This is a genomic window from Salegentibacter lacus (assembly GCF_020164555.1).
Classification (GTDB): Bacteria; Bacteroidota; Bacteroidia; order Flavobacteriales; family Flavobacteriaceae; genus Salegentibacter; species Salegentibacter lacus.
The window spans coordinates 1-57671 of record NZ_JAIQZB010000012.1 but is presented as its reverse complement, the minus strand read 5'-3'; the positions used below and the strand labels follow the sequence as shown (position 1 = coordinate 57671).

The 57671-nt window shown below is 37.9% G+C and carries 49 protein-coding genes and 1 tRNA gene; 36 read left to right on the top strand and 14 right to left on the bottom strand.

Annotated elements, in window-relative coordinates; genetic code table 11:
- Positions 1 to 147 precede the first annotated feature (147 nt).
- Entirely contained in the window at positions 148 to 1608 is a 1461-nt protein-coding gene (locus LB465_RS11175; RefSeq protein WP_224469945.1) for an aminoacyl-histidine dipeptidase, read from the bottom strand.
- Between the two features lie 145 nt (positions 1609 to 1753).
- Between LB465_RS11175 and LB465_RS11170 the strand changes: the two genes are divergently transcribed.
- The 8 genes from LB465_RS11170 (at position 1754) to LB465_RS11135 (ending at position 13633) form a co-directional block, all read left to right on the top strand.
- The gene (locus LB465_RS11170) at positions 1754 to 2827 is read left to right on the top strand and encodes a DUF3810 domain-containing protein (protein ID WP_224469944.1); all 1074 of its coding nucleotides are present in this window, start codon (positions 1754 to 1756) and stop codon (positions 2825 to 2827) included.
- 294 nt (positions 2828 to 3121) lie between these two features.
- Positions 3122 to 6112 carry an amidohydrolase family protein gene (locus LB465_RS11165; RefSeq protein WP_224469943.1) on the top strand — a complete coding sequence of 997 codons (2991 nt, stop codon included), beginning with the start codon at positions 3122 to 3124 and terminating at the stop codon, positions 6110 to 6112.
- Positions 6113 to 6127: 15 nt separating this feature from the next.
- On the top strand, positions 6128 to 7429 hold the full coding sequence (locus tag LB465_RS11160; RefSeq protein ID WP_224469942.1) for an amidohydrolase family protein: 1302 nt from the start codon (positions 6128 to 6130) through the stop codon (positions 7427 to 7429).
- Between the two features lie 103 nt (positions 7430 to 7532).
- Positions 7533 to 8327: a TrmH family RNA methyltransferase gene (locus tag LB465_RS11155; RefSeq protein WP_224469941.1), complete on the top strand. Its 795-nt coding sequence runs from the start codon at positions 7533 to 7535 to the stop codon at positions 8325 to 8327.
- A 52-nt stretch (positions 8328 to 8379) separates the two neighbouring features.
- A complete protein-coding gene (locus tag LB465_RS11150; RefSeq protein ID WP_224469940.1) occupies positions 8380 to 9618 on the top strand; it encodes a M48 family metallopeptidase in 1239 nt (412 codons plus the stop codon).
- 35 nt (positions 9619 to 9653) lie between these two features.
- Entirely contained in the window at positions 9654 to 11864 is a 2211-nt protein-coding gene (locus tag LB465_RS11145) for a RelA/SpoT family protein (protein ID WP_224469939.1), read from the top strand.
- Positions 11865 to 11893: 29 nt separating this feature from the next.
- A complete protein-coding gene (locus LB465_RS11140; RefSeq protein ID WP_224469938.1) occupies positions 11894 to 12349 on the top strand; it encodes a Fur family transcriptional regulator in 456 nt (151 codons plus the stop codon).
- Positions 12350 to 12361: 12 nt separating this feature from the next.
- The gene (locus LB465_RS11135; RefSeq protein ID WP_224469937.1) at positions 12362 to 13633 is read left to right on the top strand and encodes an adenylosuccinate synthase; all 1272 of its coding nucleotides are present in this window, start codon (positions 12362 to 12364) and stop codon (positions 13631 to 13633) included.
- A 105-nt stretch (positions 13634 to 13738) separates the two neighbouring features.
- Here LB465_RS11135 and LB465_RS11130 read toward each other — a convergent pair whose 3' ends face one another.
- Together LB465_RS11130 and LB465_RS11125 are read right to left on the bottom strand one after the other, a co-directional pair.
- Positions 13739 to 14572: a ferritin-like domain-containing protein gene (locus tag LB465_RS11130; protein ID WP_224469936.1), complete on the bottom strand. Its 834-nt coding sequence runs from the start codon at positions 14570 to 14572 to the stop codon at positions 13739 to 13741.
- A 27-nt stretch (positions 14573 to 14599) separates the two neighbouring features.
- Positions 14600 to 15343 carry a ferritin-like domain-containing protein gene (locus LB465_RS11125; RefSeq protein WP_224469935.1) on the bottom strand — a complete coding sequence of 248 codons (744 nt, stop codon included), beginning with the start codon at positions 15341 to 15343 and terminating at the stop codon, positions 14600 to 14602.
- 220 nt (positions 15344 to 15563) lie between these two features.
- Here LB465_RS11125 and LB465_RS11120 point away from each other — a divergent pair, with 220 nt between their 5' ends.
- From LB465_RS11120 to LB465_RS11085, 8 genes are all read left to right on the top strand, one after another.
- Positions 15564 to 17402 carry an OstA-like protein gene (locus tag LB465_RS11120; RefSeq protein WP_224469934.1) on the top strand — a complete coding sequence of 613 codons (1839 nt, stop codon included), beginning with the start codon at positions 15564 to 15566 and terminating at the stop codon, positions 17400 to 17402.
- The gene (locus LB465_RS11115; protein WP_224469933.1) at positions 17395 to 18573 is read left to right on the top strand and encodes an aspartate aminotransferase family protein; all 1179 of its coding nucleotides are present in this window, start codon (positions 17395 to 17397) and stop codon (positions 18571 to 18573) included. The genes LB465_RS11120 and LB465_RS11115 overlap by 8 nt, the downstream gene beginning before the upstream one ends.
- Before the next feature lie 200 nt (positions 18574 to 18773).
- Complete coding sequence (locus LB465_RS11110; protein WP_224469932.1) at positions 18774 to 20171, top strand: tetratricopeptide repeat protein; 1398 nt, start codon at positions 18774 to 18776, stop codon at positions 20169 to 20171.
- A gap of 40 nt (positions 20172 to 20211) precedes the next feature.
- Complete coding sequence (locus LB465_RS11105) at positions 20212 to 21150, top strand: DUF368 domain-containing protein (RefSeq protein ID WP_224469931.1); 939 nt, start codon at positions 20212 to 20214, stop codon at positions 21148 to 21150.
- Positions 21137 to 22162 (top strand): DUF368 domain-containing protein, encoded by a 1026-nt coding sequence (locus LB465_RS11100; protein WP_224469930.1) that lies wholly within the window; start codon positions 21137 to 21139, stop codon positions 22160 to 22162. The genes LB465_RS11105 and LB465_RS11100 overlap by 14 nt, the downstream gene beginning before the upstream one ends.
- The gene (locus LB465_RS11095; RefSeq protein ID WP_224469929.1) at positions 22159 to 22887 is read left to right on the top strand and encodes a shikimate dehydrogenase family protein; all 729 of its coding nucleotides are present in this window, start codon (positions 22159 to 22161) and stop codon (positions 22885 to 22887) included. Before LB465_RS11100 ends, LB465_RS11095 begins: the two co-directional genes overlap by 4 nt.
- 112 nt (positions 22888 to 22999) lie before the next feature.
- Positions 23000 to 25369 carry a DUF349 domain-containing protein gene (locus LB465_RS11090; protein WP_224469928.1) on the top strand — a complete coding sequence of 790 codons (2370 nt, stop codon included), beginning with the start codon at positions 23000 to 23002 and terminating at the stop codon, positions 25367 to 25369.
- An 11-nt stretch (positions 25370 to 25380) separates the two neighbouring features.
- Entirely contained in the window at positions 25381 to 26007 is a 627-nt protein-coding gene (locus tag LB465_RS11085) for a class I SAM-dependent methyltransferase (protein WP_224469927.1), read from the top strand.
- A 30-nt stretch (positions 26008 to 26037) separates the two neighbouring features.
- On the opposite strand, the gene LB465_RS11080 is transcribed toward LB465_RS11085, so the two are convergent.
- From LB465_RS11080 to LB465_RS11060, 5 genes are all read right to left on the bottom strand, one after another.
- Entirely contained in the window at positions 26038 to 27183 is a 1146-nt protein-coding gene (locus LB465_RS11080) for a hypothetical protein (protein ID WP_224469926.1), read from the bottom strand.
- A 124-nt stretch (positions 27184 to 27307) separates the two neighbouring features.
- Positions 27308 to 28081: a nucleoside triphosphate pyrophosphohydrolase gene (gene mazG, locus LB465_RS11075; RefSeq protein WP_224469925.1), complete on the bottom strand. Its 774-nt coding sequence runs from the start codon at positions 28079 to 28081 to the stop codon at positions 27308 to 27310.
- 263 nt (positions 28082 to 28344) lie between these two features.
- A tRNA-His gene (locus LB465_RS11070) sits at positions 28345 to 28420 on the bottom strand.
- 144 nt (positions 28421 to 28564) lie between these two features.
- Positions 28565 to 29281 (bottom strand): bacillithiol biosynthesis deacetylase BshB1, encoded by a 717-nt coding sequence (bshB1, locus tag LB465_RS11065; protein ID WP_224469924.1) that lies wholly within the window; start codon positions 29279 to 29281, stop codon positions 28565 to 28567.
- 122 nt (positions 29282 to 29403) lie between these two features.
- Positions 29404 to 30555, bottom strand: coding sequence for a trans-sulfuration enzyme family protein (locus LB465_RS11060; RefSeq protein ID WP_224470034.1), 1152 nt, complete (start codon positions 30553 to 30555; stop codon positions 29404 to 29406).
- Positions 30556 to 30739: 184 nt separating this feature from the next.
- Here LB465_RS11060 and LB465_RS11055 point away from each other — a divergent pair, with 184 nt between their 5' ends.
- From LB465_RS11055 to LB465_RS11040, 4 genes are all read left to right on the top strand, one after another.
- Positions 30740 to 31789, top strand: a complete 1050-nt coding sequence (locus LB465_RS11055) for an NAD(P)-dependent alcohol dehydrogenase (protein WP_224469923.1) — start codon at positions 30740 to 30742, stop codon at positions 31787 to 31789.
- Between the two features lie 235 nt (positions 31790 to 32024).
- Positions 32025 to 33263, top strand: a complete 1239-nt coding sequence (hutI, locus tag LB465_RS11050) for an imidazolonepropionase (protein WP_224469922.1) — start codon at positions 32025 to 32027, stop codon at positions 33261 to 33263.
- The gene (locus LB465_RS11045) at positions 33263 to 34273 is read left to right on the top strand and encodes a formimidoylglutamase (protein ID WP_224469921.1); all 1011 of its coding nucleotides are present in this window, start codon (positions 33263 to 33265) and stop codon (positions 34271 to 34273) included. Before hutI ends, LB465_RS11045 begins: the two co-directional genes overlap by 1 nt.
- Positions 34263 to 34628, top strand: coding sequence for a DUF1622 domain-containing protein (locus LB465_RS11040; RefSeq protein WP_224469920.1), 366 nt, complete (start codon positions 34263 to 34265; stop codon positions 34626 to 34628). Before LB465_RS11045 ends, LB465_RS11040 begins: the two co-directional genes overlap by 11 nt.
- A gap of 14 nt (positions 34629 to 34642) precedes the next feature.
- Here the strand turns inward: LB465_RS11040 and treF are convergent, their stop codons facing one another.
- On the bottom strand, positions 34643 to 36247 hold the full coding sequence (gene treF / locus LB465_RS11035) for an alpha,alpha-trehalase TreF (protein WP_224469919.1): 1605 nt from the start codon (positions 36245 to 36247) through the stop codon (positions 34643 to 34645).
- 131 nt (positions 36248 to 36378) lie between these two features.
- Between treF and LB465_RS11030 the strand changes: the two genes are divergently transcribed.
- Complete coding sequence (locus LB465_RS11030) at positions 36379 to 36837, top strand: GNAT family N-acetyltransferase (RefSeq protein ID WP_224469918.1); 459 nt, start codon at positions 36379 to 36381, stop codon at positions 36835 to 36837.
- A gap of 63 nt (positions 36838 to 36900) precedes the next feature.
- Positions 36901 to 37713 carry an MBL fold metallo-hydrolase gene (locus LB465_RS11025; protein ID WP_224469917.1) on the top strand — a complete coding sequence of 271 codons (813 nt, stop codon included), beginning with the start codon at positions 36901 to 36903 and terminating at the stop codon, positions 37711 to 37713.
- A gap of 238 nt (positions 37714 to 37951) precedes the next feature.
- Here LB465_RS11025 and sucC read toward each other — a convergent pair whose 3' ends face one another.
- Entirely contained in the window at positions 37952 to 39148 is a 1197-nt protein-coding gene (sucC, locus tag LB465_RS11020; protein WP_224469916.1) for an ADP-forming succinate--CoA ligase subunit beta, read from the bottom strand.
- Positions 39149 to 39416: 268 nt separating this feature from the next.
- Between sucC and LB465_RS11015 the strand changes: the two genes are divergently transcribed.
- The 7 genes from LB465_RS11015 (at position 39417) to LB465_RS10985 (ending at position 46543) form a co-directional block, all read left to right on the top strand.
- A complete protein-coding gene (locus tag LB465_RS11015) occupies positions 39417 to 40589 on the top strand; it encodes an MFS transporter (protein WP_224469915.1) in 1173 nt (390 codons plus the stop codon).
- A gap of 112 nt (positions 40590 to 40701) precedes the next feature.
- Positions 40702 to 41934, top strand: a complete 1233-nt coding sequence (gene lysA / locus LB465_RS11010) for a diaminopimelate decarboxylase (RefSeq protein ID WP_224469914.1) — start codon at positions 40702 to 40704, stop codon at positions 41932 to 41934.
- A gap of 8 nt (positions 41935 to 41942) precedes the next feature.
- Positions 41943 to 42320 carry a hypothetical protein gene (locus LB465_RS11005; RefSeq protein WP_224469913.1) on the top strand — a complete coding sequence of 126 codons (378 nt, stop codon included), beginning with the start codon at positions 41943 to 41945 and terminating at the stop codon, positions 42318 to 42320.
- Between the two features lie 22 nt (positions 42321 to 42342).
- On the top strand, positions 42343 to 42879 hold the full coding sequence (locus LB465_RS11000; protein ID WP_224469912.1) for a 2'-5' RNA ligase family protein: 537 nt from the start codon (positions 42343 to 42345) through the stop codon (positions 42877 to 42879).
- 762 nt (positions 42880 to 43641) lie between these two features.
- Positions 43642 to 44649 (top strand): TlpA disulfide reductase family protein, encoded by a 1008-nt coding sequence (locus LB465_RS10995; RefSeq protein WP_224469911.1) that lies wholly within the window; start codon positions 43642 to 43644, stop codon positions 44647 to 44649.
- A 160-nt stretch (positions 44650 to 44809) separates the two neighbouring features.
- On the top strand, positions 44810 to 45202 hold the full coding sequence (locus LB465_RS10990; RefSeq protein WP_224469910.1) for a hypothetical protein: 393 nt from the start codon (positions 44810 to 44812) through the stop codon (positions 45200 to 45202).
- 63 nt (positions 45203 to 45265) lie between these two features.
- On the top strand, positions 45266 to 46543 hold the full coding sequence (locus LB465_RS10985) for a hypothetical protein (RefSeq protein WP_224469909.1): 1278 nt from the start codon (positions 45266 to 45268) through the stop codon (positions 46541 to 46543).
- Between the two features lie 381 nt (positions 46544 to 46924).
- On the opposite strand, the gene LB465_RS10980 is transcribed toward LB465_RS10985, so the two are convergent.
- From LB465_RS10980 to LB465_RS10965, 4 genes are all read right to left on the bottom strand, one after another.
- Entirely contained in the window at positions 46925 to 47686 is a 762-nt protein-coding gene (locus LB465_RS10980) for a hypothetical protein (RefSeq protein WP_224469908.1), read from the bottom strand.
- A 40-nt stretch (positions 47687 to 47726) separates the two neighbouring features.
- The gene (locus tag LB465_RS10975; protein WP_224469907.1) at positions 47727 to 48641 is read right to left on the bottom strand and encodes a L,D-transpeptidase; all 915 of its coding nucleotides are present in this window, start codon (positions 48639 to 48641) and stop codon (positions 47727 to 47729) included.
- A 468-nt stretch (positions 48642 to 49109) separates the two neighbouring features.
- Positions 49110 to 49871, bottom strand: coding sequence for a peroxide stress protein YaaA (gene yaaA / locus LB465_RS10970; RefSeq protein ID WP_224469906.1), 762 nt, complete (start codon positions 49869 to 49871; stop codon positions 49110 to 49112).
- 150 nt (positions 49872 to 50021) lie between these two features.
- Entirely contained in the window at positions 50022 to 50513 is a 492-nt protein-coding gene (locus LB465_RS10965) for a CIA30 family protein (protein ID WP_224469905.1), read from the bottom strand.
- A 256-nt stretch (positions 50514 to 50769) separates the two neighbouring features.
- On the opposite strand from LB465_RS10965, the gene LB465_RS10960 reads away from it, so the two are divergent.
- From LB465_RS10960 to LB465_RS10930, 7 genes are all read left to right on the top strand, one after another.
- Positions 50770 to 51156: a (deoxy)nucleoside triphosphate pyrophosphohydrolase gene (locus LB465_RS10960; RefSeq protein ID WP_224469904.1), complete on the top strand. Its 387-nt coding sequence runs from the start codon at positions 50770 to 50772 to the stop codon at positions 51154 to 51156.
- Positions 51153 to 54296, top strand: coding sequence for a DEAD/DEAH box helicase (locus LB465_RS10955; protein WP_224469903.1), 3144 nt, complete (start codon positions 51153 to 51155; stop codon positions 54294 to 54296). The genes LB465_RS10960 and LB465_RS10955 overlap by 4 nt, the downstream gene beginning before the upstream one ends.
- Before the next feature lie 3 nt (positions 54297 to 54299).
- Complete coding sequence (locus tag LB465_RS10950; RefSeq protein WP_224469902.1) at positions 54300 to 55280, top strand: HNH endonuclease; 981 nt, start codon at positions 54300 to 54302, stop codon at positions 55278 to 55280.
- A 288-nt stretch (positions 55281 to 55568) separates the two neighbouring features.
- Positions 55569 to 55865: a TIGR03643 family protein gene (locus LB465_RS10945; RefSeq protein ID WP_224469901.1), complete on the top strand. Its 297-nt coding sequence runs from the start codon at positions 55569 to 55571 to the stop codon at positions 55863 to 55865.
- Between the two features lie 93 nt (positions 55866 to 55958).
- A complete protein-coding gene (locus LB465_RS10940) occupies positions 55959 to 56207 on the top strand; it encodes a hypothetical protein (RefSeq protein WP_224469900.1) in 249 nt (82 codons plus the stop codon).
- A 327-nt stretch (positions 56208 to 56534) separates the two neighbouring features.
- Positions 56535 to 57263: an SDR family oxidoreductase gene (locus LB465_RS10935; RefSeq protein ID WP_224469899.1), complete on the top strand. Its 729-nt coding sequence runs from the start codon at positions 56535 to 56537 to the stop codon at positions 57261 to 57263.
- Positions 57264 to 57337: 74 nt separating this feature from the next.
- Positions 57338 to 57671, top strand: a 334-nt coding sequence (locus LB465_RS10930) for a transposase DNA-binding-containing protein (RefSeq protein ID WP_262902902.1), incomplete at its 3' end; no start/stop codon positions are given.

Below are 57671 nucleotides of genomic sequence, written 5' to 3'. Positions count from 1 at the left end.
AGAAAGGCTGTTTGAATTCTTATTTTCCGACGTCAAGCTGAATTTATTTCAGCTTCTAAGTTCAATTGAAACTAGATCCTGAAATAAATTCAGGATGACGAAAGAGAAAATAACTCAAACAGCCTTTTTACTTTTAAATACTCCTTATTATTTCTTTGGAATATTCTTTAAAACTTCAATTAAGAATTTCCAGTATTTCTGGGCTGAAGTAATGCTCGCACGTTCATCGGGTGAATGTGCTCCCCTAATTGTAGGTCCAAAAGAAATCATATCCATTTCCGGATAATGGTTTCCAATAATTCCACATTCAAGCCCCGCGTGACAGGCAGCTACATCTGCTTTTTCTTTATGCAGGTTTTGATACAATTCATCTACCACCTTCAAAATAGCCGAATTAGGATTTGGCGCCCAACCAGGATATTCACCAGATAATTTTACTTTAAACTTCGCAAGTTCAAAAGTCGCTTCCAAACTATTGGCTAAATCATCTTTAGAAGATTCTACCGATGATCTTGTAAGGCAATTTATTTTCACCTTCCCATCCACAACTTTTACGCTGGCGATATTATTGGAAGCTTCCACTAAACCTTCAATATCAGGACTCATTCTGTAAACGCCGTTATGCGCTGCAGAAATTGCCTTAACTACTTCCTGCTGATCTTCAACTTTCATTACCTTATTAGGAACTTCGGTTTCAGAAATTTCAATATCCATATTAGGTTCGAGGGAAGCAAATTCAGCTTTAATCTCACGAACCTGCTGAATAATTTCGGTCAAAAAAGTTTCGGTATTCGATTTATCAACTACTACAATGGCTTCACTTTCGCGTGGAATAGCATTTCTTAGTCCACCTCCATTAATGCTGGAAACACGCAAACCGAAATCTCTATTTGAATCGAAAAGCACACGAGCCATAATTTTATTGGCATTAGCCAGACCTTTTATGATATCCATTCCGGAATGTCCACCTCTTAATCCTTTTACTTTTATCTGGTAACCTACCGAATTATCAGGCGTGTTTTCTTCTTCATAATCTCTAACTGCAGTAATATCTACCCCACCGGCACATCCAATACCAATTTCATCGTCTTCTTCCGTATCCAGATTTAAGAGAATATCACCCTCAAGTAGATTAGAATCCAAACCTTTGGCGCCGGTCATACCGGTTTCTTCATCTATAGTAAACAAAGCTTCGAGAGCGGGATGCTGAATATCGTTACTTTCCAAAATCGCCATCATACTTGCTACACCGAGTCCGTTATCTGCTCCCAGAGTGGTTCCTTTGGCTCGTACCCAATCACCATCAACATACATATTGATTGCGCTGGTTTCAAAATCAAAATCGGTATCGTTGTTTTTCTGGTGTACCATATCTAAATGCGACTGCAGCACGATAGGTTTTCTTTCTTCCATCCCGGCAGTGGCCGGTTTTTTTATTACCACATTTCCGGTATCGTCTACCAGGGTTTCCAGGTTAAGTTTGTTACCAAAGTTTTTCATAAACTCAATTACCCGCTCTTCTTTTTTAGAAGGTCGCGGCACTTCGTTTAGATCGGCAAATTTATTCCATAAGATTTTCGGTTCTAATTCCCTTATTTCTTCGTTCATTGTTTTATATTTTGGTCTTTTACAAAGGTATTGGTAATAAACAAAGAAGGAAAATTTACAGACTTTTTAAAACTTATTTAACCAAAAGAAGGCCAGTTACTTAAGATTTTAAGTCGTGTTTTGCTAATAATTGTATTTTTAAAAAGTGAAGAAAAAAGGACTTTATATTTTAGCATTTCTGCTTCCGGTGCAGATCGTTTTTATCATTTTCCTCGCCGGATATCCTGAGCTGGTAGAAAATTGGTACAGCCGATTGGTTTACCCACAGTTATCAAAATTAATGCGCTACGGACACGGATTTTTACCGTTTTCACTGGGCGACCTCTTATATACGTTCTTCGGAATTTTAATAATTCGTTGGGTAATTAGACGTTTTCAGCAGAAATTTAGAAATCCCAGGTTTTGGTTAATAGATGCCCTTGCGGTTTTATCTTTGGTATATGCCTGTTTTCATATTTTCTGGGGATTTAATTATTACCGCTTACCGCTTCACGAAACTTTGGAGATTGAAAACGATTATACCACCGAAGAGCTCTATTCACTTTCAGAAATATTAATTACCGAATCCAACAAACTCCATAACCAGCTTACCGAAAATGATTCGCTTAGTGTAGTAGTTCCCTATTCTAAAAATCAAATCTTTGAAAAAACTATTGAAGGCTATACCAATATCAGCAAAGATTATCCTGAGCTCACTTATAAAGGCGAATCGCTAAAACGATCCTTATATAGTATTCCGCTTTCTTATATGGGTTTCAACGGTTATCTCAACCCGCTTACCGGCGAGGCCCAGGTAAATACGCAAATTGTATCTTATAAAATTCCTACTACTGCCAGCCACGAAATTGGACATCAGTTAGGATTTGCCAAAGAAAATGAGGCTAATTTTATTGCCTGTCTAAGCACGATGAACCATCCCGATGCTTATTTTAGGTATTCAGGTTATACTTTTGCGTTGCGATATTGCCTAAATGAATTATATAGAAGAGAACCTGAAAAGTTTGAAGCTTTAAAAGCCAAACTTAATTCCGGAATACTGGAAAACTATCGTGAAGTAGAAGAATTCTGGCTTGCGCATCAAAATCCTTTTGAACCGATTTTTCAAGCTTTTTACAACCGTTTTCTAATAGTGAATAATCAGGCCGACGGAATGAAAAGCTACAGTTACGTGGTTGCACTCTTGGTTAATTACTTTTCAGAAGAAAAAAATAAACTTTAACCTATTAATTATTTAGGATTGAGAAAATAAATTGAATATCTGAAAACAGTCATGCTTTAAAATTTGGATGTCACCCTGGTAACTTGTTTCAGGGTCTAAGTTGAATATATAGACTGTTCGTGTTAGATGCTGAAAAAAGTTCAGCATGACGATTTATTCATAATTTTAATTTAATGAATAAAAACAGACATAAATAAAATCTCACATAGTTTAAAAACCAATTTCAGCTTTGTTATAATTTTCTTAATTTACCGGCCTTAAGAGTAAAACCACATTTAATTCAACTAAAACTTTATGAAAATAAGACTTTTACTATGTCTGGTATTTCTGGTCAGCCTACAGGCAAAAGCCCAGGAATACTTCCCCAAAAACGACGGGGTAAAAAATCCACAAACCAACTACACGGTATTTAAAAATGCAAAAATTCACGTAAGCCCGCAGGAGACAATAGAAAGCGGAATGTTCGTGGTGAAAGATGGCAAAATCACCGCCATTGGCAAATCGGTTAACGAACCGCAAAACAGTATTGTTATTGATTTAGAAGGTAAAGAAGTTTATCCTTCATTTATTGATTTATACAGCAGTTTTGGAATAAAAGAACCTGAAGAAGCCAGTGGAAACGGCCAGCCGCAATATGATGCAAACCGTGAAGGTTATTACTGGAACGATCATATTAGGCCGGAAACCGATGCCGTAGAATCTTTTAATTACGATGAAAAGGCTGCAACTTCACTTCATAAAGCCGGATTTGGTGCGGTAAACACACACGTTCCTGACGGAATTATACGCGGTACCGGAATGCTTGTAGCATTGAACCCGGGCGGAACCGAAGGCGATCGTATACTAAAAGATCGCTCAGCACAATACCTTTCTTTCGATAAAAGTAAACTGTCCAGACAATCTTATCCAACCTCAACAATGGGCGCGATGGCTTTAATTCGCCAGGCCTATTTGGATGCAGAATGGTATGGAAAAGGAAAATCAGAAAACAAAGATTTAGCTCTGGAAGCTTTAAACCGAAATAAAAGCCTCACTCAAATCTTTGCTACAGATAATCTTCTGGATGCTTTAAGAGCTGGCAAAATCGGAAATGAATTTAGCGTAGATTATGTGATTTTAGGCGACGGAAAAGAATACCAACGTCTCCATGAAATAAAAGAAACCGGAAGCACTTTTATTGTTCCGCTTAATTTCCCTGATGCCTACGATGTAGAAAATCCTTTTTTGGCTGAGCACGTAACGCTGGAAGAAATGAAAATCTGGAACCAGGCCCCGGCTAACCTTAAAATGCTTGCCGAAAATGACATTCCTTTTACCATAACTGCTCACGATCTTGAATCTGAAAAAGATTTTAGAAATAATTTGCTAAAAGCGGTTTCTTACGGCTTGAGCAAAGAGGACGCGCTTGCGGCACTAACCACTACTCCGGCAAAAATACTTGGAGAGGGAAATCGTTTGGGAACTTTAAAAGAAGGTGCCTGGGCGAATTTCATCATAACTTCAGGAGATTATTTTGATAAGGAAACCAGTGTTTTCGAAAACTGGATCCAGGGAGAAAGAGCTGTCATTAATAAAATGAACACTACCGATATAACCGGAACGTATGATCTTAAGTTAGAAGGCTCTACATATGAACTAAAGATTTCTGGAAAACCGGAAGCACCTAAAGCAAGCGTAAAATCTGGTGAAACAAAACTAGGTGCAAAACTTAGTTTTTCAGATAACTGGATGAACTTATTGCTTTCTCCGGCCGATACCACAAAAACAGGTTTTACACGTTTAGTGGCCAAAACCGACGATAATAAGAATGAAATTTCTGGAACAGCGTATTTAAGTGATGGTTCAGAAACTGATTTTAGTGCTACTAAGAAAACTTCAACTGAAACTGCTGAAGCAGAAGAAGACGAAAAAGAAAATGGAGAAGATGAAGATGAGGACATTCGCGAAATTATGCCTGTAAGTTTTCCGAATAAAGCCTACGGATTTTCTGAAATGCCAGAAGAAGAAAGCATTCTATTTCAAAACGCCACAGTGTGGACCAATGAAGAAGAAGGAATTCTAGAAAATACCGATGTTTTAGTGAAAAATGGGAAGATTTCCAAAATTGGAGAAAATCTAAATGCAGGAAATGCACGAGTAGTTGATGCTACAGGAAAACACCTTACTTCGGGAATTATAGACGAACACTCCCATATTGCTGCTTCAGCAATTAACGAAGCGGGCCATAATTCTACTGCCGAAGTAACTATGGAAGACGTAGTAGATCCTACAGATATGAATATTTACCGAAATCTTGCCGGCGGCGTAACTACCGTTCAACTTTTACACGGTTCAGCAAATCCCATTGGTGGGCAATCGGCGATCTTGAGACTTAAATGGGGGGAAAACGCTGAGGATATGCTCTTTGAAAATTCCCCGAAATTTATAAAATTCGCATTGGGGGAAAATGTGAAGCAATCTAACTGGGGAAGTCGTTCAAGATTCCCACAAACCAGGATGGGTGTAGAGCAGGTTTTTACCGATTATTTCACCAGGGCAAAGGAATATGAAGAAGGCAGGGAAAACGATGAAGACTTTAGAAGAGACCTGGAGATGGAAACCCTTTTAGAAATAATTAATAGCGAGCGTTTTGTTTCAGCTCATTCCTATGTTCAAAGTGAAATTAATATGTTGATGAAAGTTGCCGAGAATTTTGATTTCAGAATTAATACTTTCACCCATATTTTAGAAGGTTATAAAGTGGCCGATAAAATGAAGGAACACGGCGCCGGTGGCTCAACTTTTTCTGATTGGTGGGCCTATAAATATGAGGTGAACGATGCCATTCCTTTTAATGCACCAATTATGCACAGCCAGGGAATTGTAACCGCAATTAACAGTGACGATGCCGAGATGAGTAGACGATTAAATCAGGAAGCAGCGAAATCTGTTAAATATGGAGGTGTATCTGAAGAAGACGCATGGAAATTCGTAACATTGAATCCGGCAAAATTATTGCATATAGACGATCGTGTTGGAAGTGTAAAAACAGGAAAAGACGCCGATTTGGTATTGTGGTCAGATAATCCTTTATCGATTTACGCCAAGGCGGAAAAAACCTTAATTCAGGGAAAAGTTTTCTTTGATATAGAACGAGATAAAGAATTGCGTGAAGAAATTCAGGAGCAAAGAAGTGAATTAATTACCCAAATGTTGGAAGCCAAAAATAAAGGCCTTAAAACTCAACCGGTAACGAAGAAAGAAGAACAACATATCCATTGTAATACACTGGAAGAAATCCATTAAAAAGAACAAATGAAGATGAAATATTTAGTAATAATTGCGCTATTTACCTGTATAGGAAATTCTTTTGCCCAACAAACCCCGGCTTCCAAACAAACCGAAGCAGTAACTATTGTTGGCGCCACGGCCCACCTCGGGAACGGTGAAATTATTGAGAACAGCCTAATTATTTTTGAAGATGGTAAAATCACTCAGGTGATGGATGCTACCGCTACAAAAATGCAATACCGCGGCCGAATTATTGAGGCCGAAGGAAAACACGTGTACCCGGGATTTATCGCTCCGAACGCCACTTTAGGTTTGGTAGAGATCGATGCTGTTCGTGCTACAGACGATGAAGATGAAATTGGATCCATGCTTCCCCATATTAGAAGTGTTATTGCCTACAATGCCGAAAGCAAAATCGTAGAAAGTATGCGACCAAATGGGGTTCTTATGGGACAAATTGTACCACGTGGTGGCAGAATTTCAGGAACATCATCTATCGTGCAGTTTGACGCATGGAATTGGGAAGACGCGACAATCAAAGAAGACGATGGTTTACATATTAACTGGCCAAGTAGTTTTACCAGAGGCCGCTGGTGGGCCGGTGAAGATCCAGGTGTTAAACCAAGTGAAGATTATCAGGAAGATCTCTTAAAACTTGAAGAATTTTTCGCATCGGCTAAAGCTTATTTAGAAGGTAACAACGAAAAAACAAATCTCGCTTACGAAGCGATGAAAAACGTTTTCACTGGAGATAAACGTGTTTATATTCACGTAGATGGAAAGAAGGAAATCCTGGATGTAATAGATTTTAAGAAAGATCACGAATTAGAACATCTGGTAATTGTTGGTGGCTATGAAGCACATAAAGCAATAGAAGATCTAAAAAACAATAATATTTCAGTCTTGGTTCAACGACCACACGATACGCCAAGCAGTGAAGACCATGATTATGATTTTCCCTATAAATTAGCCGGAATTCTACATAACAAAGGTGTTTTAGTAGCTCTGGAAAGCAGCGGGAGTATGGAAAGAATGAATACCAGAAACCTACCTTTTTACGCAGGAACTGCAGGTGCTTATGGTTTGGGTAAAGAAGAAGCGCTTAAGCTTATTACTTCGAACACCGCCAAAATACTTGGAATAGATGATATGGTTGGTACTTTGGAAAAAGGAAAAACAGCCACATTGTTTATTAGCGAAGGGGATGCTTTGGATATGCGAGGAAATATTTTGACCCACGCTTTTATCCAGGGACGGGAAGTAAGTTTGGAAACTCACCAAACCGAACTTTACCAACGTTATATGGAAAAATACGATAGCGCGAGTAAATAGAAATAAATTCGCGGAATTTAAAGAGGTTAACAATTATACCGAAGGCGGTATTTTGTTAACCTCTTTTCTTTGCAATAGGCTTAAACTCCCTATTTTTACACCTATGATTAAGCAAATTAGCAGTACGCAAAATAAGGAAGTAAAACACCTGCTCCTATTACAGGAAAAATCACGGCAGCGTAGAAAAGAAGGTGTTTGTCTGGTTGAAGGCAAACGGGAAATTCAATTGGCTTTAAAGGGAAAATTTGAACTAAAAGCAGTCTATTTTTGTCCAGACTTGCTGAATTTAAAAGAAATTGAATCATTAATTTCAGAGGAAGTTCAAATTACTGAGATTTCTTCGGAAGTTTACGAGAAACTAGCCTATAGAAGTAGTACTGAAGGAGTTTTAGCGATTTTTAAAACTAAAGAGAACAGCCTACAAAGTATTAAATTCCAGACTAAAAATCCTTTAATTCTTGTTGCTGAAGCTCCTGAAAAACCGGGAAATATAGGTGCGATTCTAAGAACTGCCGATGCTGCGAATGTAGATGCTGTTTTTATCGCAAATCCAAAAACCGATCTTTATAACCCAAATATTATCCGTTCCAGTGTGGGCTGCGTATTTACCAATCAAATCGCCACCGGGAGTACTTCAGAAATTATTGAATTTTTAAAGGAAAAGAATATTTCGATATATGCTGCTGCCCTGCAAGCTTCAAAACCATATCACGAGATAGATTTCACTCAGGCTGCAGCTATTGTAGTGGGAACTGAAGCCACCGGTTTAAGTGGAGAATGGCGACAAAATTCAACCCAAAATATTATTATTCCAATGAGTGGTGAAATTGATTCTATGAATGTTTCTGTTGCGGCCGGAATCCTTATTTTTGAAGCCAAAAGACAACGTCGTTTCTAAAGATTAAACCACGTTGTCAGCAAGTATAATTCAGCATTAAAATTAAAAGCCTTTGAACCCCGAAACCATATTTTATATCATCATTGCCATTATTGTAATCGATTTTATTATCGATAAGATTCTGGACACCTTAAACGCGAAACATTTTGATGATCCTGTCCCTCAGGAGCTCAGCGATGTTTACGATAAAGAAGAAAACGAAAAGTCCCAATGTTACAAAAAGGAGCGTTACAGGTTTGGAATTATCACATCTACATTTTCAGTTTTGCTTACTTTGGGATTTATCCTCTTTGACGGATTTGCGTGGGTAGATGACATCGCGCGAAACTTTACCGATAATGCCATTCTGGTGGCCCTTATTTTCTTCGGAATAATAATGATTGGCAGCGATATACTTACCACGCCTTTTTCCTGGTACAGCACTTTTGTTATCGAGGAAAAATATGGCTTCAATAAAACCACGAAAAAAACCTTTTTTTTAGATAAAATAAAAGGTTTGCTTATGATGGCTATCCTCGGAGGTGGGATCTTGGCACTAATCGTTTGGTTCTACCAATTTGCCGGAAATGATTTCTGGTGGTATGCTTGGATTCTGGTAGCGGTATTTTCTATATTCCTCAATATGTTTTATGCAAAACTCATAGTGCCTATATTTAATAAACAAAGTCCGCTGGAAGAAGGTTCTCTGCGCACAAAGATTGAAACTTATGCCGAAAGTGTAGGTTTTACCCTCGATAATATTTTTATCATAGACGGTTCTAAACGGAGTACAAAAGCGAATGCTTATTTTTCCGGATTTGGAAAAGAAAAACGCATTACCCTTTTTGATACTTTGGTAAAAGACCTGGAAGAAGAAGAAATTGTAGCGGTACTGGCGCACGAAGTTGGGCATTATAAAAAGAACCATATTATTGTGAATTTGGGCGCTTCAATCTTAACTACCGGTTTCACATTGTGGCTTTTGTCCCTATTTGTGGGTAGCCCTGCCCTTTCACAAGCGCTGGGGGTTGATGAACCAAGTTTTCATATTGGCTTAATTGCCTTCGGGATTTTATACAGTCCTATTTCAGAAGTCACAGGCTTGTTAATGAATTATTTATCTCGAAAATTTGAATATCAGGCAGATGATTATGCAAAGCAAACCTACGGTGCTGGGCCTTTAATTTCAAGCTTAAAAAAACTTACCAAAAACACCTTAAGCAATCTTACTCCACATAAAGCTTATGTCTTTATGCATTATTCGCATCCCACACTTTTACAAAGGTTCAGGAACTTAAAGCGCGGTTTGTAGTTGTTTCTTTATAATCTTAATTGTACTTTTAAATTATGACAGAAGCCGCTATAGAGAAAGAAAACAAGCAAATTGCAAGGCAGTATAAAGAACTCCTGCGCATAAGTTACCGCAGCTTAAGTGACGATGATAAAAAGCAAATTAGAAAGGCTTTTGATACCGCTGTAGAGGCACATAAAGATCAGCGAAGAAAATCTGGCGAAGCTTATATTTTTCACCCAATCGCTGTTGCAAAAATCGTAGCTTCAGAAATTGGGTTAGATGCCACTTCCATTATCGCAGCCCTTTTACACGATGTGGTTGAAGACACGATTTATACGCTGGAGGATATAGAGAAGATGTTCGGGAAAACTGTTGCAACAATCGTTGACGGGCTTACTAAAATTTCCAGTTTAAAGAAAGATAAAGATGTTTCGCTGCAGGCCGAGAATTTCCGGAAAATGTTGCTTACTCTAAATGATGATATTCGGGTAATTATTATCAAGATTGCCGATAGATTGCACAATATGCAAACTATGGATGCAATGCGGCGTGATAAACAGGAAAAGATCGCTTCAGAAACACTTTATATTTATGCTCCGCTAGCCCACAGAATTGGGCTATACAATATTAAAACCGAACTCGAGGATCTTGGTTTAAAATATACTGAACCCGAAGTTTATCATGAGATTCACACTAAAATAAAAGAAAGCAAAGAGGAGCAGGATGCCTACATTAAAGAATTTTCCAGGATTATTGAAGATTCGCTGAATCAGGAAGAGCTTAAATATGATATTAAAGGAAGGCCAAAATCTATCTATTCCATAAATCGTAAAATGCAAGCTCAGAATGTGAGTTTTGACGAGGTTTACGACAAATTTGCTATTCGGATAATTTACAAAAGTGACCAGGCAAACGAAAAATTCCTTGCCTGGAAAATTTATTCTATAGTCACCGATCACTTTAGGCCAAATCCTACAAGGCTTCGGGATTGGATTTCTTCACCTAAATCTACAGGTTACGAAGCTTTGCATATTACCGTTATGGGACCAAAAGGCCGTTGGGTAGAAGTTCAGATTCGTAGCCAACGAATGAACGAGATTGCCGAAAAAGGATATGCTGCACACTATAAATATAAGGAAGGTGACACCCAGGAAGACCGCGGAATTGAAGAATGGTTAAACCGGCTTCAGGAAGCATTGGAAAACCCCGATGTAAATGCGGTAGATTTTGTAGAGCAGTTTAAACTCAACCTTTATTCAAAAGAAATATTCGTTTTTACTCCCCAGGGAGATTTAAAATCTTTACCAAAAGGCTCTACGCCTTTAGATTTCGCTTTCAGTATTCATACAGAAATTGGCTTAAAAACGAGAGGCGCACGTGTAAACAATAAATTAGTGCCTTTAAGCCACGAATTGAAAAGTGGTGACCAGGTAGAAATAATCACTTCCGAAAATGCACAGCCTAATGTAAACTGGCTTGATTATGCGACAACCGCAAGAGCTCGCGCCAAGATAAAATCTTCTTTAAAAGATGAAAAACGAGAAATAGCCGAAGAAGGGAAAGCGATACTCACCCGAAAGTTACGCGCACAAAAAATTCCTTTTAATGAAAAAATAATCAATGAGTTGGTGGTTCATTTTAATCTAAAAACCAGCCTTGATCTATTTTATCGCGTTGGAATTGGGAAAATTGACAATCAGAAACTCAAGGAATTTGCATCTTCCCGAAGTAATGCACTGGTAAGTTATATTAAACGAAAGATCACTAAACCGGTTATTGCCGAAGATCTTAATAAAGATGAAATTACTTCTAAATACGATCAGCTTGTTTTTGGAAGGGATGAAGATGAAACTTTAGAATATAAACTGGCTAATTGCTGTAATCCTATTCCCGGAGACCAGGTTTTTGGTTTTGTAACGGTAAATGATGGGATTAAAGTTCATAAGAAAAACTGCCCAAATGCGCTTCAGCTTCAGAGCAATTATGCCTACAGAATTATTCCCGCAAAATGGATAGATTCTTCGCAACAAGACTTTAAAGCAGTAGTTAAATTAACGGGAATTGACAATTTAGGTTTGGTAAGTGAGATCACAAAAGAAATCTCCAGCAACCTAAATGTGAATATGCAAAAGGTTAATTTTGAAAGTGTAGATGGTGTCTTTAGCGGGCAAATAACGCTTAGGGTAAAGAACAATGCCATACTTACAAAAATCATAAACCGACTCAAAAAAATTAACGGCATCGATAAGGTTAGCCGTGAATAATCCTATACCTTTGTAAGGTACAAAGAACTATGAGCAAAAAAGTTGTAAATAAGAACGATCAGGCAGTAGTTAAAAACGTTTTCACCAAGTATTTGGAAGAAAAAGGGCATAGAAAAACCCCAGAACGTTTTGCGATACTTCAAGAAATCTACAATAACGACGATCATTTTGATATAGAGTCACTCTACATTAAAATGAAAAACAAGAAGTACCGGGTAAGTCGTGCCACCCTCTATAATACCATAGAATTATTACTGGAATGCGGACTTGTTAGGAAGCATCAATTTGGACAAAACCAGTCCCAATACGAGAAATCTTATTTTGACCGGCAGCACGACCACGTTATTCTAACCGACACAGGCGAAGTGATAGAATTTTGCGACCCTCGTATACAATCTATTAAGCAAACAATTGAAGAAGTGTTTGATATTAAAATTACCAAACATTCTTTATATTTTTACGGCAATAAAAAAACAACCAACTAACTTAAGATTTCAATGGCGGTAGATTTACTACTCGGTCTCCAATGGGGTGACGAAGGCAAAGGAAAAATTGTTGATGTGCTCACCTCTAAATACGATATTATTGCGAGATTTCAGGGCGGACCAAACGCAGGACACACGCTCGAATTCGATGGGCAAAAACACGTACTCCACACCATCCCTTCAGGAATTTTTCACGATGAAACCATTAACCTTGTAGGAAATGGCGTAGTGATAGATCCAGTGATTTTTAAAAAAGAACTGGACAACCTCAGCAAACACAATATAGATTATATATCTAAACTGCTTATTTCCCGAAAAGCACATTTAATTTTGCCTACACACAGGCTTTTAGATGCGGCTTCTGAAGCTTCTAAAGGAAAGGCTAAAATTGGTTCTACCCTTAAAGGTATTGGTCCAACTTATATGGACAAAACCGGAAGAAACGGAATTCGTGTTGGTGATTTAGAGCTGGAAAACTGGAAAGAAAAATACAGAACTCTGGCCGATAAGCACGAGAAGATGATCAAATTCTACGATGTAGATGTTCAATATGATCTTGCTGAACTGGAAAAGGAATTTTTTAATGCAATAAAAACGCTGAAATCACTAACTTTTATAGATAGTGAAGCTTATTTGCACGAAGCCCAGAAAGAAGGAAAAACTATTTTAGCCGAAGGTGCCCAGGGATCTTTACTGGATATTGATTTTGGAACCTATCCTTTTGTAACTTCTTCCACAACTACTGCTGCAGGAGCCTGTACAGGACTTGGCGTTGCGCCGAATAAAATTGGTGAAGCCTATGGGATTTTCAAAGCATATACAACCCGCGTTGGAAGTGGCCCCTTCCCTACCGAACTTTTTGATGAAGACGGTGAAACCATGGGACGTGTAGGTAACGAATTTGGTGCTACCACCGGTCGCGCGCGTAGATGTGGCTGGCTGGATTTAGTAGCTTTAAAATATGCAGTTCAGGTTAACGGAATCACCCAGTTAATTATGATGAAAGGTGATGTACTTAGCGGATTTAAAACTCTAAAAGTATGTACTGCCTATAATTATAAAGGAAAGGAAATTCATCATTTACCCTATAATATTGAACCGGAAAATGTGACACCTGTTTATACCGAAATTAAGGGTTGGGCAGCAGATCTTACCGGAATGACCAAGGCCGATGAACTTCCGAAAGAGTTGATTGATTATGTAGAGTTTTTAGAAAAAGAACTGGAAATACCAATTAAAGTGGTTTCAGTAGGACCCGATAGAAAACAAACTATAGAACGCTAATTTAAAGCGTACCGAGTTTAAAAATCAAAAAGCCGTTTCAAATCGAAACGGCTTTTTTCATAACAAAATTCTTATAACAAAAACTTAGAATTGAGTTAGTTATCTTTATGAAACGATAAACAATCCTGCAATTTGCTGGGCTACTTCCCCGCTCATTGGTTCATCATAAGATTGCGATACGGCTTCGGCGCTAAATCCTGTAGCATCTACCAGGTTTACTCCTCCCTGTACTACATTCTCTTCACCATCGTAAACTGCCTGCGTTGCTTCCGGCATTCCCGGTCCGCGGTTGTTTAGCGTTATCCAGCCAAGAGCATTTTCGTTAGTATTTTCATTTAAAACATCAGCTCTTAACCTTCTTATTTCTGAAGCATGTCTTGCTTCTACAGAATGTATTTGCAAAGCAGGGGTTAAAAATTGGGTTCCCATAAGATTTCCGGCCTGTCCTTTGTAAGCTCTAACTCCGGTATCCTCAAATGCCTGGGCTAAAGCTAATAACTGAGCGTAGGCCATATCATTATTTGGGTTAAAAGGATCAAAAGCTCCTCCAGCCGTAAAATCGAATTCCGGAGAATCTACTGAATTATCTCCTAGACCTGTTTGTAGAAATGTAACGTGAGCAGATTCGTGTTTCGAAATTTGGTTATATACCGCTTCGGCTCTACCGCCACTGGGCAACACACCAGAGTCTAAGGCTTTAATGTAGAATTCAGCTTCAAGGTATTCTAGAGTAAGCGCAAGCTGCAATGCTCCAATAGCATTATTCCCGTTATCCTGAGCAAATGCTTTACTCGATGTTGAAGCCAGGCCAAAAGGCACCGCTACCATAGCTGCCTTTTTCCCAAAACTACCAAGATTACCAAGCATAGCTCGTCTCGATGAAGCCTTTTTCGTAAGACTTTCAGAAGTAAATTCGTCTAAAAATTTTATAATATCCATAATGTTGTTTTTAAGTTGATTAAAAGATTATTGAGGCAAGTTATTAGCAGTGAATTCTGTAACTACAAAGCCGGTATTTCCAACTTCGCTTAGAATTGTTTGCGGATCTTTCGCTAGATCTAATCCGTTGCTATCAATAATATCATCTCCTGCAAAAGCTGTATCATCTTCTAGATAAATAGAGCGAATTGCTGCGGCGTGTCTTGCTTCTACAGAAACAATTTTCCCAGCAATCACCAGAAAATCCGGAGTTTGAAGTAATCTTCCTGCGCCATTATATGCGGCTACACCCGTATCTTCAAGTACTCTAGCGGTGGCCAGTACAGAATTTCTATCGGCAAAATTCACACTGCTAAAGTCAAATTCAAGTTCTGGTAATACCTGGCTTGCCTCCGCGTTTGCACCAATGGCAGCCTTGAAAAATTCGCGGTGAATTACCTCGTGGTCATATAGATCTTCTAATATCTTTTTTTCTTCAGCATTAGCTCCGGCCCAATAAGAACCATCTAGAACCTTAGTATAGAATGCAGCCTCCAACTGCTCCAGGGCGTAAGCATAATTTAAAATACCTACATCGCCGCTTCCCAGATCAAAAACTTCTCCCGGCATAGGTTCCGGGTTATTCATGTCATCATCACTGCTACATCCATAAAGCAACAATCCTGAACCTGCTACTGCAAGTCCTCCCATTTTAAGAAATTTTCTTCGGGATTTACTGTTTTTCAAAGGCTTTGCAGAAACTGCATCTACCTTAATACGTGGTTTTTCCATAATTTAAGTTCTTTAGTTATTTATTAAACATACGCAGTAAAAAGTGTCAGGGTTTTATTTAAGTTGTTAAGGTTTTCTAAACAGAAGCTGAGAAGACTTAAATTATGTGAATTTTGTGATAGATTTATCTTTTTGACAGTAAATTCTCAATAAATAAACTTTTTTATTATATATAATTCTCATTATTTTAGAAAACAGCTTAGATAGATTACTATAAATTATGGCGGAAAATTTAGTTACTTTTGAAAAAATTTTCAGCTTGAAAAAAATCATTCTTTTTATAGTAATTGCCTTTTTTGCTTTCCCAGCTTTAACACAGGCGCAGGAAGCAAAAGAAATTGACTATAGTGCCGACAGAAATATTCAGGATGAAAAATATCCGGGAGCCTTTGTTTTGAGCAAAGTTGAAAACCAGGTTTATTTTAAACATGAAGGGATAGAAGTTTGGTGCGATCTCGCTATTCATTATAAAGATGAAAATTTCTTTAGGGCTTTTGGAAATGTCAGAATGCAACAAGGTGATACCGTAAAGCTAAACAGCAATTATGCTGAATATAACGGAAACTCGCAATTTGCTTTCGCTAGTGGAGAGGTTGTTATGAAGCGGCCACAAACTACACTGGAATCTGACAGCCTTTTCTTTGATCGTTTAAAACAACAAGCCTATTATAGAAGTGGCGGGAAAGTTACAGATACCGGCGGGGTGATAACCAGTAATATTGGTCGTTATTTTATGGAAGACGATAAATATTCTTTCGTCTCAGATGTGGTGCTTACCAATCCTGAATACATCATAAATTCAGAACAACTTGATTTTTATGGGGAAACCGGCCACGCATATCTCTACGGCCCTTCTACTATAGAAAGTGAAACTAGCACGGTTTATTGCGAACGCGGATTCTACGACACCCGAGGCGATACAGGTTATTTCGTCAAAAATTCGAAAATAGATTACGAGAATAGAACGGTTAAAGGCGACAGTATGTATTTTAACCGGAATACCAATTTTGCTTCGGCTACCAATAACATTGAAGTTATAGATACCATAAATGAAAGTGTGGTCACGGGCCATTATGCTGAAGTTTTCCGGGATAAAGATTCCGTTTTTATTACCAAAAGAGCGGTTGCCGCCAGCGTTCAGGATAATGATTCGCTGTTTATTCATGGTGATACCATAATGATTACCGGAAAACCCGAGAAACGTATTATTCGCGGATTTTATGACGTTCGCCTTTACAAAACAGATATGAGCGGGAAAAGTGATTCCGTTCATATAAACCAGGAAACCGCACTTACCAAAATGATTAATATTACTAGCGGTCCCGTTACTTCCGTAACCAAGAGAAGAAGTCCAGTTCTATGGAGCGGACTGAGCCAAATGACGGGAGACACCATTCATTTGCAAAGCAATAATAAAACTGAGCAGCTGGATTCTATGCGGGTTTTTAATAATGCTTTTTTAATTCAGAAAGATACTATTCAAGGTTACAACCAGGTAAAAGGAATGGATCTGGTAGGATTATTTGAAGATAATGAGCTATACCAGGTAGATATAAATAAAAATACAGAAACTCTCTATTATAGCCGAAATAGCGATCAGGAACTTATTGGAATTAACAAAACCCTGTCCAGTTCAATTAAAATTCTTTTTAAAGAGCAGCAAATTGAGGATATTTATTACTACCAAAATGTAGAGGGAAATTTAACTCCGGAAGAAGATTTCCCCGAAAACGTTCGGGAATTAATTGGCTTCAACTGGCGTGGGGACGAAAGATTACTTACAAAAGAAGATTTGTTTAAAGGCAAACCGGTACCCGAGCTAGTTAAAATTAAAGGTATCCCGTTACCGGATGAAGAGGAAGAGTTCTTTGATGAACGGGAAGAAGGAGACGACATGCTGCTCAATGATAAATCTAGATTAAAACCCGAAGATCTACAAAACAGGGTAAAAGATAGCATCCCGCAGTTAAAAGAACCTCAGACGTTGATTAAGGCTGCAGAAGATACGATTGAAAATAAAGAAGAGACTGAAGCTGAAGAAGACCAACCTAATGAATAAAGATTTTCTCAAATACCAGGCGCAAACCACTCCGCATCCACTGGGACTTGAAGTGGAATCGGCCAAAGGTTCTTATATTTTTACCACTGACGGAAAGAAGCACCTGGATTTTGTAGCCGGGGTTTCGGCCTGCAGTTTGGGGCATTGCCATCCTAAGGTGGTAAATGCTATTAAAGATCAGGCTGAAAAATACCTGCACGTTATGGTTTACGGCGAATATGCGCAGCAGCCGGCCGTAGAATTAACTAAAATGCTAGCTAAACATTTTCCGAAACCGTTGGAAAAAACCTACTTAACCAATTCGGGTACCGAGGCCATAGAAGGCGCTCTAAAACTGGCAAGGCGTTATACGGGGAGAGCCGAGATTATTGCTGCCCACCAGGCCTATCACGGGAATACGATGGGTTCTTTAAGTTTAATGGATTACGAAGAACGTCAAAAACCTTTCAGGCCACTTTTAGGAGCAATTTCCTTTATTGAGTTTAACGATGAGGAAGAGCTGCAAAAGATCACCGAAAAAACTGCAGCCGTTATCCTGGAAAGTATTCAGGGAGGAGCCGGATTTATACTTCCAGAAAATAATTATTTGCAAAAAGTGAAACAACGCTGCGAGGATGTGGGCGCTTTATTGATTCTCGATGAAATCCAGCCCGGATTTGGAAGAACAGGAAAACTCTTTGGATTTCAGAATTTTGATATGGTTCCCGATATCGTTGCTTTGGGCAAAGGAATGGGTGGCGGGATGCCAATTGGTGCTTTTTCTGCTTCAGCTGAGATGATGGATACACTTTCTGACAATCCAAAAATGGGACATATCACCACCTTTGGGGGAAATCCTGTAATTGCTGCTTCAGCTTTAGCTACATTAAAAGAAATCACTTCTTCAGACTTAATGTCAGAAAGTCTCAAAAAGGAAAAACTCTTTAGAGAATTGCTGGTGCATCCATTAATTTCAGAAGTAAGAGGAATGGGCTTAATGCTTGCCATTCTTACAACTTCAGAAGAAATAGCGAATAAGTTAATCTTAAAATGTAAAGAGAAAAACCTCATCCTTTTCTGGCTTTTATTCGAGAAAAAAGCGGTGAGAATTACCCCGCCACTCACCATTTCTGAAGAGGAAATAAAAGAAGGCTGTGGCATCATTATTGACGTATTGAATGATATAATGTAATAGCAGAAAACTGTTAATTAATTTGTTAACAACAATATTGATTTTTTAACTATTCAACCATAATCGTTTTTAATTTTAGGAAATACCTTGAACAGGCTCGCAAGGCATAAAGTTCAATAAGATCCTGTAATTTCGACAAAGGCGTTGAAATATTAAACCTCACTTAGTGAGTAAAGTAGAAATCCCGTAATTACCAACGTATGCAATTAAGCCATAACGACGAAAACAATTTCTCACTTTCCCGATTTGAATCTATGCTTAAAACAAATGATGTTTTATTCTTTGATTCCGCGGAATTTGAAGATATTATTAACTACTATTTGGAAAACGGGAAATTTGCATTGGCCAAAAAAGCCGTTAAATTAGGCCTGGCGCAGCACCCTACTTCTACTAACCTAAAACTCTTTAAAATTGAGATTTTGGTTTTTGAAGATAAACTGGATGTTGCTGAAGCAATGCTTACCGATTTACAACAATTAGAATCTTCTAACGAAGAAATTTACATACAAAAAGCTCAAATTCTTTCTAAACGTGATCGCCACGCTAATGCCATTCAGGTTTTAGAAATGGCGCTTGATATTACCCTTGACCCTGCTGAAGTTTATTCACTTATCGGGATGGAACACTTATTTCTTGAAGATTTTGAGAATGCGAAATTCAGCTTTATGAAATGTTTGGAAGCCGATGAAGAAGATTATTCGGCGCTTTACAACATTATGTATTGTTTCGATTTTCTGGATCAAAAAACCGAAGCTATTGAATACCTGAATATGTATTTGGATAAAAATCCTTACTGCGAGGTAGCCTGGCACCAGGTAGGAAAGCAATATTTTGATTTAAAAGATTACGATAAGGCATTATCGGCTTTCGATTTTGCAATAATTAGTGATGATTATTTTATAGGTGCTTATCTTGAAAAAGGAAAAGTACTGGAGAAATTAGGTCGTTACCACGAAGCTATTGAAAACTACCGTTTAACTCTTGAGTTAGACGATCCTACTTCTTTTGCTTATTTACGCATTGGGAAGTGTTTCGAAAAACTTGGATTAAATGAGCTTGCTCTTAAGCATTATAAAGATTGTGTGCACGAAGATCCGCTTTTAGATAAAGGCTGGATTGCAATCACCGATTTTTATATTAAAAAGAAAAATTACCAGAAAGCCCTTTATTACATTAACAAAGCGATAAATATTGACGAGGAAAACGTTTTATATTGGAAACGTTACGCCAAAATTAATAACCGCCTTAAGTTTTATGAAGAGGCGGAACGAGGCTATAAAAAAAGCCTTGATCTTGGTAATTACGAATTAGAAACCTGGATTAGACGCTGCGATATTTTAATAGATCTTGGTGAATTTGAAACTGCTATAAAGAATCTTAACCAGGCGTTGGAATTTTATCCTGATACAGCCGAGGTTGAATTCCGTTTGGCCGGCCTTTATTTTAGTCATAATGAAGGAGAAAAAGCCTATTTTCACCTTAACAAAGGATTAAAGTTAGACGCCGAATATTATATTGTAATCGAAGAATTATTTCCTCAAATTTTTAACCGTAAAAGTGTAAGGCAAATTATAAATTCCTTTATAAACCTCTCTTAGTTATTTTGCTAACTTTGAGCCGGAATTTTAATTTGTACACATGCGAAAAAGCTTTAAAGACTATCTTCCAGTAACCCTAAAAGGTATGGCGATGGGCGCGGCAGATGTTGTTCCCGGAGTATCGGGAGGTACCATTGCTTTTATTACAGGAATTTACGAAGAACTAATCTCTACCATTAGCGGGGTAAACTTCTCGCTGATTACAACCTGGAAGGAGAAAGGTTTTAAAGCAATGTGGCACCAACTTAACGGGCCATTTATTTTAGCGCTGTTAATAGGTATCCTTATTAGTGTTTTTTCACTTATGCGAATTGCAAATTATCTGCTGGAAAATCACCCAATTTTGATCTGGTCTTTTTTCTTTGGTCTTGTGCTTGCCAGTATCTGGTATGTTGGCAAACAAATCCCCAAATGGAATTTTAAGATTGTACTCGCGCTGCTCATTGGCGCAGGAGTCGCATTTTATATCGTTTCCCTGCCTCCAATGGCTGCAAACGACAGTAATTTATTCATCTTTTTTTCCGGAGCCATTGCTATTTGCGCAATGATACTTCCGGGAATTTCCGGAGCCTTTATTTTAGTGCTTCTTGGAGCTTATAAAAGAATTACCGAAGCTGCACACGATTTCGATTTCCAAACTCTGGGGATCTTTGCCGTTGGAGCCGTGATCGGGCTTCTTAGTTTTTCTAAAATTCTTAAATGGCTTTTTGTACATTACAGCAGTATTACCCTGGCGGTACTTACGGGTTTTATTGCCGGTTCCCTGAATAAGATATGGCCCTGGAAACATGTTCTTGAAACCGAAATGTACGGTGATAAAGAAGTTGTATTAAGAGAAGCTTCGGTTTTACCCTGGAATTTTGATGGGCAACCACAAACATTATATGCAATCCTTTTAATGTTTGCAGGGTTTCTCTTAATTCTAAGCCTGGAAATTTTCGCCTCAAAAAGTTCAACGAAAGCTAATGCAACAAACTAGAACCTTTACAGATAAAGTGCTTTTGGTACTTAAAGGTTTAGCTATGGGAGCAGCTAATAAAGTTCCCGGTGTGTCTGGGGGTGTTGTGGCTTTTGTTGCCGGATTCTACGAAGAATTTATCTATTCACTTCAAAAAATAAATTACAAGGCTTTTATATTGCTTATTAACGGGCGGTTTAGAAGTTTATATCATTATACCAACGGAAAATTTCTGGGCTTACTTATCCTGGGAATGCTCATTAGTTATTTTAGCGTCTCAAAATTACTGGACTATTTAATCTTGCAGTATGAACTCTATGTTTGGGCAGCTTTCTTCGGAATGATTGTAGGTTCCATTTATTACATTAGTAAAGATTTTGACGAATGGAGCAAACGTTCCATGGTTTTTGTTTTCCTCGGGATAATTGCCGGTCTAGCCATTAGTTTCCTTGAACCTGCGAAAGAAAATGATAATCTCTGGTTTGTATTTTTTTGCGGAATGGTTGGCGTTTCAGGAATGACGCTCCCAGGACTTTCCGGCTCATTTATCCTTATTTTACTTGGAAATTATGTTTTACTACTGGTTGATTCTGTAAATGCCCTGTACGATACCATAGCCGATTTGATGCTGTGGGATTTGAGCTTTCTTACCGATCCAGAACGAATTAGGTTGCTCGAAGTACTACTCGTATTTGGCGCAGGATCGCTGGCCGGTTTAGTAACGCTTTCCCATCTTCTGGGTTTCGTTCTCAAACACTATAAAAAAGATACTTTTGCTACAATAATAGGATTTATTACCGGCTCCCTGGGCGTGGTTTGGCCCTGGAAAGAAAAGATCTTTAAAATTAGCGCCGATGGCGAAATGATTTTAGACAGTGAAGGGAATGCAATAATAGATTATTACGACCGGTATTTACCCACATTCTCTTCTTCCGAAACCTGGCTCGCAATTTTCTTTATCTTTGTAGGTATACTTATAGTACTTGGACTCGCCTGGTACGAAAAGAAAAACCAAAAACCCGTTAAACGATGAAAAATTTTGGGCTAATAGGAAAAAATATCAGTTACTCGTTTTCCAAGTCTTACTTTACTAATAAATTTGAAAACGAAAATATTGAAGCTGAATACAATAATTTTGACCTGGAGAATTTAAAACAATTCCGGGATGTGATAAAGGAAACACCTAACCTGCACGGGCTAAATGTTACCATTCCATATAAACAGGAAATCATTTCATTTTTAGACAATTTAGCTCCTGAAGCTAAGGAAATTGGCGCGGTAAATACTATTAAAGTAGACGGCAACAAGCTTATTGGATATAATACAGATTATATTGGGTTTTCTGACTCTTTAAAACCTCTTCTAAAAGCTCACCATACAAAGGCGCTAATTCTGGGTACCGGTGGTGCCTCAAAAGCTGTAGCCTACACCTTAAAGAAATTAGGGATCGAATATAAATTTGTTTCAAGAACTTCGGGAGAAGGTAGGTTGAGCTACGATGACCTTTCAGAAGAAATAATAAAAGAATACACCGTTATCATCAACACCACTCCTGTGGGAACCTCCCCAGAGGTAGATAAAAATCCACAAGTCCCTTTTCAGTATTTAACCGAGAAACACCTGGTTTACGATCTTATATACAATCCGGAGACCACCCAATTGATGGCTCGTGCAAAAAAACAGGGAGCAAGCGTTACCAATGGACTAAAAATGCTGCAATTACAGGCCGAAAGTGCCTGGAGAATCTGGAATAAATAGCCACACCATTTTCCGTTTTAACTTTACAAAAAAAGGGATTTGTTTGCCCAATTTTAGTGGAGTTACTATCTTTCAGCCTAATTAATTCACAAGAACCTTAACATTGAAAGATATGTCTCAGCAAGAAAATGATAAAAATAAAGAGGAGTTTTCTAACGAATCAACCAATAATCCTGAAAAAGCTCAGGATGGAAAAAAGTTGACCGAAGAAAACAAGGAGGCTAATGCAGAGGAAAATTCATTTTCTCAAAAGTCTAAAACCGAGAAACCTTCAAAAGATAAAGATACTGTTATAGAGCCGGCAGAAACCGCCTCTGAAATTAAATCTGAAGAAGACAGGCTGGAAGATGCGATGATTGCTGAAGCCGGAGACAAAAAGAATACTTCAGAAGAAAATAAAGCGACTAGCGAAGAAGACGATGAAGATGATGCTATTCTTCAAGAAAGCCGCAAGAAAACCCGGGTAGAAGAAGAAAAAGTTCAGGCAGAAACCGAAGCTAAAGCTGAAGATAATTCCGATAAAGCCGAGTCAGACAAAGATGGCGATGCTGCTATTGTTGAAGAAAGCCAGAAGAAAACCCGGCCGGAAGAAGAAAAGATTCAGGCAGAAACCGGAGCTCAATCTAAAGATGTTTCAGATGAAGATGACGATGATGAGGAAACTTCTGAAGAAGAAGGACGAACTTCAAAGCATCACCAGGATCATATAGACGATTCAGTAGCTGAAGACAGCGAAGATGAAACCAAGTCTGAACGCCACGATATTGCGAAAAAAGATTATCACGCAATGAGTAAGGAGCAGTTGGTAGATGAATTTGAATCCCTGCTTAAAAAGGAAAAAGTCCAGGCTATTAAAGACCATGTGATTGAAATTCGTGCAGAATTCAATGCGAAATTTAATGAAGAGGAAGAAGAGAAAAAAGAAGAATTTCTTGCCGATGGCGGGAATATTATAGATTTCCACTACTCTACTCCGCTTAAAAAACGTTTTAATTCCCTTTATTTCGATTACAGGGAAAAACGCAATAACTACTACAAGCAACTCAAACAGGACCTTAATAAAAACCTGGATAAACGTCTAGAAATAATTGAAGAGTTAAAGGGTCTTATAGATGTTGAAGAAAATATAAATACCACTTACAAGCATTTTAAAGAACTTCAGGATCGCTGGCGTGTTGCGGGACCAATTCCGCGAGAAAAATATAACGATGTTTGGAATACTTACCATCACCACGTCGAGAACTTTTACGATTTTCTTCATTTAAATCGTGAATTTCGGGATCTTGATTTTAAACACAACCTTGATCAAAAATTAAAGGTAATTGACCGGGCTGAAGAATTAGTTCAGGAAGAGGATATAAATCGTGCGTTTAGAGAATTGCAAATGCTCCACAAAATGTGGAAAGAAGAACTTGGCCCTGTAGCAAAAGAATTTCGGGAAGATATCTGGGAACGTTTTAGCAGCGCTACCAAACAAATTCACGATAAGCGCCAGGAATTCTTCAACACCATGGACGAGCGTTACGAAGAGAACTGGAAAGCCAAGCAGGTGATTATTGAGAAGATAAGGGTAATTGCAGACGAAGAGTATACAAGCCATAATAAATGGCAGCAAAAAATCAAGGAAATTGAGGCACTTCGGGAAGCATTTTTTAATGCAGGAAAAGTTCCGCGTAGTAAGAATGAAGAAACCTGGACCGATTTTAAACAAACCGTACGCCGATTTAACCGAAACAAAAACGCTTTCTATAAAAAATTAAAAAAGCAACAATACGATAACCTCGAAAAGAAAAAAGAGCTTATTAAAATTGCTGAAGATAATAAGGATAGTGACGATTTTAAAACGGTTACACCTTTAATGAAGAAAATACAGGCCGATTGGAAGAAGATTGGTCACGTACCAAGAAAAGACAGCGATAAGGTTTGGAAACAGTTTAAAGCAGCCTGCAATCATTATTTTGAACGCATGCACGAAAGCCGTGACGACGAAAATAAAGAGGAATTTGAGGCTTATGACAAGAAAAAAGAATTGCTAGATCAGGTTAAATCTTTAGAGCTTAGCGGTGACAAAAAAGAAGATCTGCCTAAAATTAAACAGTTTATAGAAGACTGGAAAAATTTGGGAAGAGTTCCTTACAACAAGCGTTTTATTGAAGGAAAATTCAACAAGGCTTTAGATCAACTTTTTAATAAGCTGGACGTAGATCACACTAAGGCAGAAATGCTGAAATACGAGAACAAGGTACAGGCCTTAAACGATGCCGATGATGATAAAAAGCTTCGAAATGAGCATTATTTCCTTACCAAAAAAGTAGAAGAAACAAAAGCTGAAATTCGCCAGCTGGAAAACAACCTGCAGTTCTTCTCTAATGTAGATGAAGACAATCCTTTGGTACAGGATGTACATAAAAATATAGCAGACCAGAAGGAACAACTGGAAGTTTGGAAAGAAAAATTGCGTAAAATCAAGTCGCTTTACTAAGAAAAGCGGTTATGAATTGTATTCTTTGCGAAGGCCCAACAAAGAAATTTTGGAAAAGTAAGAACCGGGAATTTGTTGAATGCTCCAATTGCGGTGGCATTCAACTTTTACCCAAATTTTATGTTTCCAAAATAGCGGAAGAAGCACGTTATCTCACTCATAACAACGATGTTGAAGATTCCAGGTATCAGGATTTTGTGAACCCAATAACTTCAAGGGTTTTAAAAGATTTTTCTACTAAACATAAAGGTTTGGACTACGGCTGCGGCACAGGCCCTGTAGCGACCACCGAACTGGAAAAAGAAGGCTATACTGTAGCGCTTTACGATCCCTACTTCCATCCCAACACTGAAGTATTAAAAGCTAAATACGATTTTATAATTTGCTGTGAAGTGATGGAGCATTTTTACGAGCCAAAACGGGAGTTCAGTGAATTGGCGGCACTACTGCACCTCGGAGGAAAACTCTATTGCAAAACCTCTATTTATTCAGCAGAAATCAATTTTGATCACTGGTATTATAAAAACGATGCTACCCACGTTTTTTTCTACACTGCAAAAAGCCTTGAATGGATCAAAGACAACCTGGGTTTTTCAGCACTAGAGATTCACCCGAAGGTGATTGTTTTTGGTAAATGATGATGAGCTAAGTTCTTTGTTAAGTTGCCCTTAATTAATGAATTCTCTTTTTATTTGATTATAAAGAATATTTTGAGGTGGTAATTTCAACCTTTTCATTGCGTAAGCATTTAAAACTCGAAAATCATTATTTCGGTCTATAGATTGAGCGGTTATTGTTTTTTCAAAAAAATCTCCAAATGAATTTCCTGATAAATCGCTCCCAATTATCACCTTACCATCTATAATTGAGATTTTATCGTTGATTTTTCCATTTGCTACAACCAAATTATTTATTGCCAAAATTAAATGACCGCTTGGGTACAGAGCAATTTCTAGACTTATAAACTCATTAACTTTATCTTTTAAGTCATATCGTAATGTACATTTATCATTGGTTGTTTTAACATCTAGGACTGTGAAATTGTTACTTTGAAAAAGTTTTATCTGGAGACTTTCATTCTGTCGATGACCATATTCAAAAATTTTATTTTTGGAGCTATTATTTCGAATTTTAATCTCTAAACAGAATCTTATTCCTTTTGATTTTTTCTCTCTAATTGGAAACTGTAAGTAAGCATGCTCAAACAAATTACCTTCAAGCATTTTACCATTTTCAACAATTTTTGGAGCAAACTTTGTGTTAAAGGCATAGGCATTATTTTCCCCAATTAGTATAGAATATAATTCATCAAAAATTTGAACAAAAACCTGTGAAATTTGTTCTGTTAAATTAAATGCTATAATTGGATACTTTTCAAATAGCTCCTCATAAATCAAGTTGTAGGTTTCTTCAAATTTTTTATCCGGTACCATATGAATTCCGCCGTTGTAAGCTAAAGCGAAAACAAAATCCTTTACAGTAAACAATTTATTCTGAATTTTTAAAATTCTACTTTCAAAAAAATTCTCCAGCGAGATTTCTAAATGATCTGCTTTCTTAGGAGATATTTTTGAACAATAGGATACCCATTTGTTAATTTTTGTATCAATAATTCCAAAATTTTTATCAAGGGTCGCTAACCTTAAAAAATCAAAGCGGTTTATTTGTTTGATCCACGGGTTTGTATCATAATACATTATTCTTATAAATAGAGGTAGGGATTTACTTATTCTTTCATTACTAGATTCTAAATCTTTTTTGAGGTCACGATAATGAGATAATCCTCTATCTGTTCTTTTTAGACTTTTTTTCATATTAAATGAGACCTAACTTCCTACTAAAGTTTACAATTATGAGTTTTCTATGAGCTGCAATAAATTTTGAGTAAAGTTTCGTAAACCCGAGTTAAAAATTTTCAATGAGAAGGGTATATTCATTTTACAACAACTTAGCCTCATTCCAAAAACCATCCATTTCGGCTAAGGTCATATCTTTTAAAGCTTTGTTTTGCTCTACAGCTTTACTTTCCAAATACTGAAAACGCGTGATAAACTTTTTATTCGTGCGCTCCAGGGCATTTTCAGGATTTATACCGAGGAATCGCGCATAGTTGATCATAGAGAACATTACATCGCCAAATTCAGCTTCAATCCTATCTTTATTTTCGGTATTTATTTCGTGCTGTAATTCACCCAGCTCTTCCTGCAGTTTTTCAAAAACCTGTTCCGGTTTTTCCCAGTCAAAACCAACACCCGCTACTTTCTCCTGAATTCTGCTTGCTTTTACAACAGCCGGAAGGGAACGGGGAACACCTTCCAATACGCTTTTCTTACCCTCTTTTAATTTTAGATTTTCCCAATTTCTTTTTACTTCCTCCTCATCAGCAACCTCAACATCGCCATAAATATGTGGGTGGCGATCTATTAACTTATCACAAATTCCGTTAGCAACATCAGCAATATCAAAGTCTTTGGTTTCACTTCCTATTTTCGCATAAAAAACGAGGTGTAGTAATAAATCACCAAGTTCCTTTCGCACTTCTTCCAGATCTTTATCTAAAATCGCATCGCCAAGTTCGTAGGTTTCTTCAATGGTAAGATGCCTTAGCGATTCCATTGTTTGTTTTCTATCCCAGGGACACTGTTCCCGAAGTTCATCCATTATGGTCAATAAACGATCAAATGCTTTTAGCTGCTCTTCTCTGGAGTTCATATTAGAAATTTTGGTAACGTAAAAATAGGGATTGATTTTAGGCTTTTAGAAGCATCAGTAGAAAAAAATAATGGTTTACTTCATTCTGCTTAGATGCTGAAACAATCACAATTAACTAAAGTAGGCATCGTCACCTGAATTTATTTCAGGGTCTAAAATGTTCGGACTTAATACATGTTAGATACTGAAATAAGTTCAGCATTACCTGGGTTGTAAATAACTCCATAAAAAAACCCTTCAGCGAACTGAAGGGTTGAATAAAGGGGTGGAAGACCGGTTTCGAACCGGCGACCTCCGGAACCACAATCCGGCGCTCTAACCAGCTGAGCTACAACCACCATTTTAATTGCGGTTGCAAATGTAGTTTATTTTAGCTATTTCCCAAAGAAAAAATTTCAATATTAGAACGAATTTCAGTGCTATTTACTGTAAATAAAGCTAAGAAGCTTCAAATTAAATAATTAGCGAAAACTAAAATTAATTTTAGATTAAATCGAAAATGGAATCTACCGCCGGGTAGCGTTCTACGGTGAAACCTTCGGCATGTTCTGTGTTAATTAATCTTCCTAGGTCTCTCGCTCTATAGGTGATACTTTCCAGGAAGTTACTACTTGAGATTGGGGTTTGCGGCTCCTTACTGCTTTCATCAAAAAACTGACTTTTATAGGCTTTTACCGATTCCATCTTTTTATCCATATATCCCGAAATATCCACCACCACATCGGGTTTTAAATTTTTCCACTGGATATAATGATAAACGTGTTTTGGCCTCCATGACTCCTGACTCTCACGATCGTGAATGGTTTCAATTTTTCTCAACCCGCTAAGAAAACAGGCATCGCTTACCAACTTCGCTCCTTTCCCGTGATCTATATGCCTATCGTCTACTGCGTTGCATAACACAATTTCAGGACGGTACTTTCGCAAAACTTTTATAATCTCCAGCTGATGTGAAGTGTTATTTTCAAAAAAAGCATCACTAAATTCCAGGTTTTCCCTAAAAGAAACCCCAAGAATTTCAGCAGCATTTCTTGCCTCTCTATCACGGGTTTCGGCAGTTCCCCGCGTTCCCAATTCCCCGCGTGTGAGATCCAAAATCCCCACCTTTTTTCCTCTGTCAACTTCTTTTGCAATAGTGCCCGAGCAACTTAATTCCACATCATCGGGATGCGAGCCAATAGCCAATATATCTAGTTTCATAATAATACTTTTGTCATTTCCGCGCAGGCGAAAATCTATTATAGTCATTTCCGTCCCAATAAAACCTCAGATAAACTGCGACGGAAATCTTAATTCTTGATATGTCAAAAAACCTCAAACTTCTAACCTCTAAGCTTTTTCAACGCCTGCTCCAGGTCTTCCATTAAATCTTCTTTCTCCTCGATTCCTACCGAAAATCTCATCAATCCATCTCTAATTCCCTGGGCTTCCCTTTCTTCAGGAGAAAGCAAACCGTGGGATGTTTTTGAAGGCGATAAGATCGTAGATTCAACACCCGCCAGGCTCATTGAAGGTTTTATCAGCTTTAATTTTTTCTGAAAGAGATCAAAATCCAGTCCGTCACGCAATTCGAAAGACATCATACCTCCAAAACCTTTCATTTGTGATTTTGCCAGCTGATGATCTAGATGCGATTCCAAACCGGGATAATAAACCCGAGAGATATCATCGTGTTTTTCAAGAAAACGAGCTAATTCCAAAGCATTTTCATTTTGGGCTTTTACCCGTAATCCCATAGTTTTCAGACTACGCTCCAGCATCCAAACAGTAAAATCGCTCAAACTTCCGCCGAAATTTTTAGCCAGCTGAAAGATCTTATCTATATGTTCTTCGGAAGCTATCGCCGTCCCTGCCAGGATATCACTATGCCCGCCCATATATTTGGTAGCCGAATGCAACACCACATCAATTCCGAAATCTATAGGGTTCTGGTTCACTGGGGAAGCGAAAGTGTTATCTATCATACTCACCAGCTTGTGTTTTTTGGCAATCTCGGCTATCGCCTTGATATCGGTTACGGTAAGCAGCGGATTTGAAGGTGTTTCAATATAAATAACCTTTGTATTTTCTTTGATTTCAGCTTCAAATGATTCCGGTTTTGAGTCTTTTGTGAACGAAAATTCAATTCCGAATTTCTCAAATTCCTCAGTAATTAAATTACTGGTTCCGCCATAAAGTGTATTCTGAAAAACCACGTGATCTCCTTTTTGGGCAAAAGCCATAAGCGCTGTGCTTACTGCGGCCATACCACTTCCAAAGATCAAAGCGGCTTCTCCATGTTCCAGAGCCGCCATTTTTTGCGCCAGGGCCACCTGATTTGGTGTATTAAAATATCTTGGGTAACGCTTCACCTCTACATCTTCAAAAGCATAGGATGTCGCCATATATAACGGCGAAATCGCACCTTTAAATTGTTTGTCTTCCAGTTCACCACTATGGGTACAAATTGTATTTATTCCGGGATGTTTTTTCATCTTTTCTAGTACTTTCAAAATTCGCCCTAATGTAAAAAGAAATATTCTAAATGCCCTGCGTTTTCAGGCTGTTTCCTATAGTATTCCAACAATTCTTACGAACGGAAGTTAAATTAAGTTAAACCAATATCATCATTTGAATATTAGCCTCTCTATTCTTTATCTTTAAGAAAAACGAATTGATATGAACGAAGTAAAAGCATATGGCGCGCAATCCAGCGATGCCAATTTAAAAGCCTTAAACATTGAACGTAGAGAGATTACCGCAGACGATGTGAAAATTGAAATAGAATATTGTGGGGTTTGCCATAGTGATATCCACCAGGTTCGAAACGACTGGAAAAATTCAAAATATCCCGTGGTACCGGGACACGAAATTATTGGCCGGGTAACCCAGATTGGTAAAAACGTGAGCAATTTTAAGGAAGGTGATCTTGTGGGCGTAGGCTGCATGGTAGATTCCTGCCAGGAGTGCGATTCCTGTAAAGAAGACCTTGAGCAATTCTGTGAAAAAGGCGCCACGCTTACCTACAACAGCAAAGACAAACATTTGGGCGGACATACCTTTGGAGGTTATTCTGAACAAATAGTAGTAGATAAGGAATTTGTACTTAGAATTCCTGAAAATATAGATGCTAAAGCCACTGCACCGCTACTTTGCGCGGGAATTACTACTTACTCACCGCTTCGCCACTGGAATGTAAAAAAAGGAGATAAGGTTGGCGTAATTGGCCTTGGCGGACTCGGCCATATGGGAGTAAAATTTGCTCACGCTATAGGCGCGCACGTTGTTATGATTACTACCTCTCCTTCAAAATCTGAAGACGCGAAAAAACTCGGTGCTGATGAAGTTTTGGTATCAAAGAATGAAGATGATATGAAAAAACAGGCTGGATCTTTCGATTTCCTTCTAAATACCGTTCCGGTGGGTCACGATATGAATCCATATATAGCCTTGCTCAAAAGGGATGCTACTATGGTTTTGGTTGGCGCTATTGAACCTCTCGATCCTGTTCACGGTGGCGGATTAATTGGCGGGCGTAAACGCATTGCCGGTTCGGTGATTGGTGGTATTAAAGAAACCCAGGAAATGCTAGACTTTTGTGGCGAGCATAATATCGTATCAGATATTGAAATGATTGATATACAAAATATCAACGAAGCTTACGATCGCGTGGTAAAATCTGATGTAAAATATCGTTTTGTGATTGATATGAAGTCGTTGAAGAACTAGAATTAAAATCCATATTCGTCATTGCGAAGGCGTTAGCCGACAAGGCAATCTTTTGTGGATGATCACTTTTCTAGAAAATCTAACTTTCAGCAACAGATCGCCGCGCTCGTTCCTCGCTCGCGATGACGATTACTTAGCTTTTTTGTTTTTCTTAAAAATCAGTTTTTCCCGGCTTAGTTTTTATATTTGTTTAACTGATATTTTCAGTAGAATACACATACACAAACTACGCAAAATGAAACAACTATTTATAAATATAAAAGAACTCCTCCAGGTTAGGGATGAACCGATAGAGAAACTCTCCGGCGCTGAAATGAAGGAGTTGCCAACAATTAAAAATGCCTGGTTACTTATTGAAAACGATAAAATTGCCGATTATGGCCAAATGAATTCCCTGCCCGAATTAAATGCCGATAAAACCATAGATGTTCAAGGACAAATAATTCTGCCAAGCTGGTGCGACTCCCATACGCATATCGTTTATGCCGGAAACCGGGAACTGGAATTCGCCGATCGTATTAACGGACTTTCCTATGAAGAAATCGCAAATCGAGGTGGTGGAATTTTAAATTCGGCTAAGACCCTTCAGGAAACTCCCGAAGACGAAGTTTACAAACAATCAGCGAAACGTCTGGAAGAAGTGATAAAACTAGGTACCGGCGCGGTAGAAATTAAATCGGGATACGGTTTAACTGAAGAAGGTGAATTAAAAATGCTCCGGGTTATTAAAAAACTTCAGCAGAATTATGATATTCCTATCAAAGCCACTTTTTTAGGCGCCCACGCTATTCCGAAAAAATACAAGGAAAAACCTGGGGCGTATATGGATCTGGTAATTGATGAAATCTTACCGAAAGTAGCCGAAGAAAAACTCGCAGATTACATTGATATTTTTTGCGAAAAAGGTTATTTCAGCGTAGATGACACTCATAAATTACTTTCCGCAGCGACGAAATTTGGTTTAAAGCCGAAAATTCACGTAAATCAATTTAACGCCATTGGTGGCATTCAAGCGGGAATTGAACACGATGCTTTAAGCGTAGATCATTTAGAAGTAATGCGCCAGGAAGATATTGAAAGTTTAAAAGGCTCGATTACTATGCCAGTGGCACTTCCCTCCTGCTCTTTATTTTTGAGCATTCCCTACACTCCAGCCCGTGAAATGCTTGACGCCGGATTACCATTGGCGCTAGCCACCGATTTTAACCCCGGGAGTACACCAAGCGGAAATATGAATTTAGTTGTTTCCCTGGCTTGTATAAAAATGAAAATGACTCCGGAAGAAGCGATTAACGCAGCTACAATAAATGGCGCATATGCTATGGAACTCAGCAAAACCCACGGAAGCATCACCAAAGGAAAAAAGGCTAATTTTATATTAACTAAAGAAATTCCATCTTATACCTTTTTGCCTTATGCCTTTGGAACAAATTCCATAAAATCGGTTTTTATTAATGGTAAATTGGTAGAATAATGGAGGGATTGAAAATCTACAACTATAAATCGGTTGAAAAATTTATCTCGGTACGGGATGGTGAAACCCGATTTGGAGAAAAGATTGCATTTATTGAAAGTCTGCATAATTTAAAAGAATCTAACGCTAGATACGTGCTTTTTGGAATTCCGGAAGATATTGGCGTTAGAGCCAATCACGGAAAAGCAGGCGCTTCAAAAGCCTGGGAGGCTTGTTTAAGTTCGCTATTGAATATTCAGAAAAACGAATTTACAGCTCCAGAAAACATTATCTTACTCGGGGAAATTGATTGTAAAGCTGAAATGGCAAAAGCAGTCAATATCGATGAAAATGACCCTAACTACTACCCCAAACTCGGCGACCTGGTAGAAACAATTGACGAAAAAGTAAGCTTGTTGATAGAGAAGATTGTTTTAGCCGGAAAAATACCAATCATTATTGGCGGCGGTCATAACAATGCCTACGGGAATATAAAAGGAACTTCTAAAGCAATAAAAAAACCGTTGAATATTCTAAATATCGATGCACATACCGATCTTAGAAAACTGGAACATCGCCACAGTGGGAATGGGTTCAGCTTTGCGCAACGTGATGGGTTTTTAGGAAAATATGCGATATTTGGTTTGCATAAGAATTATACGCCTCAGTATATTTTTAACGAGATAAAATCGGTTTCTAATATTAAATTTCATCTTTTCGAAGACCTTATTTTACAAACCCACCAAGGAAAAATGGCAGCTTTCAATTCGCAACTGGAATTTGTGAATAAGCTGGCTTTTGGGTTAGAACTGGATTGTGATGCAATTATAAATTTTCCATCGAGCGCGAAATCGCCTTCAGGATTTGCCCTGAATATGGTGAGGAATTTTATTCAACTTACTTCCGAAGAAAAAAATTGTAAATATCTACATATTTGCGAAGCTGCTCCTACTCAGGAAAGCGTGGGACAGGTTGGAAAAGCATTATCGTTTTTTCTAACAGATTTTATGAAAGCAGACTATGGAAGATAAGGTAGGAAAACTAATTGAAATAACTGCGCTGGTAATAGAAGTAGTAGGGATTCTGGTCATGGTAATCGGTACATTTCTCGCATTGGGCCGGTATGCTTTTAAGCGACAGGGAAAGGAAGTCAGGAGTTTTCAACAGATTCGTGAGGAATTGGGCCGTGCTATTCTGCTAGGGCTGGAGATCCTGATCGCCGCCGATATTATCGCTACAGTAGTTTACGATGCAGAAATGGAACAAATTCTGAAACTCGGACTCATAATTCTGATTCGAACGTTTTTGAGTTTTACGCTGGAAGTAGAAATAGAAGGAAAATTGCCCTGGAAACAAGAAAAGAACAGAACCACAGACCAGAAGTAAACCTACCGGATTCTTTATTCTTCTTTTGACAATTTCTGGTAGACACCGTTTGTCCAGCCAAAGCCATCCTGGGTTGGATATTCCCCGCCTCCGCTCTCTTTACTCAGGTCTTCAACATTATATTTTTCCAGCAATTTATAAGTATTCTCATAGACGTTTTGGTTAAGTTTTAACCAGCGCTCCTTAATCTCTGAAGCCAGTTGGTCTATACCATAATTCCGTAACCCTTCAATACTCATATACTGCAAGGGAGCCCAACCATTTGGCGCATCCCATTGTTGCCCGGTATTATGCGGAGTACTTACAAGTCCGCCTGGTCTTAGGAAAACCTGCTCCAGGGTATTAGACACCGTGCTAGCCTGCTCATCTTCTGAAATTTCAAAAAAGAGTGGATAAACCCCAGCCAGCGAATAGATTCCGGTTGTATGCGCCTTTTTAAAATTGTAATCGAAATAAAAACCGGTCCCTTCTTCCCAAAGATATTTCTGAATAGCGGCCTTTCGATTTTCTGCTTTTTTCAGGTAAACCTCAACCTTTTCAGATGCTGCTTCCAGTTCATAGGCCCGGGCAAGTGTTTGCTCCAAATTATAAAGCAAGCTGTTAAGATCTACCGGAATAATTTGCGTGGTATATATACTGTAAAGATTAAAATCCCCATTTCCATTTATACTCAGCCATCGGCTGGAAAAATCCCAACCTGATTCGGCGCCGGCCCTTAGATCGCGATAGATTTCCTCCCTGGTACGCTTTGGATTTTCTGCAATGGCCTTTTCGGCGGTTTCTACATCCTCACGATAGCTCTCCGGTCTTGGGGTGTCTTTATTATCCCAGTACCGATTTAAAATCTCCCCATCGGGAAGCTTCACCACTCTTTTATAAGCCTCCAAATCTGCATTACCGCTGCCGTCCATCCAGAAATCATATTCTTTTTGCAATGCCGGAAGGTATTCTGTATAAACCTCTTCCCCTTCAATTTCGGCGAGCAGTTCTACCATCTTTGCAAAAAATGGCGGTTGGGAACGGCTTAAATAATAAGTTCGGTTTCCGTTGGGAATAAAACCATAACTTTCGATGAGCCAGGCAAAATTATCTACCATATTCCTGATAGTTTCTATTTCCCCGTCTTCCTGCAAACCAAGCATAGTGAAATAACTATCCCAGTAATAGATCTCACGAAATCTACCGCCTGGAACAATATAGGGATTCGGTAATGGAATCAGGGTTCCCGAAACTTGTTTATCTGCTGGGCGTTTGAGCACATCCCATAATTTATTTATATGTAGATTAATGGAAGAAGAATCAGTCTCGTAATTGTTGTTCGCTTCCGGGATTAGGAAGTTTTCATTTAAAAAAGCCATCATTTCAGCGTTGGTCTCAGGTTTCTCTTCAGAATATTTCTTCCGAATATCTGCTGGAGCAATGCGCGGTACCGCATCTACAAAAGTTTTGCTATCAGAAAACAAGGATTCATTTTCCTGGACATCAAAAAACAATTTTCCGTAAAGATCTTGGGGCGGCAGGATGCTTACTTGCTTTTCTTCAGGCTTTATAACTGAAGAGCAGGCATTTAATAGTAAAAAAGAACATAAAAACAGGAAGTTTACTGAAAGCCTTTTCATACAATTCAATTTTTAATTAGTCAAACAGCTGTGAAAGTAAAAAATAATTTATAAATCAAGGTTTTGGGTCTGAAGTCAATCTGCAGAAACAGCATTATTTTCTATTTTAGCCAGAAATTAAGAATAAGAAAATGGAAATAATTGCTTACCAACCTCAATACGCCAAAGATTTCAAGGAACTAAATATAGCCTGGCTTGAAAAATATTTTTGGGTAGAACCTCACGATCAGGAAGTTCTGGGAAAACCCGAAAAATATATTATTGAACCTGGTGGGAATATCTTTTTAATAAAAGACGGCGATAAAATTATTGGCTGTGTGGCTTTAATGAAAATTGACACCGGAATTTTTGAGCTTACCAAAATGGCCGTAAGTCCTGAATACCAGGGAAAGAAAATAGGTCAGAAATTAATGGAACACACCCTCGATTTCGCTAAAAAACAGGACTGGGATCATCTGATTATCTTTTCGAACAGAAAGCTTGAAAATGCCATTTATATCTATAAAAAATATGGTTTCAGGGAAATTCCTATTGGAGAAAACAATCCCTACACACGTGGAGATATAAAGATGCGGCTTGATCTTTCTTAAATTTTTACAAAAGCTAAGTTATTCTATTCTCTGTTCCTTAATTTTAATGCAAAACAACCAAATATGAAATATTTATTCACTTTACTCGCAGTGGGAATTCTTTTTACCGGCTGCAAGGATGAAGAAAAAGAAAAACAAAAGGAAGATACGATCACCGAAAATCCGTATGGCGAGGCAAATAACGTTCTGGTGGCTGATTCGGTTAACATAGACATCCAACCCATTTCCCACGCTACGGCGGTGATTAACTGGGGCGATGCCACTTTTTATATAGATCCCGTAGGCGGTGCTGAAGCTTTTGAAGGAAAAGAAAAACCAGATTTCATCCTCATTACCGATATTCACGGAGATCACATGAGCGCTGAAACTTTACAGGCCATAGACCTGGAAGGCGTACATATTATTGTTCCGCAAGCGGTAAAAGATGAACTGCCGGATGAAATGAATGATGTTGTTAGAACTCTGGAAAATGGCGCAATAACTCGCGTACTTGATTTCTATATTGAAGCCATCCCAATGTACAACCTTCCTGAAGACCCTGAAGCTTTTCACCCTAAAGGACGTGGTAACGGCTATGTTGTAGAGAAAAACGGACAACGACTTTATATTGCGGGTGATACCGAAAATATTCCTGAAATGAAGGAACTGGAAAATATTGAAATTGCTTTAATCCCAATGAACCTTCCGTACACGATGACCGTAGAAGAAGCTGCCGATGGCGTTTTAGCCTTTGCACCTGAAAAAGTAATTCCTTACCATTTTAGAGGTCAGGAGGGATTTGCCGATGTTGAAAAATTTAAAGAATTGGTTAACGAAGGCAACACAGCTATTAAAGTGAAAATGCTGGAATGGTATCCTGACAGAGAAGAAGAATAAAAATCCTGATTATAAAAAGTAAAACCCGGTGATGAACCGGGTTTTTTATTGTTTATAATTTGGAAAAGCCTAAGACTTTTCTGCTTCGAATAAAAAAAATTGTTATCCAATCGCTAACATTCATGCACAAAAAAACTGTCTAAAATTATCTTATTAGGTCATCCTGAACTTGTTTCAGGATCTAACACGATTCACTTTAGACAGTCTTAATTTTACAGAAATAAATTCCTGTGAAAATTTATTTTTTAAGTACTTCCTGTACTTTATCAGCAGCTTCCTGGAATTGTACTGCAGAGTGAATCTTAAATCCGCTATCGTCAATTAATTTCTTGGCTATATCTGCATTGGTTCCCTGTAGACGTACAATAATTGGCACATCAATAGTATCTCCAAGGTTTTTGTAGGCATCTACAATTCCTTGCGCCACTCGGTCACAACGAACAATTCCTCCAAAGATATTTACCAGGATCGCTTCAACTTTATCATCTTTTAAGATCAAACGGAAAGCTTCTTCAACTCTCTTGGCATCAGCTGTACCACCAACGTCAAGGAAGTTAGCCGGCTCACCACCTGCTTGTTTAATAAGGTCCATTGTTGCCATCGCAAGTCCGGCACCATTTACCATACAACCTACGTTTCCGTCTAGGTTTACAAAATTAAGCCCGACTTCCCCAGCTTCAACTTCAGTTTGATTTTCTTCACGAATATCACGCATCTCAGCATAGTCTTTATGACGGAAAAGCGCATTATCATCAAGGGTTACTTTTGCATCAACTGCAAGGATTTTATCATCACTGGTTTTTAAAACCGGGTTGATCTCAAAAAGTGAAGAGTCAGATTTTTCGAAGGCTTTGTAAAGAGCCATTACGAATTTTGTCATTTCCTTAAAAGCAGTTCCGCTAAGTCCGAAATTAAAAGCAATTCTTCTCGCCTGAAATGGCATTAACCCTGTTGAAGGATCAATTTCTTCATTAAAGATTAAATGCGGAGTTTCCTCTGCAACGCTTTCAATATCCACACCACCTTCGGGAGAATACATAATCATATTACGACCGGTTGCACGGTTTAGCAATACAGACATATAGTACTCTTCTGGCTCGTTGTCGCCAGGATAATAAACATCCTCGGCTATCAACACCTGGTGTACTTTTTTACCTTCGGCAGAAGTTTGTGGAGTCACAAGGTTCATCCCAATAATGTTTCCTGCTATTTCTTCAACCTCTTTAAGGTTTTTTGCTAGTTTAACACCACCGCCTTTTCCGCGGCCACCGGCGTGTACCTGAGCCTTAATAACGTGCCATCCGGTACCGGTTTGTTCGGTTAGTTCTTTGGCAGCATCTACGGCTTCTTTTGCATTATGCGCAACTAAACCGCGTTGAATGCGAACGCCAAAACTGCTTAAAATCTCTTTTCCTTGATATTCGTGTATGTTCATAATCAGCTATTTCTTCAGTATTTATTACGGTTAGCAAAAGTAACAAATGTATAGCTATTGTACCAATCTTTTTTACGATATCCCCAGCCCTGCTATAATCTAATTCCGCAGAAAAATTTAGCATTTCGTTAAGGAATCAGGATTTTCTAAATCCACGTTATTACTGCGATTTCACAACTATAAGCTTATCGTAGGTTTTTACCTAAATTTTATGTTATTAACCATATCCAGTTTAATTTTGCCCCTTGCTTAAAAATTAACCAAAAGAATGAATAAAGCACTTGTTGCATTGGCTATTGGAGGTTTTGGGATTGGAATGACCGAATTTGTGATTATGGGAATTCTTCCAGATGTAGCTTCGGCACTAAACATAAGTATTCCCCAGGCCGGACATTTTATCTCGGCTTATGCTTTAGGTGTGGTAGTAGGCGCGCCTTTGCTTACTGCTTTTGGTGGAAAATGGCCTGCCCATAAGACCCTGCTTTTGCTTATGGTTTGGTTTACGGTGTTTAATTCACTTTCGGCTTTTGCTAATTCTTACGAGTTATTACTGGTTTCCCGTTTTCTATCGGGTTTACCGCACGGAGCTTTTTTCGGAATTGGCGCCGTGGTTGCCGGCCAATTGGCAAAACCGGGGAAATCGGCTCAGGCCATAGCCATTATGTTTACCGGACTAACCCTGGCCAATGTATTTGGAGTTCCGCTGGGAACTTATTTAGGGCATAATTATAGCTGGAATGTTTCTTTTATGCTGGTGGGTGTAATTGGTTTACTGGCCATTGCCAGCGTGAAATTCTGGATGCCAGAACTTCCAAAATCTTCTTCTGAAGGAATTAGAAAAGACTTAAATGTACTTAAACGCGGCGAACTCTGGATGGTGGTTTTACTCACTACAATTGGAACCGGTGGCTTTTTTGCCTGGTATAGTTATATCGCGCCGTTAATTACCGATGTAGCAGGCCACCCAGAAGGATTTGTAAGTTATGTGATGATTCTTGCCGGTGTAGGAATGGTTATAGGAAACCTGATTGGCGCTAAACTTGCCGAAAAATTCTCTCCTATTTATGCGGTGATTATGAGTATGATTTTAATGGTTTTCGCTTTAATTACCAACGCGTACGTAGCCGAAAACCAAATCGCAATTTTGGTAATGACTTTTCTAATCGCCACCATCGCTTTTTGTCTTTCCACTCCAATACAAATGGTGATGATCAACTCAGCCAAGGGCTCAGAAAGTTTGGGCTCGTCTATGAACCAAAGTGCATTTAATATGGGAAATGCTTCCGGTGCTTACTTTGCCGGATTACCCATCGCCTTTGGTTATAGTTTTACTTCGGCCTCATTGGTTGGCGCTATTATGGCCGGACTGGGTGTTTTTATCGCCCTGGCAATTATTCTTATTAGAAAGCGAAAAGAAAGTACCGTAGCAACCGCGAGTTAAAGTATCTTCTCTTTAAATATTAACAATTTCAGGGAATTCGTTATTTTTGAGACTTGCACTTGTGTGAGTTCAAATTTCTCCTGTTTTTTGCCACTTAAATTTTTTAATTATTATGACTAATCAAGATCTGCTTGCTGTTGCCAAAGAATTTGGAAGCCCTGTATATGTTTATGATGCCGAAAAAATCGCTTTTCAGTTTAACCGACTAAAAAATGCGTTTTCTGAAGTTAAAGATTTGCGTATTCATTATGCGGTAAAAGCGCTTTCTAATATTTCTATTCTGAAATATTTAAATTCCCTGGGCAGCGGGATGGACACGGTTTCTGTACAGGAAGTTAAGCTTGCGGTTGAAGCCGGGGTTGCGCCAAAAGATATTATTTATACACCAAATGGAGTTTCTTTAGAAGAAATTGAACAGGTGGTGAGATTGGGAGTTCAAATTAATATAGATAACCTTTCTATCCTGGAACAATTTGGTGCCAAGCATCCCGATGTTCCGGTTTGTATTCGTATTAATCCGCATATTTTGGCTGGCGGAAATTCTAAAATTTCTGTAGGTCACGTAGATTCTAAATTCGGGATTTCCATCCATCAAATGCCGCTTTTGCTGCGCATTGTTGAAAATACCGGAATGAATATTAATGGGATCCATATGCATACCGGAAGCGATATTCTTGATATTGAAGTTTTCCTGCGTGCTTCAGAAATTTTATTTGATTCGGCTAAAAACTTTAAAAATCTTCAGTTTCTCGATTTTGGAAGCGGATTTAAAGTACCATACCGTGAAAATGACATTGAAACCGATATTGAAGAACTGGGAGAAAAATTAACCGAGCGATTTAAAAATTTCTGTAAAGAATACGGGCGCGAACTTACCTTAGTTTTTGAACCGGGAAAATTTTTAGTGAGCGAAGCCGGAAAATTCCTGGCCAAAGTGAACGTAATAAAACAAACCACTTCTACGGTTTTCGCCGGAGTTGACACCGGATTTAATCATCTAATTCGCCCAATGTTTTATGGATCTCATCACGATATTAAAAATGTTTCCAATCCCGAGGGGAAATTCAGGTTTTACTCGGTGGTAGGCTATATTTGCGAAACCGATACTTTTGCCAACAACCGCCGAATTGCCGAAATTACCGAAGGTGATATTCTCGCTTTTAGCAACGCCGGGGCCTATTCTTTCTCTATGGCCAGTAATTTTAATTCACGCTACCGCCCTGCCGAAGTTTTATGGTACAAGGGTAAAGGCCATTTAATTAGAGAACGCGAAACTTTTGAAGATTTGCTGAGACATCAAAAAGTTATAGATTTTGCGCCGAAGACATCAAAAAGTTCTAAATAATCCTCTTTATGGAAACAGTTTTTAAAAACAAATGGTTTTATAGGCTACTCATTATTTATATTTTCCTATTGCTCATCTGGAATACCTATATGGTGATTACCGGAAACCTCCTGGGATTAATTGCAATAGTTATAGAATTAGCGCTGTTATATTTACTATTTAATAAACACAGACTGGCAAAAACGGCCATACAGTTTTGGGCAATTATAATGATGCTTGGCCCTGGACTTTCTATAATTGGAAAACTTATCAAATCGGCAACCGGAGATGATTTAAATTTTATAGTAGATAGCCTTGTGCAAAATTTACTCTTATTCACTTTCGGCTTATTGATTTATTATTTTAATAAGAAAACTGTTTTTTTAAGGGAAAGAGAATTAAATTAAATCTCGAAAATAATATTCTGAAATGTCTTTATATTTTCTCGCGACAATTCCTCCGGAAGAAGTTTGTAAGCAAATAGAATCGCTGAAAAAGGAAATTGCCGAAAAATATGAAGCAAAACACGCGCTGAAACTACCGGCACATATCACCCTTCAAATTCCTTTTAAACTTCCTGAAACAGAAGAAGAAAGACTTATAGATATCCTTGATCGTTTTACTGAAAAACAGAAATCTTTTGAAATTAATTTAAGAGATTTCGGCAGGTTTTCGCAAAAAGTGATTTTCATCAATATTCAGCAGCACGAGGAGATCATTAAGCTTCACGCCGAATTACAGCAAGTTCTGAACAAAAATTTCAGTTTAAAAAAGCACGAGAAATTTTCTAAGATCCATCCGCATATTACTCTCGCTTCACGAGATCTTCATTATAAACAATTTCCCAAAGCCTGGGCCGATTTTAAAGAACGCGAGTTCGAAGCATCCTTTACCGCGAATTCCTTTACACTTCTAAAACACGATGGGAAGCAGTGGCACCATCACTGTGATTTTAAATTCAATTAATCGCTTTAATCGAGATCAATATTTTTTTGGTTATAAAAAGATAAGGCTTAAATATCATTTTCCGGAAAAATCAGAAAATTTCACTCCGTCTAATTTCCTCAAAAAATTAATTTTTACTTAAACTTACAATACCTATATTTTTTTAACCAAATAAACCAGAAAAAGCTCCGGATAAAATATAAATTTGGCTAAAAGCATAAAAATTCCTTATATTTACAGTCTGTTTTATAAAAATTGAGTTTTAAACATCAATTTCTCAAAAGCCAGGAATATCCGAAATACTGGATTTTTACGACTACAAAAACATTCTTTAAAAAGGCATTTTGAGACTCTAAAAATCACTTAAACATGAAAGATCGTATAAATATTTTAAAATTAGTAGGAATTATTTTCACAGCTTTAATACTGGTTATTTTACTGGATTTCGCTTTAAAATCGGCCATAGCAGCTTTATAATCATGCAAGCAAGATTATTCGGCCTGCTCCTAATAATAGCCGGCTTGATTTTAAGTTTTTATTCCGAAGAAAAAAACTTTGATTTCTTCGCTGGTATTTTAATCGGTGCAGGTGTTCCCTTCCTGATCACAGGGAGATTCCGGTACTGGCAGTGGAGAAGAAAATCGTAAAAAGGATAGTCAAGCAATCTACTAGTAATACTTTTTATCGCAGATTTATTTAATTTGTAAGACCTGCTTACACAAACTTTCTTTTGATTTTTAATCGCTATCTTAATCTAAATTAATCTCATAAATAGATACATCAATGCGATTATTTTTCACCTTTTTATTCCTCTTATTCATTTTTCCCGCACTTCAGGCGCAGGAATCAGCGTTTTCTTTAACCGGAAAAACAAGTGATATAAAAGATGGCAATTGGCTTTATTTTCGGGATTTGGTGAACGGAGGCACTCTGGATTCTGCAGAAGTAAAAAATAAGCGTTTTAAGTTTACCACCAAACTTCCTGAACCCAGAATGTGGGTTATGTTACATACTAAAGACCGGTCTAAATTTGTAGAAGTCTGGCTTCAAAATAAACCTATACATTTTGATGCCAGCAACAAGGATTTTGCAGAAGCTGAAATAACCGGCTCCATTTCACAGCAGTTAGTCGAAGCAGAAAAAGCGGTTTACGAAGACTTTGATAATATTAGTGAGACTGAACTCAGAAGACGTCAGGAAGAATTTATAGAAAACAATCCTAATGCCTTGATTAGCGCCCGCATGCTTTATGAAGTTTCGGGAAAATGGGGACAGGAAGCTACTGCCAAATATTTTGAAATGTTTCCTGATGAAATTCAGGATAGCTCTTTAGGAAAGCGAATACTTTCAATCTTAAATAATGAGAATATCCCGCAACTTGGGGAAAAATATGCCGACTTTCAGTTACCGACGCCAAATGGAAAGGAGCTTAAATTTTCAGCTTTAACCGGTAAAGTAACGCTATTACAATTCTGGGCTTCTACCTGTGAACCCAGCAAAATGCAAAACCGAGAACTAAAAAAATTATATCGAAAATATAAATCAGACGGACTTGAAATTGTAGCTGTTTCCCGAGATCTCCATAAAGAAAATTGGATTGAATCGATTAAAAAAGATAATCTCAAATGGATACATTTAAGTAGTTTAGAAGGTTGGGAAGGTCCGGTATTTACTAACTACGGAATAAAAAGAACACCGTCCAATTATCTTATAAATAACGAAGGCAGGGTTGTAGGTCGCAATTTAAGAGATGACGAATTAGAGGAAAATATTAAAGAATTATTGAAATAATAGTTTTTTTGATTAATTTCATTAAGAATATTCCCAAAATATTCTAACAACTTAACCGAAAATTTATTTGAATTTTCACTTATAGTATTTCGAATTGCCATTAACAGGCACCGACCGGGATAATAGTGTTTATTCTAATATCACCTTTAAAAGTTAAGTTGTGACTATTCACTATCAAAAGAAAAGGCTAGAGTATAAACTACTGTACGGCATCGTTTCAGTAAGTTTTGGTACTATTTCGTTTATCATAGGTTCAGAACCTCTTTTTATATATCCCTGGTTAATCCTGGGATTCTTAGAAATTGGCACCTGGTATTACGAGAGGAAATATCACTACCTGCAAATAAATAATAATATACTTACCAAAAACTCACTCTTCCCGAAGAGCATCGATCTTACCGAACTTAATGCTATTAGAAAATATAGAAGCACTTTTGTTCTGGAATCGCAAGAGCAAAATATTAAAATTCATAAAGATTTAATCGCTACAGATTCTCTTAACCAGCTTACCGATCTTCTAAATGAAATACCACTTCAATCTCAGCAAGTATAAGCGGTTTTTTCCTTGCAATTATTGATAAATCTGTATTTTTAAATCACTATAAATTTACAGAAAATGAAAAAGCTGCTTTGGCTAATTTTTATACTTCTCATTGGCTTTATCGGCCTTATTTACTTCTCAGTTTCCGCAACCGATAAAGAATTTGAAACCGCAACGATAAAAGAATTTAAAGATATTGAGAATATAGATTTCCGCGAGCACGATTCGGTTTTAGTGGCTGCCAGCAGTTTATATAAAACCAATCCGCTTAAGAATATTATGCAGGGCGAAAATTACAGGGAAGCCTGGGCGACCCTGGTAAAAGTTCCGGTACTTTTTCTCGATACGCTTTATGGCGGGATGGAGATTGTAAAAGAAGGTGGTGGCACCCAAACCCATTCGCTTCGTTTAAAAGATAAAGATGGTTACTTGTATTCATTACGCAGTGTAAATAAAGATCCTTCTACCCACGTGCTCGAATTTGCCCGAAGTCTGAGGCTTGAAAATATTGTAGTAGATGCCATCTCAGCCTCTCATCCATACGGCGACATTCTTACCGCTGCACTTTCGGAAAAAGCTAATGTTTTACACACCCACCCTAAAGTGGTTTTTGTACCGAAACAAAAATTTTTAGGTAAAAAATACAACGAGAAATATGGCAATCGGTTGTTTCTGCTGGAATATGAAACCGAAGGAGAAAAGAACTGGACAGAATACGAAAATGTAAATGAAATCCTTGACACCAAACACCTGCAGGAATTGAAAGATGAATACCCTGAAAAAGTTTCGGTTGACAAAAATGCCCTGGTGAGAGCGCGGTTATTCGATTTACTAATTGGTGATTGGGACAGGCACGCCAAGCAATGGGGCTGGGGAATTCGGGTGGAAGATGACACATTCAAAGCTATTCCCGTGGCTGGCGATAGGGATAATGCTTTTTTCAATTTGGAAGGCGTTATTCCCGGAATAATCTCAAATGAAAGTATTGAACCCAAAGTACGGCCTTTTGAAGAGGAAATCGATTATATGCCGGGACTGGTATATCCTAACGATGTTTATTTTCTAACCGATACTCCGGAACAAATCTTTAATTCGGAAGCAAAAAAGCTACAGGAATTAATGACCGATGAAGCGATAGCTGATGCTTTTAAAGCCTGGCCCAAGGAAATCTACGAATTAGATGGAAAAGAGATTGCCGAAAAGATAAAATCCCGCCGGGAAAATTTGGTCGAATATGCAAAGGAATTCCACCGAATTATTTCTGAAAAAGAATTACTAAGTAAACCGCTAAAAGGTTCGGAAGATGCCAAAATCAGCCCTGAATTAATTAAATGCTTTGAATGCGGAAGTTAGGATTTCAGTTTTCGGTTTATTGTTTGGAGTTTTGAGTTTGTAGTTTCCGTCATTGCGAGGAGGCGATCGCCGACGCGGCAATCTGTGCTTGGTTCCATTGGTTGTTCCGCCACGAATGCACTTATATCTCGCCTTGTATAATCTCTCCTCGTCAGTTCGAGTGGCCGTATTTGAGCAAGAGTGAAAATACCGCTGTATCGAGAACCTTAAGAAGTTCTACCTGCCTTGCACTTCTCGATACTTCCTCCTCCCGTCGGAAATCGAAGTGACGGAAGGAAACAGATCGCCGCGCTCGTCCCTCGCTCGCGATGACAAATGCAAGAGAGGCTGGCAACTCACAACTGAGAACAGAGAACAGAGAACAGAGAACAGTGAGAAAACTTAATTAATAATAATATTCGTTTTATCCACGCCCGTATTACCCGTTACAGGATCAAAAGCATAAATAGTGATGGCATAATAACCTTTTTCTAAATTAGTCTCTGCGGCAAAGGTGCTGGGCTTTTCTGTCGGCTTTAAAGTGATTTCCCGACTTTCTTTTTCTTCAGAACTTATAATTGCTTTTACCTCATATTGGTTGGCATCCCAAATACCATCCTCGGTTACGGGGCAACCACACATCATAACAATATTGGCTTTAAGACTAACTTCTTCTGAAGCTTTAATACGTTCGTGCGTTTGTGGTGATAAGATATCGACTACAAACCCGGGCACTTCCAGCACTACTCCATCGCCGGTAATATCTTTACCCGGAATCACCCAAAGTTGGGTACTCGAAATTACTTTTGCCTGCTTTTTATTGATTGGGGCGTGGGCTTCTACCCCTATAAAAGTAGGTTCTTCTATATTTAATTTAGCTTCAAATCCGGCTGTATTTTCATCGGTAAGCTTATCGTAGCGTGCTTTCGGAGTTTGCAGGATTAGTTTGGTATTTCCAGTGCTTCCGGAGGTTACGCCCTGATCCAGGATCTCTCCTGTTTCAGCATTTCTAATAATTATTTTTGCGCCGCCAATAGAGCTTCCTATAAATTTTGCATCTTTTGCCAAAGCTCTAACCATAACTGAAGTCTCCTGAGCCAAAAGGCTTCCGAATCCAAATAAAAAAGCACAGAATAAACTAAGAATCGAAAATCTAAATTTCATAAAACCGAATTTATTACTAAAATACAAAATCTGCAGGCATCTAAAGCACAATTTCCTGATCGCTTAAATCTTCAAATTTAAAGTTTAAAGGATCGTTTTTATAACGTTGGGCATAAACTTTAAGGGTATCTCGTTCTGCCCTGCTTAACTCATTACTTCTCTGGTTTTCTTCAAGTTTTAACCAGGGTTGAATATCTTTATAATCATATTCACCAATGACCATAAACGGAGTTCCGTTTTGCACAATCACATCACTTTCCAGTGCCCACATACTCGCCCAATCGTAAATAAATTTTGCATCTTCACGGTACATTCTCACACAACCGTGGCTAGCAGGATATCCCGGCAGCGTATATTCGTGTGTGCCAATTCCTTCAAAATTCATAAAGTTGAAATAATAAGGCATAATCCAGGATTGGTCTATGGTACTTATCTTTCGCTTGGCTTTATAATTCCCATAATATAAGCCCGAAGGTGTACCAGTACTCTGTTTCCCGGTACTCACCGGCCCCCAATACAATAAGTTTCCGTTTTCATAAAGGGCAAAAGCCTGAATGTGTTTCGAAATTATCACAGTTTTGTCTATTGAATCCAGAGGTTCTAAAAGCTTCGGAAAAGGTGCATAGAGCTTCAAGTCACTTACCAAAGAATCAGGGATTATGAGTTTGGTACCGGGTTGAATACGGTGAGCATCAATTCGGTTTAGGGTATAAACCAATTTCGCCTCTTCTTCAGAGAAATTATTAATGAGACTGTCCAGATGTTCCTTGCTCGAAATAGAATCCAGTCTATAAGTAGTTTTAAAAACCGGCGGATCAAGGGAAATGGTATCTAATTGGGTTGGCGGAACTTCCTTCTGCTTCTTCTTTTCCTGTTCATTCTTATTACAGGCCGAAAAAATTAGAAAAATTATTCCCGAAAACACCAGGATTAGTTTAGTGTATTGTTGTTTCAAATTGGCAGATTTAGGTTGCATTTCCAGGAAAAAAAACTTTTCTGTTTGTGTACGAAATTAGACTGCTATATTTTCTTCTGCTGCCAAGGAAGCGTTAATAATTTGTTGTGGGATTGGTAAAAGTTCTCGGTTGCGAGTTGTCTGTTATCTGTTTCGGGTTGTAAGTTACGTGTTGTCGTGCCGATCGTCATTGTTAGAAAGCGCAGCTGGTGTGGCACTGTGTTCAATCAGTTAGTTTCTGTTATTCACAATTTCACTGTCAGTTTGAGTGACGGTATTTGAGCTGAAAGCGAAAATATCGTTATATCGAGAACCAGTAGAAGTTAGAGCTCAAAAGCACTTCTCGATACTTCCGACTCGCATCGGAACTCGAAGTGACGGGGAAACTCCAACAAAAGATCGCCGCGCTCGCGATGACGAATTTGAGAACTGCCTACTGAAAACTGAAAAACTGCCTACTGAAAAAACCTATCTAATAAAAACCGGTTCGTTCTCCTTCTCCGTATGTTCTTCGCTAAATCGGTAATCCATATAATCGAAACCTTTAAGCTCCTCCAGGGTTTTTACGTCTTTATCTATAATATAGCGCACCATTGCGCCGCGGGCTTTTTTGGCGAAGAAACTGATGATCTTTAATTTTCCGTTCTTGAAATCTTTAAAAACCGGTGAGATCACTTCGGCTTTTAGTTTTTTGGTGTCTATTGCTTTAAAATATTCGTTGCTGGCCAGGTTGATAAACAGCTCTCCTTCTTCCATTTCCTCGTTTAGCAGTTTGGTGACTTTAGGTTGCCAAACTTCATAAAGACTGTTCTTACGCTCTATCCCTACCGAAGTTCCCATCTCTAAACGATAAGGCTGCATGAGATCCAGCGGTTTTAAAACGCCGTAAAGTCCGGATAGGATGCGCAAACTATCCTGCAGACGATCCAGCTTTTCGGTGGAGATGGTATAAGCATCCAGGCCTGTATAAACATCGCCATCAAAAGCGTACATCGCCGGGCGGGAATTCTTTTTGTTGTGTTCTTCCTCAAAATCCTGGTAACGGGTATAATTAAGATCGGCCAGCTTATCGCTAATGCTCATTAATTCTGAAATTTCACTTTTAGTCATTCTGGACATTTTGCGATTGAGTTTCGCAGTGGTTTCCAGAAAAGCGGGCTGTGTGCCGCGGGTGGTAGGTAATTTAGATTCGTAATCCAGGCTTTTCGCCGGGGAAACAACAATTTTCATAGATAGGTAGTTTTATTTCAAAGATAAGTGAAAGCATAGAAACCGGGAAAGCCGGCTTTTATTAGTTTTTTATGGAAGTATAGTTATGAGTTATTGCTATTGAAGAAATTTACAAGCCGCAAACGCCCTTGTAATTTCTACTATGGAAAATTACTCCAGCTCAATTTTATCGATTTCCAGCCTGAAATCTTCTGCTATTTTATTACCGATTAAAAACCGAATTTCCTGAATTGTTTCTGCAGAAAAGTTGGGAAGATCCAGTTTCCGTCCACGAAACACCGGTTCCATTTCCTTTAGCGGCACTTCCACGGTTTGCCAATCTCCGGTAGTTTTGAAAGTATAAATGTAGGAAGCTCTATCGTTTAGATTGGATTTCATCCTGAACTGATAAGACTTCCCGTTCCCTTTTAACGTAATGAGCGCTTTTTTATAGCCTTCGATGTTTTTAGAAGGAAAATGATACTGTACTGAAGCGAAACCCCCATTGTTTTCCAGGGAAACCGAACCTTTAAAAATAGCATTTCCATCGTCACTACGTTCCAGTTTACTGCTGGAATTACCACCCATTACCACGTCGTTCTGTATTTTCCAGGCCGACCAGTCGGTAGTAGCGCTAAAATCAAAAAGAAGTAATTTACTCATCGTCAGGATTATTAAAAACAAGAAGCATTGTTGCTGTAACATTTTTGTTTTCAAGTTATGATTTTTTATTGATAATCAACCACTCCTGGAAATAGGGATTGATTAAACGAAAAATGAATAGTTGATAAAAACCTACAGCATTACGGAAAACCTTTTTTGGTTTCTGAATTAAATGTTAAATTGAGCACACCTAAATTTTTATTCTGAAAAAATATCCTTTCTCACAATTGAGTTATTCCATTAAATCATACTCTTTATGATAAAGGTTTCTTGCGCTATTATTGAACATAATGGCAAAATTTTATGCGCACAAAGGAGCGGCAAAATGGATTTACCCAACAAATGGGAGTTCCCTGGCGGAAAAGTAGATGAAGAAACTTATGAAGAATGCTTAATAAGAGAAATTAAAGAAGAATTGGGAGTTGAAATTAAAATTCTGGCGCAATTACCTATCAGTGAACATATCTATTCTGAATCGAAAGAAATCCAATTGATACCTTTTCGTTGTTCATTAAAAACTTTCAATTTTTTGCTACTTGAGCATTCACGAATTGAATGGTTAGATATTCAAAATTTAAAATCCTTAGATTGGGCAGAAGCAGATATTCCTATTGTAAATTATTATTGTAAAAATTATAAATGAGTTTTGAAACCGGTCTTTACGAACAACTAATTACCAAATTAGTGTCCAATAAACTTGAAGATGTCGATTTACAAAAGTTCCACGTCAGTGAATCAGCTTTAGATAAAGAAGAAGCTTCTCAGTACTTAAGTACTTATTTGTCTGAAACCATCAAGTTTGCACTAAATGAAATCAAAGACAAAGACCGCCCTTTAAAACAGATTGAACTATCGAACAAAATTATTAGCTTACTAGTTGAAGAGCTCAAAAATGTTGAATTTTCAGATAATTTAATTGAAAATGAAGGGAGGATTTTACAAGCGGTATTTTCAAAACTAGATTTTCCCTATTCAAATTTGGAAGCGAGGTTGAAAGAAATTACACCTTATACTCGATTAAGCCAAAGTGAACTTTTTACCGGAAATAATGTAGGAATTTCCCTGGAAAGCGAGATTAAAAAAGAAATTCTTTCTGCTGACGAAATTTGCTGGTTAGTCTCTTTCATTAAATTTTCTGGCATTAGAATATTTAAAAAGGAACTTGAAGAATTTACCAGAAGCGGTAGAAAACTAAAAATCATTACAACTTCATATATGGGTGCTACAGATGTAAAAGCTGTAGAATACCTCTCATCGTTACCGAATACCGAAATAAAGGTTTCTTATAATTCAGAGCACGAAAGGTTGCACGCCAAAGCATATTTATTTCTTCGAAATTCAAGTTTTCATACCGGTTATATTGGGTCTTCTAATCTTTCACGCTCTGCACTAACCAATGGTTTAGAATGGAACCTTAAAGTTACCACCCAGGAAATTGGACATATCATTGATAAATTTCAAAAAACTTTTGAAACATATTGGGAAGATCCGGAGTTTGAAAACTACAAATATCAAACTCATCGCATAAAGCTAAGTAAAGCTCTCAACAGAGAAAACACCCATAAAACGAATCAAATTAGCACTTTCTTTGATCTTAAACCTTATCCATATCAGGAAGAAATTTTATCAAAATTACAGGCAGAAAGAGAAATTCATAACCGAAATAAAAACTTATTAGTCGCGGCTACAGGTACCGGAAAAACTGTTATTTCTGCTTTCGATTTTAAAAGGTTTAAAGACAAAAAACCAAATGCAAATTTCTTATTTGTAGCACACCGAAAAGAAATTCTTCAACAAGCGCAAGCAACTTTTCAACACGTGCTAAGAGATGCCAATTTTGGGGAATTATGGGTAGATGGTTATGAGCCTGAAAGATATAACCATCTTTTTGCTTCGGTCCAGACATTGCATAGCCGTTTGGAAAATATTGAGTTAGCTGAAAGCTTTTTTGATTACATAATTGTAGATGAAGTTCATCATATAAAAGCAAACAGCTACCGTCCAATACTTCATCGTTTTGAACCTGAAATCTTACTAGGACTTACCGCCACTCCGGAAAGAATGGATGGTGGAGATATTACAGAAGATTTTCATAATAAAATAGCAGCCGAAATAAGATTACCTGAAGCACTAAATAGAAAACTGCTTAGCCCTTTTCAATACTTTGCACTTTCTGATACAGTTGATTTAAGTAATGTGAAATGGAATGGTAAGTACGAAATTAGAGAACTCACTAAACTATATACCGAAGATGATCACCGAGTTGCCGATATTATTAAAAACTGCGAAGAATATTTAACCGATATAAATAATGTGCAAGCTTTGGGGTTTTGTGTAAGCCAGGAGCACGCAAAATTTATGGCAGAAAAATTCACACTCGCCAATCTTAAAGCTGATTATCTGGTAAGTGGCAATAGTAGTTCGAGAGATGTAATTCGGAATAAACTACTTCGAAAGGATATAAATTATCTTTTTGTGGTAGATATTTTTAACGAGGGAGTTGATATTCCTAATATTGACACAGTTCTCTTTCTGAGGCCTACTGAAAGTTTAACTGTATTCCTACAGCAATTAGGTCGTGGACTTCGGCTTGCCGAGAACAAAGACTGTTTAACTGTTCTTGATTTTGTTGGAAATGCTCGCCCGGAATATGACTTTGAACATAAATTCCGCGCACTTGTTGGCAAAACTCACACTTCAATAATTAGGGAAATTGAAGACGAGTTTCCACATTTACCCCTTGGATGTTCTATCGTTCTGGAGAAAAAGGCAAAAGAAGTAATTCTAAAGAATATTCGCGAAGCAACAGAATTTAGACGCCCACAACTTCTTCAAAAAATAAAAGCATTCAAACATCATTCTACGCTACCACTTACTTTGAATAATTTCCTGGAATTTCATCACTTAGATATTCGGCAAATTTACAAGAAAGGAAGCTGGAAACGTTTATGTGCAGACGCCGGTGTAATTCCCGATTTTAAAGAGCCACAGGAAAAAGAGTTTACCGCGTGTATGCAAAGAAAACTCATCAATTGTAACTCATTAAGTTACTTTAGATTTATTCAAGAATTAATCAACAATGATTTAAACTTAAGACTGCTCTCAAAAAAGCAGGAAATGATGCTTCTTATGTTTCATTATGACCTATGGCAAGAAAGTGGCGAAAAATTAAAATTCACAGATCTTACAACGAGTATTGAAACTTTAAGCAAGAATAAAATAATGCTTAAAGAGATGCAAGAATTTATTCAACATCAGGTTGAACAAATTGAATTTGTCGAAAAAGATATAGATTTAGAATTTCCATTCGCATTAAAACTACACAGCAGATATAATCGGGAAGAAATTTTAGCTTCTTTAGGATTGAGTACTTTTCAGAAAAAATCATCAAATCGTGAAGGCGTGGCTCAAAACAAGGAATTGAACATTGAAGCATTATTTGTTACTCTTAAGAAAACTGAGAAAGAGTATTCCCCTACTACGATGTATGAAGATTATGCATTAAATAAACAACTTTTTCACTGGCAATCCCAAAACAGTACTGCGCCAGATTCTCCAAAAGGCGAATCCTATATTAAACATCGCGAAAAAGGCAAAAAGATACTCTTGTTTGTTAGAGAACAGAATGTAGATGAATACGGTTTTACAATGTCTTACACCTTTTTAGGAGAAGCAGATTTCGTGAAATCGAAAGGAGCTAAACCAATGAACGTTGAATGGAGATTGCACGAAGAAATGCCGTCTTATATTTTAAAGGAAAGTCAGAAATTAGCTGTTGGTTAAAATATGTCAGAAGAGTTAATCTTTAAATACTTGAACTATTTCAAAAAACTTAACCGGGGTTTTAATAAAAAGCTTGGCAGGGCACCTCATAAACCTATACTTCTACTTACCATAATTCAATTAATTGCTAAAGGAAAAATAACCTCGAATCGAATTTTCATTACATCAGAAATTCTTCTGGCATTTAAACAAAATTGGGAGCAATTGGTACACACCGATCATTCTCGAAATTTTGCACTACCTTTTTTTCATATGAGATCAGAACCCTTCTGGTATTTAGTAGCAAAACCGGGAAAACGAATAGAGACAACCCGTTCTAAAAGTATTAAAAGCTTTAATAATTTAAATGAATCTATTGCTTTTGCTGAAATTGACAAGGAGTTCTTTTTATTACTTCAGCAGCCCGAAAATCTGCTATGGTTTGAACAGTTTTTAATCGAATCTTATTTCCCAGATTTTAAGGTTAATTATTTAAGACCAGATAGGTATTACGAAGAAGATAAAATTGAAAATGAAATTCTAAACGAGCCCAGTGAACTTTATCAGAATCACATTAAGCAGTTAAAAGAAACTTTACAAGAAAATGAGTTTGAAGAAGAAATTTTTGTTCGTGGAGGCTTATTTAAAAGAACAGTTCCTAAAATTTACGATTACACGTGCTGTATTTCAGGTTTAAAAATAAATTCATCTCATAATATCCAAATGGTGGACGCCTGCCATATTTATCCCTTCAGTATTTCAAATGACGATACTGTAACAAATGGTATAGCTTTATCCCCAACGCTTCACCGCGCTTTTGATCGAGGTTTAATAACAATTAATTCAGATTTCCTAGTTAGAATTTCTCCAACAATAGAAGAAGAAAATTCTAGTTTTTCCCTCTCCAATTTTGAAGGTAAGCAGATTTTATTACCCAAAAAAGAAGAATGGTTCCCGTCTCAAGAAGCTTTAAAATGGCATAATAAAGAAGTTTTTATGCTTTAAGTATCATATCAAACAAAGATTCCCTCGGTAGGGATTGCAGTGGAAATCCTTTTTGGGAGGTACGAACAAAAAGATTGCAACGTAAGGCCCGCCCCGTTAGGGGAACGCCCAAATTAGCTTTCTAATTTACAAAAACCTTCACCAATGTTCAACCGGCTAAACTCCTGTATTTATATAAATTTGTAGTCAACTACCTTAGAGTAGGCTTACGAGTCATTCGTAGTGAAGAATTGTTTAATTTTTCGAGATAAGCCCCGGAGTATTTAAATCTCGATTATCGAATAAAAAATGAAGATCGCTGAAAAATTTGAATTGAATGAACGCCAGCAAGACCGTGTAATTGCTATGGCTTGGGAAGATCGTACGCCTTTTGAAGCTATTGAATACCAGTTTGGCCTTGCTGAAAAAGACGTGATTAAATTTATGCAGGAGCAAATGCACCCGCGAAACTGGAGAAAATGGCGCGCCAGGGTTCAGGGTAGGAAGACCAAACACGCAAAACTAAGGGATAACGAGATCTCGAGGTTTAAGTCTTCGGCACAACGCCAAATTACCGGGAATCGCATTTCAAAGAAGAAATATTAAGCTTTTTAAAAGCACTGGAAATCAATTAATTTTGGTCTAAACTTCAGTTTAACACTTCTTTTCCTTATCTTATACTTCCAAAAAACTCAAAAAATGGAAGGTTCCCGTAAACATCCCAAGCTTGTAAAAGCCTTTAGCGGCAGTTTTCTTTGGCGAAATACCGGAGGAATTATTATAGATTATAACGGGCGTTTGCTTAATTCGGCGAATTACCAATACAAGACTTCCGGAGGGAAATTCATTAAAATAAGGTTTAAGAAAAAACTGAATTCAGCTAAAAAACCACCACAGTTTAGCTGCGCCTGGAAGATGATGACGACAGTGAATTGTTCGTTGAATTGAGAGCGACTATGCACAAGAATCTTTTGTAATCCTTTAGAAAAACCGAAAAATTAAAGACCTGTTAGATGCTGAAACAATCCCGCCTGAACGGCCGGGCAGGTTCAGCATGACGTTCGGGTCGTCATCCTGAATTTATTTCAGGATCTAAGATAAATTGTATCCTAATACATGATAGACCCTGAAACCAGTTCAGGGTGACGAGAATGAGATTCTTGTTAACTTTCAGCAGCCGGATCTCCCTAGTTAAATTCCTGTTATTTCAAACTTCTTTAACGCGATAAACTTCTTAATCCTCCCAACTTGCAAATCAACCAATAAATAAATAACATGGATTTAAATGATAAAGTAGCCGTTGTAACCGGTGCAAGTAGCGGAATTGGAAAATCTATTGCGGAAGAACTTTCTAAAAAGGGCTGTAAAGTGGCTTTAGCCAGCCGAAGCCTGGATAAATTGAAAGATATAGGAAAAGGCCTTAGCGGAAGTTTTGAAGTAGAAATGGATGTTACCAGCGATAAAAGTGTGACTAAAGCTTTTGAGAAAATACACGATCGTTATGGGCAGATAGATATCCTGGTAAATTCTGCCGGAGTGATGCCACTCACCTATCTTAAAAATAGAAAGCTGGAAGACTGGCTACAAACTATAGAAGTAAATGTAAAAGGTACGCTGCGTTGTATTCACGCCGTACTCCCTATGATGAAGAAACAAAACAGCGGACATATTATAAACATCGCCTCGGTAGACGGAAAAGAGATTTTTGAAGGCGGCGCGGTTTACGGCGCATCGAAAGCTGCGGTGATAGAACTTTCCAGAGCAATGCGTATGGAACTTTCGCCCGAATTTAATATTCGAGTGACTTCTATAGAACCGGGAACTGTTGAAACCAGTCTTAGAGAAGACATCACCGACGAGGAATTGCTGGAAGACAAAGATTATGGAAACGGCGAGCCGAAGTTAACTCCGAAGAATATTGCTGATGCAGTACTTTACGCCACTACCCAACCCGATAGTGTAAATGTGAATGAGTTGCTTATAAAACCTACAGGGAAGAGTTAGAAACCCTCCGACCCGCGGCCACCTCCCCTTGAAAATAAGCTACCGTGTGTACACAAATGTACTATTTTAGGAGTATGAATATAACTGAAGATACTCATGGGTTTTTCCCGAACTATTCGGGATATCTGTCTGACCCTCGTTTAGAACGAAGATGTCAGCAATTATGGAAAAAATTAAGTGATCGTCCCAGTTCTTCCATACGGAAAATTGCTTCCAACAATGCGGAACAAAAAGCATTTTACCGCCTCTTGAACAATGAAAGGACAAGGGAAGAGCAGTTAGTGAAAGAGGCCTCTTCTCGAACAAAAAGCTTATCATTTGGAAGAGACTTACTTTGCATTCAGGATACTTGTGAGGTTAATCTTGGGAAGCATAAAGGCAGGTTAAAAGAAAACAGCGGCCTAGGTC

Coding starts and splice junctions, on each gene's coding strand:
- LB465_RS11110 (WP_224469932.1), top strand. CDS start 18,774: ATGCAATTAAGCCATAACGACGAAAACAATTTCTCACTTTCCCGATTT.
- LB465_RS10995 (WP_224469911.1), top strand. CDS start 43,642: ATGCGATTATTTTTCACCTTTTTATTCCTCTTATTCATTTTTCCCGCA.
- bshB1 (WP_224469924.1), bottom strand. CDS start 29,281: ATGAAACTAGATATATTGGCTATTGGCTCGCATCCCGATGATGTGGAA.
- LB465_RS11135 (WP_224469937.1), top strand. CDS start 12,362: ATGGCGGTAGATTTACTACTCGGTCTCCAATGGGGTGACGAAGGCAAA.
- LB465_RS11130 (WP_224469936.1), bottom strand. CDS start 14,572: ATGGATATTATAAAATTTTTAGACGAATTTACTTCTGAAAGTCTTACG.
- sucC (WP_224469916.1), bottom strand. CDS start 39,148: ATGAACATACACGAATATCAAGGAAAAGAGATTTTAAGCAGTTTTGGC.
- LB465_RS10980 (WP_224469908.1), bottom strand. CDS start 47,686: ATGAAATTTAGATTTTCGATTCTTAGTTTATTCTGTGCTTTTTTATTT.
- LB465_RS11175 (WP_224469945.1), bottom strand. CDS start 1,608: ATGAACGAAGAAATAAGGGAATTAGAACCGAAAATCTTATGGAATAAA.
- LB465_RS10950 (WP_224469902.1), top strand. CDS start 54,300: ATGTCAGAAGAGTTAATCTTTAAATACTTGAACTATTTCAAAAAACTT.
- LB465_RS11140 (WP_224469938.1), top strand. CDS start 11,894: ATGAGCAAAAAAGTTGTAAATAAGAACGATCAGGCAGTAGTTAAAAAC.
- LB465_RS10940 (WP_224469900.1), top strand. CDS start 55,959: ATGGAAGGTTCCCGTAAACATCCCAAGCTTGTAAAAGCCTTTAGCGGC.
- LB465_RS11125 (WP_224469935.1), bottom strand. CDS start 15,343: ATGGAAAAACCACGTATTAAGGTAGATGCAGTTTCTGCAAAGCCTTTG.
- LB465_RS11145 (WP_224469939.1), top strand. CDS start 9,654: ATGACAGAAGCCGCTATAGAGAAAGAAAACAAGCAAATTGCAAGGCAG.
- LB465_RS11160 (WP_224469942.1), top strand. CDS start 6,128: ATGAAATATTTAGTAATAATTGCGCTATTTACCTGTATAGGAAATTCT.
- LB465_RS11015 (WP_224469915.1), top strand. CDS start 39,417: ATGAATAAAGCACTTGTTGCATTGGCTATTGGAGGTTTTGGGATTGGA.
- LB465_RS11120 (WP_224469934.1), top strand. CDS start 15,564: ATGGCGGAAAATTTAGTTACTTTTGAAAAAATTTTCAGCTTGAAAAAA.
- LB465_RS10985 (WP_224469909.1), top strand. CDS start 45,266: ATGAAAAAGCTGCTTTGGCTAATTTTTATACTTCTCATTGGCTTTATC.
- lysA (WP_224469914.1), top strand. CDS start 40,702: ATGACTAATCAAGATCTGCTTGCTGTTGCCAAAGAATTTGGAAGCCCT.
- LB465_RS11155 (WP_224469941.1), top strand. CDS start 7,533: ATGATTAAGCAAATTAGCAGTACGCAAAATAAGGAAGTAAAACACCTG.
- LB465_RS11045 (WP_224469921.1), top strand. CDS start 33,263: ATGGAGGGATTGAAAATCTACAACTATAAATCGGTTGAAAAATTTATC.
- hutI (WP_224469922.1), top strand. CDS start 32,025: ATGAAACAACTATTTATAAATATAAAAGAACTCCTCCAGGTTAGGGAT.
- LB465_RS11040 (WP_224469920.1), top strand. CDS start 34,263: ATGGAAGATAAGGTAGGAAAACTAATTGAAATAACTGCGCTGGTAATA.
- LB465_RS10960 (WP_224469904.1), top strand. CDS start 50,770: ATGATAAAGGTTTCTTGCGCTATTATTGAACATAATGGCAAAATTTTA.
- LB465_RS11095 (WP_224469929.1), top strand. CDS start 22,159: ATGAAAAATTTTGGGCTAATAGGAAAAAATATCAGTTACTCGTTTTCC.
- LB465_RS11115 (WP_224469933.1), top strand. CDS start 17,395: ATGAATAAAGATTTTCTCAAATACCAGGCGCAAACCACTCCGCATCCA.
- LB465_RS11090 (WP_224469928.1), top strand. CDS start 23,000: ATGTCTCAGCAAGAAAATGATAAAAATAAAGAGGAGTTTTCTAACGAA.
- LB465_RS10935 (WP_224469899.1), top strand. CDS start 56,535: ATGGATTTAAATGATAAAGTAGCCGTTGTAACCGGTGCAAGTAGCGGA.
- LB465_RS11085 (WP_224469927.1), top strand. CDS start 25,381: ATGAATTGTATTCTTTGCGAAGGCCCAACAAAGAAATTTTGGAAAAGT.
- LB465_RS10945 (WP_224469901.1), top strand. CDS start 55,569: ATGAAGATCGCTGAAAAATTTGAATTGAATGAACGCCAGCAAGACCGT.
- LB465_RS11025 (WP_224469917.1), top strand. CDS start 36,901: ATGAAATATTTATTCACTTTACTCGCAGTGGGAATTCTTTTTACCGGC.
- LB465_RS10965 (WP_224469905.1), bottom strand. CDS start 50,513: ATGAGTAAATTACTTCTTTTTGATTTTAGCGCTACTACCGACTGGTCG.
- yaaA (WP_224469906.1), bottom strand. CDS start 49,871: ATGAAAATTGTTGTTTCCCCGGCGAAAAGCCTGGATTACGAATCTAAA.
- LB465_RS11055 (WP_224469923.1), top strand. CDS start 30,740: ATGAACGAAGTAAAAGCATATGGCGCGCAATCCAGCGATGCCAATTTA.
- LB465_RS11060 (WP_224470034.1), bottom strand. CDS start 30,555: ATGAAAAAACATCCCGGAATAAATACAATTTGTACCCATAGTGGTGAA.
- mazG (WP_224469925.1), bottom strand. CDS start 28,081: ATGAACTCCAGAGAAGAGCAGCTAAAAGCATTTGATCGTTTATTGACC.
- LB465_RS11105 (WP_224469931.1), top strand. CDS start 20,212: ATGCGAAAAAGCTTTAAAGACTATCTTCCAGTAACCCTAAAAGGTATG.
- LB465_RS11165 (WP_224469943.1), top strand. CDS start 3,122: ATGAAAATAAGACTTTTACTATGTCTGGTATTTCTGGTCAGCCTACAG.
- LB465_RS11080 (WP_224469926.1), bottom strand. CDS start 27,183: ATGAAAAAAAGTCTAAAAAGAACAGATAGAGGATTATCTCATTATCGT.
- treF (WP_224469919.1), bottom strand. CDS start 36,247: ATGAAAAGGCTTTCAGTAAACTTCCTGTTTTTATGTTCTTTTTTACTA.
- LB465_RS11000 (WP_224469912.1), top strand. CDS start 42,343: ATGTCTTTATATTTTCTCGCGACAATTCCTCCGGAAGAAGTTTGTAAG.
- LB465_RS11005 (WP_224469913.1), top strand. CDS start 41,943: ATGGAAACAGTTTTTAAAAACAAATGGTTTTATAGGCTACTCATTATT.
- LB465_RS11100 (WP_224469930.1), top strand. CDS start 21,137: ATGCAACAAACTAGAACCTTTACAGATAAAGTGCTTTTGGTACTTAAA.
- LB465_RS11030 (WP_224469918.1), top strand. CDS start 36,379: ATGGAAATAATTGCTTACCAACCTCAATACGCCAAAGATTTCAAGGAA.
- LB465_RS10955 (WP_224469903.1), top strand. CDS start 51,153: ATGAGTTTTGAAACCGGTCTTTACGAACAACTAATTACCAAATTAGTG.